General features: G+C 43.4%; 50 protein-coding genes (2 of these 50 running past the window's edge). 26 read left to right on the top strand and 24 right to left on the bottom strand.

The annotated features are described in order from the left end of the window. On the bottom strand, positions 1-774 hold the 5' portion of the coding sequence (locus HYN43_RS16445; protein ID WP_119410383.1) for a Smr/MutS family protein. Its footprint begins 180 nt before the window's first position; only the first 774 of its 954 coding nucleotides appear in the window; it begins with the start codon at positions 772-774; the stop codon falls past the left edge of the window. Positions 775-894: 120 nt separating this feature from the next. On the opposite strand from HYN43_RS16445, the gene HYN43_RS16440 reads away from it, so the two are divergent. Then, positions 895-1,401 carry a DUF892 family protein gene (locus HYN43_RS16440; protein ID WP_119410382.1) on the top strand — a complete coding sequence of 169 codons (507 nt, stop codon included), beginning with the start codon at positions 895-897 and terminating at the stop codon, positions 1,399-1,401. Positions 1,402-1,691: 290 nt separating this feature from the next. Further along, positions 1,692-3,557: a M1 family metallopeptidase gene (locus HYN43_RS16435; protein WP_119410381.1), complete on the top strand. Its 1,866-nt coding sequence runs from the start codon at positions 1,692-1,694 to the stop codon at positions 3,555-3,557. A gap of 69 nt (positions 3,558-3,626) precedes the next feature. Here HYN43_RS16435 and HYN43_RS16430 read toward each other — a convergent pair whose 3' ends face one another. From HYN43_RS16430 to HYN43_RS16420, 3 genes are all read right to left on the bottom strand, one after another. Beyond that, positions 3,627-4,013, bottom strand: a complete 387-nt coding sequence (locus HYN43_RS16430; RefSeq protein WP_119410380.1) for a YtxH domain-containing protein — start codon at positions 4,011-4,013, stop codon at positions 3,627-3,629. A 184-nt stretch (positions 4,014-4,197) separates the two neighbouring features. Next, complete coding sequence (locus HYN43_RS16425) at positions 4,198-4,392, bottom strand: cold-shock protein (protein WP_031266224.1); 195 nt, start codon at positions 4,390-4,392, stop codon at positions 4,198-4,200. Positions 4,393-4,513: 121 nt separating this feature from the next. Then, positions 4,514-5,653: a GAF domain-containing protein gene (locus HYN43_RS16420; RefSeq protein ID WP_119410379.1), complete on the bottom strand. Its 1,140-nt coding sequence runs from the start codon at positions 5,651-5,653 to the stop codon at positions 4,514-4,516. 495 nt (positions 5,654-6,148) lie between these two features. Between HYN43_RS16420 and HYN43_RS16415 the strand changes: the two genes are divergently transcribed. Next, positions 6,149-6,805 (top strand): HAD family hydrolase, encoded by a 657-nt coding sequence (locus tag HYN43_RS16415; protein WP_119410378.1) that lies wholly within the window; start codon positions 6,149-6,151, stop codon positions 6,803-6,805. 75 nt (positions 6,806-6,880) lie between these two features. Further along, entirely contained in the window at positions 6,881-7,642 is a 762-nt protein-coding gene (locus HYN43_RS16410) for a hypothetical protein (protein WP_119410377.1), read from the top strand. A 144-nt stretch (positions 7,643-7,786) separates the two neighbouring features. On the opposite strand, the gene lysA is transcribed toward HYN43_RS16410, so the two are convergent. Together lysA and HYN43_RS16400 are read right to left on the bottom strand one after the other, a co-directional pair. Continuing rightward, positions 7,787-8,962 (bottom strand): diaminopimelate decarboxylase, encoded by a 1,176-nt coding sequence (gene lysA / locus HYN43_RS16405; RefSeq protein ID WP_119410376.1) that lies wholly within the window; start codon positions 8,960-8,962, stop codon positions 7,787-7,789. Between the two features lie 151 nt (positions 8,963-9,113). Continuing rightward, positions 9,114-10,424: an aspartate kinase gene (locus HYN43_RS16400; protein WP_119410375.1), complete on the bottom strand. Its 1,311-nt coding sequence runs from the start codon at positions 10,422-10,424 to the stop codon at positions 9,114-9,116. A gap of 449 nt (positions 10,425-10,873) precedes the next feature. Between HYN43_RS16400 and HYN43_RS16395 the strand changes: the two genes are divergently transcribed. From HYN43_RS16395 to HYN43_RS16385, 3 genes are read left to right on the top strand one after another with little or no spacing between them, the layout of a single operon-like run. Further along, a complete protein-coding gene (locus tag HYN43_RS16395) occupies positions 10,874-11,419 on the top strand; it encodes an RNA polymerase sigma factor (protein WP_119411258.1) in 546 nt (181 codons plus the stop codon). Continuing rightward, positions 11,400-11,672, top strand: coding sequence for a hypothetical protein (locus tag HYN43_RS16390; RefSeq protein ID WP_162996524.1), 273 nt, complete (start codon positions 11,400-11,402; stop codon positions 11,670-11,672). Before HYN43_RS16395 ends, HYN43_RS16390 begins: the two co-directional genes overlap by 20 nt. A 15-nt stretch (positions 11,673-11,687) precedes the next feature. Further along, positions 11,688-12,380 (top strand): ATP-dependent Clp protease proteolytic subunit, encoded by a 693-nt coding sequence (locus tag HYN43_RS16385; protein ID WP_119410373.1) that lies wholly within the window; start codon positions 11,688-11,690, stop codon positions 12,378-12,380. 171 nt (positions 12,381-12,551) lie between these two features. Here the strand turns inward: HYN43_RS16385 and HYN43_RS16380 are convergent, their stop codons facing one another. The 6 genes from HYN43_RS16380 to HYN43_RS16355 form a co-directional block, all read right to left on the bottom strand. Further along, positions 12,552-13,424, bottom strand: coding sequence for a creatininase family protein (locus HYN43_RS16380; RefSeq protein WP_119410372.1), 873 nt, complete (start codon positions 13,422-13,424; stop codon positions 12,552-12,554). A gap of 298 nt (positions 13,425-13,722) precedes the next feature. Beyond that, positions 13,723-15,591 (bottom strand): ATP-binding protein, encoded by a 1,869-nt coding sequence (locus tag HYN43_RS16375; protein WP_119410371.1) that lies wholly within the window; start codon positions 15,589-15,591, stop codon positions 13,723-13,725. Positions 15,592-15,746: 155 nt separating this feature from the next. Beyond that, entirely contained in the window at positions 15,747-16,448 is a 702-nt protein-coding gene (locus tag HYN43_RS16370) for an NUDIX hydrolase (RefSeq protein ID WP_119410370.1), read from the bottom strand. 167 nt (positions 16,449-16,615) lie between these two features. Next, complete coding sequence (locus HYN43_RS16365) at positions 16,616-17,038, bottom strand: secondary thiamine-phosphate synthase enzyme YjbQ (RefSeq protein ID WP_119410369.1); 423 nt, start codon at positions 17,036-17,038, stop codon at positions 16,616-16,618. 101 nt (positions 17,039-17,139) lie between these two features. After that, positions 17,140-17,457: a hypothetical protein gene (locus HYN43_RS16360; RefSeq protein WP_119410368.1), complete on the bottom strand. Its 318-nt coding sequence runs from the start codon at positions 17,455-17,457 to the stop codon at positions 17,140-17,142. Between the two features lie 164 nt (positions 17,458-17,621). Beyond that, positions 17,622-18,020 (bottom strand): hypothetical protein, encoded by a 399-nt coding sequence (locus HYN43_RS16355; RefSeq protein WP_162996523.1) that lies wholly within the window; start codon positions 18,018-18,020, stop codon positions 17,622-17,624. Positions 18,021-18,167: 147 nt separating this feature from the next. Between HYN43_RS16355 and HYN43_RS16350 the strand changes: the two genes are divergently transcribed. The 4 genes from HYN43_RS16350 (at position 18,168) to HYN43_RS16335 (ending at position 20,950) form a co-directional block, all read left to right on the top strand. Continuing rightward, a complete protein-coding gene (locus tag HYN43_RS16350; RefSeq protein ID WP_119411257.1) occupies positions 18,168-19,106 on the top strand; it encodes a sugar phosphate isomerase/epimerase family protein in 939 nt (312 codons plus the stop codon). A 288-nt stretch (positions 19,107-19,394) separates the two neighbouring features. Continuing rightward, positions 19,395-20,243 carry a TPM domain-containing protein gene (locus HYN43_RS16345; protein WP_119410366.1) on the top strand — a complete coding sequence of 283 codons (849 nt, stop codon included), beginning with the start codon at positions 19,395-19,397 and terminating at the stop codon, positions 20,241-20,243. A 36-nt stretch (positions 20,244-20,279) separates the two neighbouring features. Next, a complete protein-coding gene (locus tag HYN43_RS16340) occupies positions 20,280-20,531 on the top strand; it encodes a hypothetical protein (protein ID WP_119410365.1) in 252 nt (83 codons plus the stop codon). A gap of 143 nt (positions 20,532-20,674) precedes the next feature. Further along, positions 20,675-20,950: a helix-turn-helix domain-containing protein gene (locus tag HYN43_RS16335; RefSeq protein ID WP_119410364.1), complete on the top strand. Its 276-nt coding sequence runs from the start codon at positions 20,675-20,677 to the stop codon at positions 20,948-20,950. A gap of 1 nt (position 20,951) precedes the next feature. On the opposite strand, the gene HYN43_RS16330 is transcribed toward HYN43_RS16335, so the two are convergent. Next, positions 20,952-21,566 carry a hypothetical protein gene (locus HYN43_RS16330; protein WP_119410363.1) on the bottom strand — a complete coding sequence of 205 codons (615 nt, stop codon included), beginning with the start codon at positions 21,564-21,566 and terminating at the stop codon, positions 20,952-20,954. Positions 21,567-21,727: 161 nt separating this feature from the next. On the opposite strand from HYN43_RS16330, the gene HYN43_RS16325 reads away from it, so the two are divergent. Beyond that, the gene (locus tag HYN43_RS16325) at positions 21,728-22,198 is read left to right on the top strand and encodes a hypothetical protein (RefSeq protein WP_119410362.1); all 471 of its coding nucleotides are present in this window, start codon (positions 21,728-21,730) and stop codon (positions 22,196-22,198) included. Between the two features lie 2 nt (positions 22,199-22,200). Here HYN43_RS16325 and HYN43_RS16320 read toward each other — a convergent pair whose 3' ends face one another. Then, positions 22,201-23,004, bottom strand: a complete 804-nt coding sequence (locus HYN43_RS16320) for a hypothetical protein (protein WP_119410361.1) — start codon at positions 23,002-23,004, stop codon at positions 22,201-22,203. 616 nt (positions 23,005-23,620) lie between these two features. Between HYN43_RS16320 and HYN43_RS16315 the strand changes: the two genes are divergently transcribed. Continuing rightward, the gene (locus tag HYN43_RS16315) at positions 23,621-24,202 is read left to right on the top strand and encodes an RNA polymerase sigma factor (RefSeq protein ID WP_119410360.1); all 582 of its coding nucleotides are present in this window, start codon (positions 23,621-23,623) and stop codon (positions 24,200-24,202) included. Positions 24,203-24,233: 31 nt separating this feature from the next. Here the strand turns inward: HYN43_RS16315 and HYN43_RS16310 are convergent, their stop codons facing one another. The 5 genes from HYN43_RS16310 to HYN43_RS16290 all read right to left on the bottom strand — a co-directional run bounded on the left by HYN43_RS16310 (position 24,234) and on the right by HYN43_RS16290 (position 27,346). Beyond that, the gene (locus HYN43_RS16310; protein WP_245446930.1) at positions 24,234-24,482 is read right to left on the bottom strand and encodes a type II toxin-antitoxin system Phd/YefM family antitoxin; all 249 of its coding nucleotides are present in this window, start codon (positions 24,480-24,482) and stop codon (positions 24,234-24,236) included. A gap of 39 nt (positions 24,483-24,521) precedes the next feature. Further along, a complete protein-coding gene (locus HYN43_RS16305) occupies positions 24,522-25,331 on the bottom strand; it encodes a helix-turn-helix domain-containing protein (protein WP_119410359.1) in 810 nt (269 codons plus the stop codon). 14 nt (positions 25,332-25,345) lie between these two features. Continuing rightward, entirely contained in the window at positions 25,346-26,392 is a 1,047-nt protein-coding gene (locus tag HYN43_RS16300; protein WP_119410358.1) for an SDR family oxidoreductase, read from the bottom strand. A 301-nt stretch (positions 26,393-26,693) separates the two neighbouring features. After that, entirely contained in the window at positions 26,694-27,107 is a 414-nt protein-coding gene (locus HYN43_RS16295) for a PIN domain-containing protein (RefSeq protein ID WP_119410357.1), read from the bottom strand. Beyond that, the gene (locus HYN43_RS16290; RefSeq protein ID WP_119410356.1) at positions 27,107-27,346 is read right to left on the bottom strand and encodes a hypothetical protein; all 240 of its coding nucleotides are present in this window, start codon (positions 27,344-27,346) and stop codon (positions 27,107-27,109) included. The genes HYN43_RS16295 and HYN43_RS16290 overlap by 1 nt, the downstream gene beginning before the upstream one ends. A 242-nt stretch (positions 27,347-27,588) precedes the next feature. On the opposite strand from HYN43_RS16290, the gene HYN43_RS16285 reads away from it, so the two are divergent. The 13 genes from HYN43_RS16285 (at position 27,589) to HYN43_RS16225 (ending at position 48,019) form a co-directional block, all read left to right on the top strand. Beyond that, on the top strand, positions 27,589-28,806 hold the full coding sequence (locus tag HYN43_RS16285; protein WP_119410355.1) for a FecR family protein: 1,218 nt from the start codon (positions 27,589-27,591) through the stop codon (positions 28,804-28,806). 228 nt (positions 28,807-29,034) lie between these two features. Continuing rightward, on the top strand, positions 29,035-32,547 hold the full coding sequence (locus HYN43_RS16280; RefSeq protein WP_245446929.1) for a TonB-dependent receptor: 3,513 nt from the start codon (positions 29,035-29,037) through the stop codon (positions 32,545-32,547). A 15-nt stretch (positions 32,548-32,562) separates the two neighbouring features. Beyond that, positions 32,563-34,422 (top strand): RagB/SusD family nutrient uptake outer membrane protein, encoded by a 1,860-nt coding sequence (locus tag HYN43_RS16275; protein WP_245446928.1) that lies wholly within the window; start codon positions 32,563-32,565, stop codon positions 34,420-34,422. Positions 34,423-34,456: 34 nt separating this feature from the next. Next, positions 34,457-37,300: a SusC/RagA family TonB-linked outer membrane protein gene (locus HYN43_RS16270; protein ID WP_119410352.1), complete on the top strand. Its 2,844-nt coding sequence runs from the start codon at positions 34,457-34,459 to the stop codon at positions 37,298-37,300. A gap of 23 nt (positions 37,301-37,323) precedes the next feature. Then, complete coding sequence (locus HYN43_RS16265) at positions 37,324-39,009, top strand: RagB/SusD family nutrient uptake outer membrane protein (RefSeq protein WP_119410351.1); 1,686 nt, start codon at positions 37,324-37,326, stop codon at positions 39,007-39,009. Positions 39,010-39,083: 74 nt separating this feature from the next. Then, on the top strand, positions 39,084-40,115 hold the full coding sequence (locus HYN43_RS16260; protein ID WP_119410350.1) for a DUF1735 domain-containing protein: 1,032 nt from the start codon (positions 39,084-39,086) through the stop codon (positions 40,113-40,115). A 201-nt stretch (positions 40,116-40,316) separates the two neighbouring features. Further along, positions 40,317-40,775 (top strand): lysozyme, encoded by a 459-nt coding sequence (locus HYN43_RS16255; RefSeq protein WP_162996522.1) that lies wholly within the window; start codon positions 40,317-40,319, stop codon positions 40,773-40,775. 51 nt (positions 40,776-40,826) lie between these two features. Beyond that, positions 40,827-41,795 (top strand): alpha/beta fold hydrolase, encoded by a 969-nt coding sequence (locus tag HYN43_RS16250; RefSeq protein ID WP_119410348.1) that lies wholly within the window; start codon positions 40,827-40,829, stop codon positions 41,793-41,795. A 144-nt stretch (positions 41,796-41,939) separates the two neighbouring features. Further along, complete coding sequence (locus HYN43_RS16245; protein WP_119411255.1) at positions 41,940-44,438, top strand: glycoside hydrolase family 9 protein; 2,499 nt, start codon at positions 41,940-41,942, stop codon at positions 44,436-44,438. A 4-nt stretch (positions 44,439-44,442) separates the two neighbouring features. Further along, complete coding sequence (locus HYN43_RS16240; RefSeq protein ID WP_119410347.1) at positions 44,443-46,029, top strand: AGE family epimerase/isomerase; 1,587 nt, start codon at positions 44,443-44,445, stop codon at positions 46,027-46,029. A 125-nt stretch (positions 46,030-46,154) separates the two neighbouring features. Further along, positions 46,155-46,574 (top strand): hypothetical protein, encoded by a 420-nt coding sequence (locus HYN43_RS16235; RefSeq protein ID WP_119410346.1) that lies wholly within the window; start codon positions 46,155-46,157, stop codon positions 46,572-46,574. A gap of 3 nt (positions 46,575-46,577) precedes the next feature. Then, on the top strand, positions 46,578-47,552 hold the full coding sequence (locus HYN43_RS16230) for an MBOAT family protein (protein WP_119410345.1): 975 nt from the start codon (positions 46,578-46,580) through the stop codon (positions 47,550-47,552). A 101-nt stretch (positions 47,553-47,653) separates the two neighbouring features. Continuing rightward, positions 47,654-48,019: a hypothetical protein gene (locus HYN43_RS16225; protein WP_119410344.1), complete on the top strand. Its 366-nt coding sequence runs from the start codon at positions 47,654-47,656 to the stop codon at positions 48,017-48,019. Between the two features lie 195 nt (positions 48,020-48,214). Here HYN43_RS16225 and HYN43_RS16220 read toward each other — a convergent pair whose 3' ends face one another. The 5 genes from HYN43_RS16220 to HYN43_RS16200 all read right to left on the bottom strand — a co-directional run. Then, complete coding sequence (locus HYN43_RS16220) at positions 48,215-50,299, bottom strand: glycoside hydrolase domain-containing protein (protein ID WP_119410343.1); 2,085 nt, start codon at positions 50,297-50,299, stop codon at positions 48,215-48,217. Between the two features lie 59 nt (positions 50,300-50,358). Beyond that, complete coding sequence (locus HYN43_RS16215; protein WP_245446927.1) at positions 50,359-51,894, bottom strand: RagB/SusD family nutrient uptake outer membrane protein; 1,536 nt, start codon at positions 51,892-51,894, stop codon at positions 50,359-50,361. A 22-nt stretch (positions 51,895-51,916) separates the two neighbouring features. Continuing rightward, the gene (locus HYN43_RS16210) at positions 51,917-55,192 is read right to left on the bottom strand and encodes a SusC/RagA family TonB-linked outer membrane protein (RefSeq protein ID WP_119410342.1); all 3,276 of its coding nucleotides are present in this window, start codon (positions 55,190-55,192) and stop codon (positions 51,917-51,919) included. A gap of 377 nt (positions 55,193-55,569) precedes the next feature. Then, a complete protein-coding gene (locus HYN43_RS16205) occupies positions 55,570-56,445 on the bottom strand; it encodes a hypothetical protein (RefSeq protein WP_205589784.1) in 876 nt (291 codons plus the stop codon). Positions 56,446-56,457: 12 nt separating this feature from the next. Next, positions 56,458-57,671, bottom strand: the 3' portion of a protein-coding gene (locus HYN43_RS16200; RefSeq protein WP_119410341.1) for a YdcF family protein. Its footprint extends 34 nt past the window's final position; only the last 1,214 of its 1,248 coding nucleotides appear in the window; its start codon lies off the right edge, out of view; its stop codon occupies positions 56,458-56,460.

The raw sequence follows: 57,671 nt of genomic DNA, 5'->3' as shown, positions 1-57,671 counted from the left end.
TTTATGAAAATGAGCCAGTTGAATGTTCATTATTTCCGAATTATCTAAAAACTGGTAATCATCGCGTAGCTTCTCAATGTGCAGATCAACTTCGCTAACCGGCTTTTCAACCACAATTTTTTCAACAGGGCTTTCAAAAAAGCTTTCTTTCAGCTTTTGCGCATCAATAACCAGTTCGGGTTCATCAAGCCTGATGAGCCAGCCGGCTTTATTTAATAATGGAAGGTTCTTTTTGGTGGTCGAAAAATCTTTGGCTTTAAATTTTTCCTGGATGCTTAGGGGAGCAGGTGGTTCGATATTTTGTTTGCTGCTGAACAAAACGTTAAAAATAAACTTAGGCCAAACCTGTAAATCTGCCAGCTGAGCCGAGTAAATTTTTTCTGCTGATTTTGGGGCGATAAGTCCTGCAAACTCGCCTTTAAAAATCTGCTGCTTATCGGTAGTTAAAGTTGCCAGCAATTGAAACGATGTTTCATTAATGAGGTGAAAGTGCACAACCGAATTTGCTTTATCATCAGTAGCTACACCAACATAAACACCGTTTTTTACAAACTCGCCTAAAGCTGCCGGTTTTTCGTCGGTAACATTGCTGCTGTTTTTTTTGCCGCCATCCGGTTCATAGCCATGAACGTAAGTTACCTTACTGGCCAGTACCGGAATCTCAAAATCATCATCGCCGGTAACGCCTATCATTTGCTCATCAATAATGCGGGTTACAAAACCCTCCATTTTTTCATCAACAAACCGAACAAAATCGCCTAATTTATATTTCATAGCATTGGTATCAATACGCAAAGGTAATTTATCCTGCTATACCACCGCTAACAATAAAATAAACAGAATTTTTAGAGTAAGTTTGATAGTAAATTAAGCCGCATCTTATAATAAAGTCCCATGAGCAACAATACCCCTAAAACACTTGACAAAAACACCTTAAAACAGGTGTTTATTCACAACCTCAACCGTATTTATTTTGGCAAATGTTACCTCAACACCCACCTCGATCACCTGAAAAGCCTGGCTTCATTCACGGCCCTGCAACAGGCTATCCAGGAATTTTGGGATGATATCAAAAAACAAATTGCCAGAATGGAGCAGGTTTATAAGTTGATTGGCGAAACCCCATCCGATAAAAATTGTAACCCGATAAAATCCATTGTTAAGGATGAGTTTTGTTTGGATGAAGGCCAGGAACTTCCTGTGCTGTTAGATATGGATATTATGATGTATCTGCAATTGTTGGAACATATTAATATAACATCGTGCCATATGCTTATTATGGTAGCAGGCGAGTTAAACTATACCACTGCGCAACAGCTTTTAACTGAGTGTAAAGATGAATCTATTGATAATGACGAGCTTTTTACACTTATTACCAAGGAGTATATTAGTGTAAATTAGACAATTACTGTAATAGTAATAAAAAAGAAAGCCATCCGCATAGCGCGGATGGCTTAAATGTTAGTTATTTAATACCCCTATTAAAATAACTGATAACAAAGTAAAAAAAATATATTCGTTACAACGAAATATTTAATCATAAAAAATCTTTGTGACAACTTTGTTACAAAGTAATTCCTGTTACAACGATTTAGCTTTTCACTTTTTGCAATTAATTAGGCTATTAATGCTTTCCGCATATCCGTATTTAATCCAATTACATTAACTTGCCGGTTAAAATTTAAGACGACATGATCAAACCTATTATTTTATCGGCCGTAGGCTGCCTTTTTTTAGTGCAGGCCAAGGCTCAAAGCCTGTATATGCCCCGCGATATACAAAAGGCTTATCAAAAGGAAACCCGATCGGCAGATGGCCGACCGGGGAAAAAATACTGGCAGAACACCGGCAAGTATAATATCAACATCACAGCTATTCCGCAAAGCCGCTCGGTAAAAGGCACTGAGCAAATCACTTATATTAACAACAGTCCTGATACGCTGAAAAGGCTTAACATGAAACTGATTGTTAATATCCATAAACCGGGTGTAGCCCGCATGGGCGATGCCGGTGCAGATTATCTTACCCCAGGCATTCAGTTTGATAATTTTTTAGTTAACGGCGAAGCCAAAAAAGTGCCCTCAACCTCAACCAACCAATGGGTGCCTTTAAGCAAACCTTTAATGCCTCATGATTCGGTCAAGCTTGATATTGGCTGGCATTTTGAAATCTCGAAAGAAAGCGGCCGCGAAGGTATGATCGATTCGACTACCTGCTATCTGGCTTATTTTTATCCAAGGGTATCGGTATATGATGACTATAATGGATGGGACAGGCTGCCATTTTTAGATGCACAGGAATTTTATAACGACTTTAACGATTATAAACTAAGCGTAAGCGCCCCTAAAAACTACGTGGTTTGGGCTACAGGAACCCTGCAAAACCCTAACGAAGTATTACAGCCCGAGTACGCCAAACGCCTCCAGGCCTCATTTACCAGCGATTCGACCATCCACGTAGCCTCGGCTGCCGAATTGGCCGCGCATAAGGTAACCGCCCAGAATGATCTAAACACCTGGGTATGGACTGCAAACGACATCAGCGATATGGCTGTAGGTATCAGCGACCACTATGTATGGGATGCTGCCAGTGTGGTTGTTGATGATGCTACTCACCGCCGTGCCAGCATGCAGGCCGCGTTTTTAGACAGCTCGGAAGATTTTCATCATGCTGTACAAAACGGCCGCAACTCGTTAGACTGGCTTTCGCACAACTGGCCGGGCGTACCGTATCCTTTCCCTAAAATGACCTCATTTCAGGGCTTTGCCGATATGGAATACCCGATGATGGTGAATGACAGCCATACTGATGATGTGCGTTTTTCGCAGTTTGTACAGGATCATGAAATTGCTCATACCTATTTCCCTTTTTACATGGGCATTAACGAAAGCCGTTATGCATTTATGGATGAAGGCTGGGCCACAACTTTCGAGTTGCTGATAGGTACATCAGAAGTTGGCAAAGAAAAAGCCGAAAAATTGTACAAAATGTTCAGGGTTAACGGCTGGATCCACGATGCAGCAACTGCCGAAGACCTGCCTGTTATCACTCCATCAAGCGAGTTGCGTGGCGGTTATGGCAACAACTCGTATGGCAAACCATCATTAAGCTACTTTGCTTTAAAAGATATGCTGGGCGACGATATGTTCAGGAAAGCCCTGCATGGTTATATGGATCGCTGGCATGGTAAACACCCCATCCCTTGGGATTATTTCAATTCGATAAGCAGCATAACCGGTAAAAACCTAAACTGGTTTTTTAATAACTGGTTCTTTACCAATTATTATATCGATCTGTCGTTAAAAAGTGTGACCAAAGCAGCCGGAGGTTATACGTTAGCTATCAAAAACGTTGGTGGCTTTGTGGTGCCGTTTGATGTAAAAGTTACCTACGCCGATGGTGCAACAGAAACCTTGCACCAAACACCTGCCGTGTGGGAAAAAGATCAAAAATCAATCTCGTTATATATTAAAACAATCAAAGCCCTTAAGTCGGTAACGTTGGATGGCGGCATATTTATGGATGCAACCGAAGGCGATAATACCTGGAGTAAATAATATTAAATCGTTATAAAAAATAAAACCCGGCTTATGGTCGGGTTTTATTTTTTATGATAGTACTAAATATTATGCATTCTGTACTGAATTGTTCCAGTCATTAGCAGTTTCTTTAACTTTTGATTTAGCGTTGTCGGCGGCATCGGCAGCTTTATCGGCAACATCATTTATTTTTGATTTGGCGCTGTCAACAGCGTTGTCTTTAGCATCCCACAGGTCGCTTACTGTACCGTTAAATTTGCTTTTGGCCTTATCGATTACGTTGCCGCTGTATTCTTTAATATCGTTTGCTGTATTTTGAGCTTTGTTTTTTGCGTTATCAACCAAATCGTTGATATAATCTGCAATATCACCCCTCAACTCGGTTCCTTTTTCCGGAGCCAATAACAAACCCAAAGCCGCGCCCGCAGCTGCACCTATCAATAATGCCGCTATAACTTTTGCTTGATCTTTCATGTTCTTTATTTGTTTATGTGTAGACGATTTATGATACTATTGATTAAACAACAACAATGCCAGTTTTATTTTAAAGCTAATAATTGCACGTTAAGTTGTAGTAGCTAAAACGTTAACAAAAAGCAAACAAAAAAGGCACCCATAAAAATGGGTGCCTGGTAGGCTTAATGATTTATATTATAAATTATATAACTTTTACATTTACCGCGTTCAAGCCTTTACGACCGTTTTCAACCTCGTATTCTACGGTGTCGTTTTCACGGATTTCGTCGATTAGACCTGTTGAATGAACAAATACGTCCGGACCGCCATTGCTTGGCACGATAAATCCGAAACCTTTTGTTTCATTGAAGAATTTTACTGTTCCTTGATTTTGCATTATTTTATTTATTAAAGCGCCCAAGGTAGGTATAATTTAGCGTAATAAAGCAAGGCCCACAGCTTTATTTAGAACGCTAATAAATAGCAGGCAGTTGTAAATAATGCTAAATTGTTTATTTTTAGGCTACTATAGCCAGGTGCCGTCCCTGTATGGTTTCTTCCGAATCTTTTACAATGGCCCTGATCTTTTCGTCCAGTTCGTTAATGGTATGTTCCATCATGCTGAAATAACTGAAGTCGATATTTTCAAGGCGCATCAGGTCGATAATACCCAACAGGGAAGCCACCGGCCGGCGTAATTCGTGCGATTGGATGATCGCTATGCGGTTAAGCGCTTCGTTTTGGATACTGATCTGTTCTTCGTGGCGTTTGCGGGTGGTAATATCTGTCGAGTTAATGGCTACGCCAACAACATCGCCGTTATTATCTTTTACGGGTACAAAGGTGGTTTCTTTCCAGCAGGCCTGCGCGGTTCCCGGCAAAAGCTGCCATTCGCGTTTTATGGTACGACCGCTTAATGCTGCCGCAAAGTATTTTAAAAACTGGCCTCTGATGGAGGGCTCGGTAAAATCCATCAGGTTATCGCCATTGTTGATCTTTTTATTGTACAAGGTTTTTATAAATACCGCCGCCGATTTATTGAAGGCCATGATCTCTAAACTGCGGTCAACCAAAATGTGGGTATCCTTCGAGCTATCAAAAATGGCTTTAAGTTTCATTTCCGATTCGGTGATGGATGCCTTTTGGGTTTGCGATTGTTTATGCTGCTGCTCAAGCGATTGCAGGCTCCAGTTAAGTTCCATCAGGTTTACTACCTGCTTAGCCAAACCTTTTAAGGCTTTAACCTGGCGTTCGCTCAACTCGTTTGATTTAAAATCAACTACACATAAACTGCCAATGGCATGGCCGTCTTTAGTAATGAGCGGGGCACCGGCGTAAAACCTTGCGGCGGCGGGGCCGGTAACCATGGGGTTATTGCAAAAGCGCTCGTCGGCTTGCAAATCGGGCACTACTAAAACTTCTGTTTGGGCGATGGTATGGTTGCAAAAAGCTACCTCACGCGGGGTGCAGGTAATTTCGGTACCAATGGCTGCTTTAAACCATTGCACATCAGTGTCAAGCAAGGTAACCAATGCAACGGGGGTGTCGCAAATATCAGCCGCCAGGCTCACTATTTCATTTAAATCAATTGTGATATCGTCGCTAAAATCTTTAAACTTCTTAACGGCTCGAAGGCGCAGGGGTTCGCTATTCATCATGTAAGAATTAGTAGTTTTTTAAATGTGTAAACAGGAAACTCTCCTTTTTTTACCAAATTATATGCCTGTTGTATTAAATACGCAATGGATTGCTTAACAGATGTCGAAAATGTGAAAATAACAGTTGTTTTGTGTAACTGTAGTGTTACATTTTGTTAAATTAATTATTGTTTAAATAAAAAAATAGTATAGGTTAAAATTGGAAAATAACGGAGGTTTTGCAGTGTGTATTTTGTGAACAGTAGGTGTAAAAAAAAAAGCCCATCAGCCTTTAGGGCCAAAGGGCTTACTAAACAAATAATCGCACAAAAACAACCTCGACGCCCCGCCTTATTAGTTTAGCCACATTTTACTGCTTATTCGGGATCACACTTATCTAATCAATGTGTTTAAAGAATATACGCCCGAAACCCTGTTTTAGTTTTTAAAAACTTAAGTTTGCGCCCGAAGCTGCGATTGGCTTCAAAATCCCCTGGAAAAACTGAAAAACAATAAATGAAGGCCTTTATATTCGATCTTAACGGCACCATGATTAATGATATGCCATATCATACCAAAGCCTGGCAATATCTTTTAAATAATGATTTGGGCGGTAATTTTACCTGGGACGAGGTGAAGCCCCAGATGTACGGCAAAAATCAGGAAGTACTGGTGCGCATGTTCGGCCCCAACAGGTTTACTACAGATGAAATGAACCGCCTGTCGATATTAAAAGAGCAACGTTACCAGGATGAGTTTTTGCCGCACCTGGCCTTGCTACCCGGCCTGCACGAGTTTTTGGAAGCAGCATACCAACAAGGTATTCCTATGGCTATCGGCTCGGCAGCTATTCCTTTTAATATTGATTTTGTACTGGATAACCTCAACATCCGTCATTATTTTAAGGCAATTGTAAGTGCCGACGATGTGGTGCTGAGCAAACCCCATCCCGAAACATTTTTAAAAGCAGCCGAATTGTTAAATACTTTACCAACAGATTGTTTGGTATTTGAGGATGTGCCCAAAGGTGCCGAGGCAGCGGCTAATGCAGGCATGAAAGCCGTGGTACTTACTACTACACATGAGCAGGATGAGTTTATTGAATTGCAGAATGTGATTCATTTCGCCGCCGATTTTACTGATAGCTTTTTCACCAGGCTGGTAAAAATATAATAGCATCTGTTATTTTACAGGGAGTTTTAACGTATCATTGTTGAGATAATAAACCCTTGATCTGAACCTTTTACAATGAAACTCCTTTTTTATTTTTGTTTGCTTGGTACGGCCATAACCATCAGTTCGTGCACCGATCACCTTTATGCGCCGGCCTTGTACCATAGCGATATAGCTTATTTGCCTAAGCCTTTGGTTTCGGATACCGCTAAATCTTCAACGTATATTTCGGGCGGGATAGTGCAGGATTTTAGTCCCGACTACTCGAATGACCTGGTTAGCGGCCAACTTAATCTGAGCCGGGGCCATGCCTTTGATCATTTTAACCTGGCCTACGGGGCCTTCGGCTCGTTTGGGAACGATCATAACCGCAATTTACAGCCCAACGGTCCTTACTATTTTAAAAACAAGTTTTTTGGTGCTGTTGGTGGCAGGCTTTCAGGTAATGCAACCATCAGTACTGATAAGGTTGAATACCGTATAATAGGGTTTGAAGGAGCATATAGCCATGAGTTTGGCGATTATCTTAATTTCAGGCGGGCAGTTACTGATAAGCCGAAATTTTATACCGATACCCGCGCCGATCTGTTTACCCTGGGCGCAACCACCGAGATGATATTTAAAAGCAGGAGACGGGGCAACCAGTTTGGCTTCAGGTTTTTTTGGGGAGGCACATTTGGCGATAAGGGATACAGTAATAAAAGCAGCGATTATGTTTACCGGATTGAAAACCCGGGTATGATGACCGCTGCTTATTTTATGCAGATAAAAAACTATATAGCCATTGTTGAAGGAGGATCGTACTGGCAGTTCAGGCTTGGCTACAGGTTTAAATAGCTAAACTGATAGGTTATTTTTATGTAGAGGCGCATAATTGCGTCTCCCGGATGCAATTTACGGTGGCAAGATGATGTGCAAGGCCGCTTGTCCTACCGGAGACGCAATTATGCGTCTCTACTTGAAAAAATCCCCCTGCCTGTTTTAAACAGCTTCCGAATAAACCGAACCCACTTTATCACGCAGGTTATAACCCGATGCCATTACCTCGCCATAAGCACCTGCAGTACGCACCGCAATCAAATCGCCACGGAAAGATTCGGGAAGAGTAACATCCTTCCTGAAGCAATCAGTACTTTCACATATCGGCCCAACTACATCATACATTAAACTTCCGGACTTTCCGACTTCCGGACTTTCCGACTTTCTGCTTAAATTCTCTATCTGGTGGTAAGCCTGGTAAAGCATAGGGCGGATTAACTCTGTCATGCCCGCATCAAGGATCAGGAAATTCTTTTTCTGTCCGTTTTTAACGTATAATACTCTTGATATCAACGATGCGCTTTGGGCAACCAATGCTCTGCCTAATTCAAAATGTACTTCCTGTCCCGGTTTAACATTTAAAAAGTTTTTAAACACCTGGAAGTAAGCCTCAAAATCGGCAATGTTGGTATCGGGGTTGTAGTAATCAACGCCCAGGCCGCCGCCGGTGTTCAGCACTTTTACCGGGAAACCGCGATCTTCAAACCAATCCTGCATCTCGTTAATGCGGGTACAAAGGTTTTTATAAACTTCCAGATCAGTAATTTGCGAGCCGATGTGGAAATGGATGCCTAAAAACTGCAGGTTATCGCATTTGCGTAAGGCAGAAGCCACATCATTCAACTGCCAGGTATTGATGCCAAATTTGTTTTCGTCCAAACCGGTGGTAATAAAATGGTGGGTATGGGCATCAACGTTAGGGTTAATGCGGATAGCCACACCGGCTTTTTTATTTTTAGCCTTAGCTAATCCATCAATAATAAAAAGCTCCTGGATAGATTCGACGTTGAAGCAGAAAATATCAGCATCAAGCGCCAGGTTTATTTCCCTGTCTGATTTACCTACGCCGGCAAATACTACTTTGCTTTTATCAAAGCCATGCTCAATAGCTGCTTTCACCTCGCCGCCGCTCACACAATCGGCACCAAAGCCATAGGTTTGAATGGTATCGATAACTTTTGGGTTAAAATTAGCTTTCATGGCGTAATGCACATGGAAGCCATGCTTTGCCGAAGCATCGCGGCAGGCGCTTAAAGTGTTTTTCAACACTTCCATATCGTAGTAATAAAACGGGGTATCCAGACCGTTAAATTTATCTATAGTTTTTGTTGTGAACATTGTAATCTATCGTCAAATCATCCGGAAGAATTTTTGTCCTTCGCAATGATATCTTAAATTAAAAATCTCAATTAAATAAATCCGAAATCGAAAATGCGACATCCGAAATCGAAGTAAAATAAATCCGAAATCGAAAATGCGACATCCGAAATTAAAACAACCTGTTATGCAAACTCCTCAAGGTCTCCACCTTATCTTCGGTTTTAACCAGTAATGATAGGTTATGGTCGCTGCCACCGTACGAGATCATCCTTAGCGGAATATGCTTAACCGCTTCCAGTACGCGGGCTGCATAACCATGTTTTTCGGCACCGAAATCGCCTACCACGCAGATTATGGTTTGGTTAACATCTATCTCTACCGAGCCGTAAGTATTCAACTCTTTGGTAATATCGCCCAGATAGGTAGTGTCGTCAATAGTTACGGATACACCCACTTCGGATGTAGTGATCATATCGATAGAAGTTTTGTAACGCTCAAACACCTCGAATACTTTACGCAAAAAGCCATGGGCTAACAGCATCCGGCTTGATTGGATTTTGATGGCGGTGATCGCATCTTTAGCGGCGATGGATTTAATCTTATCCTTTTCGCTGGTATTGGTGATGAGGGTGCCCTGTGCTTTAGGGTCCATGGTGTTCAATAACCTAACCGGGATTTTATACCGCTGGGCAGGGAACACGCTTTGCGGGTGCAAAATCTTGGCACCGAAATAAGCCAGCTCCGCAGCTTCATCAAATGAGAGCTGGGCAATAGGCTGGGTCCCTTTCACAATGCGCGGATCATTATTGTGCATGCCGTCGATATCCGTCCAAATCTGTACCTCTTCGCTGCGGATGCCTGCGCCGATTAATGAAGCGGTGTAGTCACTGCCGCCGCGGCGCAGGTTATCAATCTCGCCGTAAGCATTGCGGCAAATATAGCCCTGGGTGATAAACAGGTCTACTTCGGGGTGCTGATCAAGCAGGGGCTGCAGGTTTTCGGTGATGTAGTCAACAATAGGTTCGTTGTCTTCATCTATCTTCATAAAATCCAAAGCAGGCAGCAATACCGATGGTACACCTATTTCTTTCAGGTAAACATGGTAAAGCGTAGTTGAAAGCAGCTCACCCTGGGCAACTACTATTTTATCTTCAATATTGGTGAAATGATCATTAGCCAGGTTGCTCAGTAATGAAAAATGGTAGTCGATCACCTCCTGGCCCTGGGATAAAAACTCAGGTTTGGCAAGCAGTTCCTTTATAAAAATTTCGTACTTATCCTTCAGGATAGTAATAAGCTGTGCCGCCTTCTTCTTATCGCCGGCAAGGTAAGCTTGTCCAATTTCTACAAGGCTGTTTGTTGTGCCTGACACTGCCGAGAGCACCACCACCTGCCGCTCGGCGGGGTTAATGATGTCAAGCAGTGCTTTCATCCGGGCGGGGCTACCTACTGATGTCCCACCAAATTTTAAAACTTTCATTTTTATGTTGCTGTTAAACTGATACCCCGGGGTATCGGCATTTGAGGGGCTAAAAATAGTGTTTTAAAACGCTTATCTGTAATGTGATTGGAATAAAATTAGTTGGGTGTTGCCGAGTAGGTTTTTGAGCACGCAGAGGCGCAAAGCCGCAAAGATTTTTGAGGGTGGATAGTTTGAGATTTTAAGAACGCAAGGAAGGCTAAGTCGCAAAGGTTTTTGAGGGTGGAGAGTGAAGGATTTTAAGCAGGCAGAGGCGCAAATTTTTTTGTGGATAGTTTAAGAACTTTATGTATTAAGATAGTCTCTACTTGGCGTGCTTATTTCGATACAATGCAAATCTATTATAGTGGGTCCACTTCGCATGAAAGACACTATCCTCAAAAATAATTTCATAAATTCACGGGTGATATATCATGCATTTTACGCACTTACTATTAAACGCGATGATCATGGCAAATGAAATAGTTTTTAATGAGCCGGTAGCTGAAAGGGAAAAGCTGATAACAACGCTTTATAAAACGGCTTTCCCTGTTGTGGCCAAATATGTAGCTAAAATGGGCGGCTCGTTTGATGATGCCAGGGACATTTTTCACGATGCGCTGGTTATTTACTATGAAAAGATGGTTGCCGGCGAATTGCCTGCACAGAGCAACGAAAAAGCATACCTGTTAGGCATAACCAAACATCTTTGGCTTAAAAAGTTCAGGGAGGATAGCAATAGCCTGCCGCTTGATGGCTATGAATTTGATATTACGGATGAAACGGATGAGCATCCATCATCCAACAAACTGATGCGCTACCTCGAAACCGCCGGTAAAAAATGTATGGAACTATTAAGCGCTTTCTATTACCACAAACAACCCATGAAAGAGCTTGCCGGCTTATTCGGTTATACAAACGAGCGCTCGGCTACCGTACAGAAGTACAAATGCATTGAAAAAGTAAGGGAAACAGTTAAACAACAATCATTAACCTATGCGGACTTCATTGAATGAGATCAAGGCAATTGATGATTTTGTGCTGAAGCTTGCCCCGCCCGATGAGGCGCTGCTTTTTGAGGCTAAACTGATCATCAACCCAGCAATGCACGAGCAGGTAATGTGGCATAGGCAAACCCTTGGCCTGGTAAAACAATATGGCCGCAATAAACTCAAAGCCGAGATAGAAGCCGTACATAAAAAACTATTCAGCCAGCCTGAGCACGAGGGTTTCAGGCTAAAGATCATGCGTTTTTTCGGTAAACGCTAAATACCTTAAAATTTTATGAATATCAAAAACGAGTTCCGCAAATACGCGGTAGGGCACCGCCGTGTGCAAAGTTTGCATGTAGACAGGTTTATTGGCCAGGTAAATAACGGCCGGATCAACATGGGTATGACACCTTATATTATGGAAGAACGCCAGTTAAATATCTCGCAAATGGATGTTTTTTCGAGGCTGATGATGGATCGGATCATCTTTCTGGGTACCGCTGTGGATGATAATGTTGCCAATATTATCCAGGCGCAGATGCTGTTCCTGCAATCGGCAGATGCCAAAAAGGATATCCAGATCTATATTAACTCGCCGGGTGGTTCGGTATACGCGGGGTTGGGTATTTATGATACTATGCAGTTCATTTCGCCCGATGTAGCAACTATTTGTACGGGCCTGGCTGCTTCAATGGCTGCAACGTTGCTTTGTGCTGGTGCACATGGTAAAAGAGCAGCGTTACCCCATTCGCGTATCATGATGCACCAACCTTTAGGTGGCGCGCAGGGGCAGGCATCAGATATAGAGATTGCCGCCATACAGATTGCCAAAATGAAAAAGGAGCTTTATGATATTGCCGCCAAACACAGCGGCCAGAGCTACGAAAAAATTCATGAAGTATCTGACAGGGATTATTGGATGATAGCTAAAGAGGCTAAGGCTTTCGGGATGATTGATGAAGTGTTGGGCTTTAAGGAGGATTAAAAGAAATCTTTATAACGCAACACACAACAATCCCGCTGCCGCTCGGCTGGAGCCGAGTGGCAATTATTTTCAGGCCTCTGGCCTGCGTAAGCGAGTCGGCCAGAGGCCGTAGGATAGTCGTCACTCGGCAGGAGCCGAGCGACGGCGTTTTGGCTTATTTTATAAATTTAACTACTTATTCAGCGCATCCACCTTATCATAAAACTCATTTTGCAGTTTAATGGTGCTGGTATCGGCCTTAATAACTTTAAGCGCCTGTATAAACGTAGCAATCTCATGCTCGGCTATAAATTTGCCAAACTCGGGTGTGGCTTTAGCGCCCTCGCCTGCATAGTGATTAGGGTAAGCAGCGTACCACCATATTGGCGTATAAACATTAGGCAGACTGGAGCGATGCTGGTTATCGCCCGATTGCGATGCGGCCCTGTCCATCTTCATTAAATCAGGACGATAGTAAAGCAGGGTAGAAGTTTCACTTTCGCCGGCATGCTGATCGTTTTCCATCGGTGATTTATGCATTTTGCGGTATTGCTCGGCATATTCCTTATCGCCGCCGCGAGGGTTGTAAAAGTATACAGCATAATTATGGCGTTTATTCAACAGCGATTGCATAAAAAACTGGATAAACTCCGGGTTGCCGCCGTGACCGTTCAATATCACAATTTTATCAAAACCATTGCGGGCAATTTCATCGCAGGTGGCTTCCAGCAAATCCCAGATCACTTTGCTTGGCAGTGCGAATGTGCCGGGCTGATGGCGTGCTTCATTAATCTGCCCGTAAAAATAATCTGGAAAAACTACAGCATATTCGCTTTTAACAGCATGCGCGGCCCATTCGCGCACATGGATCAAATCAGTACCGATAGGCGAGTGAGGACCATGTTTCTCGAGGATGCCAATTGGCAGGATACAGGTTTTTGACGATTTTTCGAGCGCAGCCGGAAAATCGGAGGCAACTAACTCATCCCAACGGGCCGGTAATTGTTGGGCATACGAATAGCCCGAAAGCAGCAGGGCTGCAAACAGCAGTAAAAAGGTTTTCATGATAATAGCGGGTTTATTGTTTGGTTAATGCTGATGGTAATTTACAAACTTAAAGCGTTGTGTTTGTGCTGGTAATTTAAAAATTACAAAGGTGGGTTTCGGGTAAAAGCAGGCAATTCGTTTAATGGCCGGCTTTGTATTTACTCACCCCGACATCGCCGCGCTTGTCACCCCTCTCTTCGCTGCGCGTAAAGAAGGGACTTTTGTTTTAATTTATTTTCCAACCCTCTTTGTCGCAAAGCGGGAGAGAGGGTGATCCAGCGAAGCGTAGATCGGGTGAGTAAACCGGGCGGTATGTTCACTTTGGCTTCGGCAGCGAATAACAAAACGCAGCTCCCCGCACTTCATTATTCTCTACCCAGATATTCCCGTTCATTTTATCAACAAAATCCTTGCAGATCATCAGCGCTACACCGGCACCTTTTTCCTTTTCGTTGCTGTATTGCATGTTAGCCTGAAAATTAAACAGTAGTTTCAATTTATCCGGCGAAATACCTTTGCCTTCGTCCTTTACACAAACAGTGGTATCATTACTCCCGTTTCCGGCGCTTATGGTAATTGTTGAACTATCCGGCGAAAACTTGATGGCATTATGAATAAAATTGCGATGGATAAACTGCACCAGTTCCTTATCGGCATAAATAACAATACCGGGGTCAACAGTATTAACAAAATGCAGGTGGTGATCATCACCCATTAGGGCAAAGGGCTGCAGGGCTTCGTCAACCAGTTCATGTAGCGGCAGGGGAACAGCGTTATATTCAAAACCCGATAACTGCTGCTTGATCCAGTGCAAAATGTTTTCAAAAATCTCCAGCGAAATATTTGATGAATGTTCCATAGTATCAACCAGTTCCATCAGTTCTTCACGGGTAAAAGTGTCTGAGTCTTTTAATACAGTAGCCAGTGTTTTGAGCGCACCTATAGGCTGCCTGAAATCGTGCGCGAGGATGGATACCAGGCGGTTATTAAATTCGTGATCTATCTCCAGCTTTTCGTTGCGTTGCTGCACCTTTTGGTTCAGGGCCTCGAGGGTTTTGCCGTGCCGTTTCTTGAGGCTGTATAAGCGGTAGATAAAAATTACGCTGATTGCCGTAATGATAAATAAAATCCCCAGTATTATCGCAACTATTTGCCTGTTTTGGCTCCTGATGGTGATGGCCTCCAATTGTTGATCTTTCAGGGCGTAATCGATATAATCAAAGCCCGATGTGTTGGTGAATTTCTCCTCATCATCATACAGTTTCAGCAGCTTTTCGCTGTAGCGCTGCACTTCAGCAAGATTATTTTGGGCGATGTAGATATCGTACAGCTTTTTGCCAAAAATTTTTTCGTAATAATGATAGCCGCTTTTTTCGGCAATGGCAAGCCCCTGTTTGTAATACGTGATGGCCTTTAATGTATCCGGAGCAACGTACAGGTCGCCAATATTGATAATCATATCAAGGCTCAAATAATAAAGTTCCATTTTCAGGCCGCTATCAATAGCGTGCTGAAGCAGGGCTATACCTTTTTCGCGTTCGTTGCTTAGCAGGTAAAGAAGGCTCTGAATCTGGTCGGCCTCCAGCAGCATGCGCTTATCGTTAAATTTAAAACCTATCTGCCGTGCTTTTTCCAGGTAAATAGCAACCGAATCTTTCGGGATCTGCTCGGGGTACAACAACAGGTAGTTACACAACACTAACGACATGATGGAATCGCGCTGTAGTGTTTTGCCGGTATTTAAGGCCCGCTTAAAAAAGTTGATGGCCTTTTTATCTTCCTTGTTTTCGTTAAATACCAGGCCGATGTTCATCAAACCCTGTATTACGTTTGATGTATCATGAAGCTCTTTAAAAAGGTTGTAAGCCTCGTTATAATACCTGAGCGATAACTGCAGGTTGCCTTTTAAATCGTATACAATACCAATTACATTAAGGGCACCGGCCTTGCCCGCTTTATAATCGAGCCTTTCGGCCATGGCCCGGGCGCGTTTGGCGTAGTAAAACGAACTATCGATGTTTTGTTCATACATCAGCAGGCCAAGGCGGTTTAGCGTATTGATGTATTGGATGCTATCGCGAATTAAAGGCAGCTTGTTTTTTAGTTTCTTCAGCTCCGTCGACTGTCCGAAACATGCAGGTAGGATAAATAAAAGCAGCGCTAAAAAGCTTACGGATCTTTTCATTAATTAATGTTACGCAAATAAGAGTGCAGCGGTTTAAAATAGCCAATAATGTTATACGTGTAAAATACCATATGGTTGGGAAACACGTAAACAAAATGCAGGTGGCAGGGTAAAACCTATTTGCTTAAATATAATTAATGGAAACGAATTGTTACTTATAAAGTATCCGGATTTGGAATAAAGTTCATGAAAGCCTGGAACTTGGCATAATAGTTTTGCATGTTGAGCTGATAGTAATAAGCTCCGCGTTTCGACCCTGCTTTATCCTTATCGGCCAGTTTAATGAGCAGGCCGGTTGCCAGTACACGTTTGCTAAAATTGCGTTTATCAATAGTGGTGTTAAATACGCACTCATAAAGCGTTTGCAATTGCGGAATGGTGAACTTGGTTGGCAAAAGCTCGAACAAGATAGGGTGCATAGCTGCTTTATAGCGGATGCGCTTGCGGGCCTGCTCCACCATTTCCTGCTGATCGAATATCAGTTTGGGTGCACGTTTAAGCTGAAACCACTCGGCCTGGTAGTCATCGCTGATCTGGGTTTCGTATTTGTGGATATCAATTAAGGCAAAATAAGCAACCGAAACGGTACGTTCAATAGGGTCGCGCTGTGGCTGGCCAAAGGTGTATAGTTGTTCAAGATACACGCCCTCCAGGCCGGTTAGCTGCTTTAAAATGCGGTTGGCACTTTGATCAAGGCTTTCATCGGGCTGTACAAAGCCGCCCATCAGGCTCCAGTTTCCTTTTTCGGGCTGGAAACCGCGTTTTATAAGCAATATCTTTAAAACCTCGCCATCGAAGCCAAAAATTATACAATCAACAGCCAATAGTAACCTTGTTTGCTTAGAATACTTGAGCATTTATAACCTTGATATTTTATGATGAAAAACAAATATAGAACAACATTTGATATAAGCTTATAACCGGCGGGCTTATACAAGTTAAAAGAGTATCAATTTACATTAATTTTTCAAAAGTGTAAATTAATTGTATTCAATACAATAATAATTGCGTTTTTATCTGTTTTTTATTCGCCCCATGCGGTAATAACCAGCATGCGGCTGCCTCCATAATTACGATGCTCGCACAGGTAAATGCCCTGCCACATACCCAAAGCCAGCCGACCGTTGCGGATTGGGATAGTTACCGAGCTGCCTAAAAGCGCCGCCTTTAAATGCGCGGGCATATCGTCGGGACCTTCATCATCGTGTAAATAATCAGGATCATTTTCGGGCACAGCCTTACTGAAAAACATTTCAAAATCCTGCCTCACGGTTGGGTCGGCATTTTCATTAATGGCCAGCGAGGCCGAGGTATGCTGGATAAAAACCTGGCAGATGCCGGTTTTTAGCTCATGTATTTGAGGGAGCGCATTCACCACTTCGGAAGTGATGAGATGAAAGCCCCGTTTACGCTCCCTGAGCTGCAGCAATTGCTGAAAAATTTTCATACACGTTTTGTTTATGGCGATGCTGCAAACATATCCATAAACATTGTTCTGTTTTTGTTTAACGAGGTCGAAAAAATTAAAATTAAAGAGGGCTTGTAGTCTTATGCGGCAATAGCAGTGCTTAAATCAGTGTTTGCCGGGGAAAACAACCGGTTAATGAATGTTTTTATTTTTTCGAAAAAGCTTTGCCTCACCGGTTTTTGTATGGCCTGAGTGGGGGCATTATCCGGAGGTTTGGGAGTGTCAGCATCCTGCATTTCTTCCAGCACAATTTCGCGGATTTCGGGGTCACGGTTTACAATCTCATCCAGTTCGGTGAGTTCGCTAAAGGTGGCTTTACCTGTTTTTTGCCGTTTAATCAGTATTTCAAAACGGTCCTGGTTAAAAGTGCGCCTTTCCAGTTGTTTGCCGTGTTTCATGATATTATGTTATTACTGCAATAGCAGGCTCAAATTAAATGCCATGAATTTATATTATTGATTTACAGTTGTTTAATGAAGGTTTGCTTTAGCGCGATGCATCGATTTGATACATGCATCGTTCGTTTTCGTGCAGGTGACACCCTGAATAGTACAGTAAATTTTTACCGCTTTTCATAATGATATTCCGGTCCGTCGGCAGCCAGCGGAACTGTACCGTAAAAAGTGAGGATTTTATTCGCTATCCTGAAAAACACGATATTGGATGTATCATTATCATAAACAATCTGATCGCGGTTGCCATTGTATTTGCGTGTGCGATAGGTGCCGCTTTTTACCAGTGTATCCTTTTTAAAGCGTTTATAGGTATCGGCAGTAAAAGTGATGATATTACCATTGCCTGGTTTACCTTCGGTAGTATCTTTTGGAGGGATGCAATAACAACTTGTACCGCGATATTCCCATCTGCCAATTAACGATGGGTTATTGGTTGTATCATCATTTTTTGAGCAGCTTAATAAAACAGCAAAAGCGCTGAATACCAGTAGCAGGATCTTTTTCATAATTATTTTAAGGTTTATTGCAGGTACGGCAATCATAACACAAACGCTACAACACGTAACACTTTCAATACAAAATTTGCGGGCTTTAATTAATTGATAACTTTGGTATTAACCAATGTATCAAACAAACCTAACAGGCTATTCATCATGAAACAGCATAACTTATCAAGGCGCCGCTTTATAGGCAACGGTGCGCTTGCCGCAGCCGGGCTTTTAGTATTTTCAAAATCATCCTTCGCCGGCAATATTTTAATTGGTGCCGATAAGCCAAACTCAAAAATTAACGGCGTGCAGATCGGCGTGATTACCTATTCGTTCAGGAGCATGCCTGGTACTATTGATGATTTGTTGAAATACTGTATCGATTGCAATATCAACGCCATCGAACTGATGGGCGATGCCGCCGAAGCCTATGCCGGCGCACCTAAACGTGAGGCAGGTGAAGACTGGGCCACTTTTGGTAAAAAGATGGCCGACTGGCGCCCTACAGCTTCGATGGATAAGTTTAAAGAGATTCGCAAAATGTATAATGATGCCGGGGTAAATATTTACGCCTGGAAACCCAACGCTCTCGGCCCCAAAAACAGCGATGCCGAAATTGATTATGCCTTTAATGCCGGCAAGGCTTTAGGTGTTAACCATGTAACTGTGGAGCTGCCCGACGAAGCACAAACCAAACGTTTGGGCGATATAGCCGCCAAACATAAAATGATGGTGGGCTACCATGCCCATACCCAGGCTACGCCTACACTTTGGGATACGGCTCTTAGCCAATCCAAATACAACGGCATCAATCTTGATATCGGTCATTATGTAGCCGGAACCAGCAGCAGCCCCGCTCCGTTTATCGAAAAATATCACGACCGTATTACCAGCATGCACATTAAAGACCGTAAGTTTCACGACGGCCCTAATCAAGCCTGGGGGCAGGGCGATACCCCGATAAAGGAAGTGTTGCAACTGCTTAAAGCCAACAAATACAAATTCCCGGCTACTATTGAGCTGGAGTATAAAATCCCCGAAGGATCGGATGCGGTAAAAGAAGTGAAAATTTGCCGCCAGTTTGCGGCAGATGCCCTGGCATAGCAGTTATAAGCTGTGTTTTTTTATTAAATTAGATGCAATTAAAGATCAATGGATAAAAATTGCAGGATAAGGTTAGAGTGGGTTCCTGAAGCATATAAAAACGTAGAACTTAGTAATACAGGTAATAATCTTCCTCCTGCTGCCAGCCGGCAGCAGGAATTACCTCAGCATGGCTTATATGGGCATCGTAAAAAAAGTGCGCCCCCAAAACGATATCCCAAAAAGTAGAGCGGCGTAAGCTGTTTTTATTTTTACCTTAGTAAGCTGTTATTTGATACCGGCCTTATCATGATGAAAAAAATACTGTTTTTTGTATTGCTGCTTTTAGCGCAATACAGTTTTGCCCAGATCCCCGCACCTCAAAAAAATATTTATGTAAATGATTTTGCGCAGGTGCTAAGCAAAAATCAGGCTTTAACATTAGGCAAACAACTCCATGCCCTCGAAAAAGCATCTAAAGTACAGGTAGCCATAGTGTTGGTAAAAACCGTGCCCCACAAATACACCATTGATAAATTTGCTGTATTGATAGGCCGTAAATGGCATGTGGGCACAGCAGGTAAGGGCATTGTATATGTTGCGGCCATAAATCAGCATAAACAACATATCGAGTTGGATAGCGCCGTGCTGCAAAAGCTTTCGGTTATTGAGCGTGAAGGCTTGCTTGATGGTATTAAACCCTATTTCAGACAAAAAGATTACAACGGAGGGCTTAGCAATCTGGTACAGCGGCTAAACCAATATTTTGTGCCACCTCCAGCCCCGGTAGCAGAACCGGTTGCCCAAAAAACAACCACTACACAATCCACAGACATAGGGCCGGTAGGGGTACTGTTGATATTGCTGGGATTTATTGCACTTGCGATTTTTGCAATTGTGGCCTTTGTGCGCATGTGTATAAAACACAAAGGAGATGGTTGGGGCGGCTATCCTGCCGGTACAAGCTTTTTCGACAGGCGCTACTATCGCCGCAACCGCTGGCGGGAAGATAATTATTACAATAACACCACTAACAATTATTATGATAATAATGACGATGATGATCGCAGGCGAAACAATTCAGGCTCATCATCATCATCTTCTTCTTCATCCGGCGGTAGTTTTTCAAACGGCGGCGGCTCAACCTCCGACTGGTAGTTTAACCTTAGCCACCGGAAATACTATCTTTATCAAATGGATTCAAAAATATTTTCGTACAAAGTGGACGGCATTGTGCTGGCCCCGCTTGATGAGCAGCTTAGCCTGAGCCCCGCGTTTGACAGGAAAGCGTTGGCGAATAAACTGAAGGATATTTTTACCGGGGAGGATTATCAGGTTGATGAGCGTTCGCTAAATTATAAAATAAAGGATGGGCAGTTGTTTATTGAGGGTTTGGTGGTGAAAAAGGAGGAAGCGAAGAGTATTGGGTTTATGGTGGGAAAGTGATGACATTTAAACATTTACCCCGTTAATTACACCACCACCAGGCTTTTTTAACCCATCACACATACGTGTTTTTACGCATTATAACAGTTGCCGCAACTTTGGTTTAACATCTGCCGTATATTGCTATTATCAAACCGTTAATCATGAATGTTGAAATAGTGAATAGCCGGGTGCAGGCTATTTTATCTGATATCCGTACAAGGCGCATACAAAAAGGTTATTCGCAGGGGCAATGTGGGGCAATGTTGCATATATCACAAAATTCGTTCAGTAAAATTGAATTAGGCAGCATGGAACTTACCCTTGAGCGGTTGATGCTGATAGCCAAAATGCTTGAAGTTGATTTTTTTGAATTACTTGCCGCGCCGGTTAAATCGCCGCTGTGTTTAATTGAGGGCGAGCTGATGCAGGCCAGCTGATTTATTTGGCCTTTGTTGTATCCTTTTTTATTTTAAGTTTATTGAACTTATTCGCTATTAAAACCAGGCAACCGTTGCGCGCTTTTTCAACAACCCGTTTTAGCTTTTTCGAATCAATACTATCTGCGCCGGTAGCGGTCGGATAATCGGTTGTAACCCTAAATGCCAGGCAATCTACATATTCCTTTTTCACATTGGCGGGCAACAATTTAACTTCAGGATACGAATAAAATTGCAGTTTAAGCTGCTGCACAACTTCGGGTTGCCAGATATTTAGCTGCGAGTGGATGTTTTTTGAACACTCCAGTCCCATTTTTATGGCTGCCGCTTTTACGCTGTCGGTCATCAGTTCTGTTCCGGTTATTCCGTTAGGAAGCAAAGCCTTCAGCTTGATCATGCAACAGGCCGAAAATTGTTTCCGTTCATCGTCATTATTGGTAAACTGGGCTGCTTTTTCGTAAAATAAATTATACATCTGCCGTTCCACTTCGGGTGTCCAGCCTGCTTGCATCTGCTGTTGGCGGCGGGCCTGGTTTTGCCGGCACCTGCTGATGGAAAACATAAGCGAAATTAAACTTAAAGCAATAATCAGCGCAGAACGGAATACAGGATTCATGAGTTATAGTGATAAGATAATGATGTAAAGTTAACAGGTAATATTTATTTCCGGCGATTTAATTATTAACAAGCCTCGAAAAACAGAGAGGCAAGTTCGGGTTTTGTGCTTACTTTAGGCCTTTCATCTTTATCTGGAAAAACTAAACATATCACAAAAAAATGAACCGTTACGATATCGAGGCTAAAGATTTTGCTTTATCAGCCCAGGGTGTTCACTTACTGCGTAACCGCTTTAATTATAAAACCATTGCTTTTGATGATATTGACAGGGCCGACTTCAGGCGTGCAGTCGAAACAAAAAATGTGGTATTAACATTGGTTGCAGGCGCTGCATTAATTGTTTTTTCGATATTACAGATCATTGGTGTAATTAAAAGTTTTAATAACCCGCATGTACATGTTATCTATATCGAATCAATAGGGCTACCTGTTTTACCGCTTTTGCTGGGTGGATATTGTATTTACATTTCGGTTAAAAAAGTCCCTTCGTTAATTATCGAAGGGAAAGATGAAAAGCATAAATTAAGCGTAAAAGAGATAGTTAATAACCAGGCTCTTGCGCAGCTCGAAACTTATCTGAAGGCAAAACTGGGCTCGAGGTTCAGCGATGCTAATGGCCACATTGCCTGAGTTTATTTATCTACTATAATACGTGTATAGGTATAATCAACCTTTTTTACCGCAACCGAACTGTGTACTGTAACCATTTGTTTTGGGTACCCACTTTCGTTATATGTGTAGTTGTATAACTCCAGTTTGTTATTGCTTGTACGATTATTGACAAATGTATTTATATCGTTAAAAGCCTGGTAGGTAATGTAAATATTATTGCGCAATGCCCAAAAAGGACTTGGCTTTTTATCGTAAGTGTAATCGTTGTTGAACGTAGGTTTTGCCGGGTTTTTGTTTTCGTACTGGCTTCGGTTTTCAATATTGCCGTCGGCATCGTACTTTAAAATGTAATACTGGCCGTTACCCTGCACTTTTTCGGCCAGGTCTTTATTGTTCAGGGTAATTACAATACTGTCTTTGCTTGCAGCGGGGTAGTTGTATACCACATGTATATCGCGGCCAAAATAGCTATATCGTATTTTATTCCAGGGGTAGGGTTTGGTAGCCGAACTGCTGATTTCGCTAACTTTACCATCGTTATATGCTATGGTAAAGGTAGTTGTAAAGTTGCTTGTATAGCTTTTATAATCGTAAACGTGTTTTATTAACTGCCGGGCCGGGTTATAGGTAAACGTTTCGGTTTGGGTTACCGGCGATGGAGTAAGCAAATAATTGGTTACCATTTTATTGAGCAGGTATATGGTATCTTTTACTTTAACAACCGGAGTGGGAATGGTTGGTGTGGTGATTTCACCGGCATCTTTTTTACAGCCGGTTATCATGCTTATTACCGTAATAAGCACAATGGCGTTTTTTAGGTTCATAAATGTTTGAATTGCAGGAATTTGTTACAAATGTTGGGGAACCTGATATAAAGGTACATTTAAACTTTAAACATTGCAAACTAATAATTTGTCGGTCCGTAGGGGATGGGTTTACCTAAAAAATGGCTGCTTTAATTTTGTAGGATACATTACGCGGTTTTACGGCACTCACCGCATTAAATAGCTTATAAAAAATTAATATTTGAAATACACCGGTGGATAGCATTGCGCCGAACTTATTAATGGAGAGTTACCCGACCGGTCCGAAGCTTATTTGAAGGCGGAGTCATAGTTGAAATTTAGCCTTGCCGATAGGGATGATAGTTTAGCTACAATAGTTTTTTTATTAAATTTTGGTCCTTTTTCGTCGTGCGGATATTAAAATCGCAAAATCTGCGTTAATATTTTTCAACAAAATGTCGCAACAAGCTTAAATATGGCCATTGTTGCTTAATCGTTTTTGCTTCGTTTTTAGCTGATATTCAGTTATAAAAACATTTATTTTTGTTAAAAAAGTACCACTACAACAACACTACTTCAATTTATTATCTGGTTTTTGCTATGTTAATTTAAAATTTACTTTTTACTTTTATCTCACCAATTATATTAAACTGAAGTGGGTAAGAGTATTAACAGCCACCATATCCAACAATTGATTAAGGGCGATGAAGCTGCTTTTGATGCCATTTATGAGGCATACAGCAGCAAAGTTTATCGCCTTGCGTACCGCTTTTTAAAAGACGGGCAGCAGAGCGAAGAGATAGTGCAGGAGTGCTTTATTAATTTGTGGACCAACCGGCAGAAACTAAATGCCGAAGGAGATATCTGGTTGTACCTGTATGTGATTGCCAAACGGCTGTCGTTAAATTCACTAAGGCAGATCTGCCAGTCGCGCGAGCTTTCGGATAAACTGGTTAATCATATTGCCACCATTCATAATGATACCGAAGAGGAAATGCTGGTAAGCGATCTGGAGCAATTTACCGAACGCATTATCAATAAACTGCCGCGCCAGCAGCAAGTCATTTTCAGGTTGAGCAGGGTTGAACACCTCACGCACAAGGAAATTGCCGATCAATTGCAGATTTCGCCCAATACGGTTAAAAATCATATGGTAGAGGCGCTTAAAACCTTAAAATCACAGTTGCAGTATTCTGATCTGATATTTATGCTTGCCCTGGTTTTTTGGATGGGTTGATTGTAATTATTACTATACTTTTCGAGATTACTTATACTCTTGGCTGGTAGCCGCAAAATTCTTCGTCGGTCATTTTAAAGCCAGGCTTAAACTCAATTTTCATCTTCCCTTCGAAGAGACCCAATTTGCGTTTAAGTTTTTGCGCAGGCTGTTTGGCTAAGAAATACCCGATAACCTCTTTGTTTTCATTGTTGTTAACTGCAAAGTTCTCGCCCGCTTTGACGTGATTAATCACTTTCGCAAAATTTGCCTTAAACTCATCGACAGATATGGTTTTCATAAACCTAATTTAAGTCAAAATACGAATTTCTATATTAGTTTAGTTATTTGCCACACTCGTCGGGTTATACCCAAACTGCTTTTTAAAAGCATACGAGAAATGCGACAAATTCTCAAACCCTACCTCAAAATAAACATCGGATGGCTTGCGCTTCTGCTCTACAATCTGGTAATGGGCGGTTTCGAGCCGTTTGCGGGTGAGCCATTTTTCTGGGGTATCTCCAAAGGCTTTTTTAAAATCGCGCTTAAAGGTAGTTAAGCTTCGGCCGGTTAAATAGCCAAAGCGGGTAGCCGTAAGGTTAAACATGTAGTTCTTTTCCATAAAATCGGCCAGGTCAATTTTGCCTGGTTCTTCAAAATGCCCTAAAACATTATCTACCGATTTATCGATGGACCGAAGAACAGCAATGGCCTCGTTTACTTTAATGTCGGTTACTTCTTGCGGCAATTCATCGGCCAAATCAAAATAAGGCAATAACGAACTGAACAAACTTTCCAGCAGCGGATGCTGGCTTAGTAACCTCGCATCCGGTGGTACAGGTACAATTAAAGGCTGTTGAATTGCCGAATAATATTTTTGCAAAGTTTCCTGCGGAAAACAGATAGATACCGATTTAAAAGCCTCGCCATTAAAAGGTACTTTGCTAAGCCGCCCCAACTGATTGCGGGGCAGCAGCACAGTATCTCCTGCCCGGAAAACAAAGGAACGATCGGCAGATACAATCCGCATTTCACCTGCATATACCCGCACCAGGGCATGCCAAGGCAGTATAACTTCGCGGCTGTAATGTTTTTCGCGCTTGCAGGATACAAATATCATTGCCCGGCTTTCTGCTCCGTTTTGTTCCATCGGCATAAATTTAGCTATTTAATAATTCCAAATTTAAACAGGCTTTCGGCTGTGGCCACTATCGCATCTTCTGCGCTGCGTGGTTGCCAGCCCAGCATGCGCATTGCTTTCTCGCTTGTGGCGTTCATATTTCTGTCGAGCATGGGCGTAATTTCCTTAGCTACCGGATCAGTAGCTCCAGCCATACGGATAACCCAGTTAGGAATATTCCTCGCTTTAATTTTTTCGGCTTTATCGCCCAACCGGCGTTTCAGGATCTTAGCCACATCAACCATCCATAAACTTTCGCCGGCTATGGCTAAAAAGCGTTCACCGTTGGCAGCAGGATCGGTCATTGTGCGCAGGTGCAGGTCGGCCACGTCGCGTACATCAACAAAACCGGTATTGATGCGCGGGCAACCGGGCATTTTGCCGTAAAGCATGTTTTGAATAATAGATATCGAATGTGAGTAATCGGTGCCTAAAATAGGGCCTGCAACCGCTACGGGGTTTACTGTTGAGAGTTCCAGCTTACCGCCCTCGGTTTTAATAAAATCCCAGGCTGCCATTTCTGATAGCGTTTTTGATTTTTGGTAAGCCGGTACGGTATCGTTTACCGGGGTCCAATCGTTTTCGGTAAATGGTTCTTTGCCAGGTTTATGCCCAAAGCCTACCGCGCCAAAGGCCGAGGTTAGCACTACACGTTTAGCACCTGCATCGCGGGAAGCTCGCAATACACGCAACACACCCTCACGTGCCGGGATTATCATTTCATCTTCGTGTTTAAAGCCTTTTAACGGGGTAGGCGAGGCAGGGTGAATTACATAAGTACAGCCGCTTGCGGCTTCAACCCAGCCTTTATCATTGCTCAGGTCGGCCTCTGTAAATGATAGTTTGTCGCCGACTTCAATACCGCCCTGGCGCAGCATTTCGCGTACCTCTGGTTCGCGGGTTAATGAGCGTACGGTGGTTTTTACCTCGTAACCGGCCTCTATTAATTTAATAATACAGTGCGCAGCTATAAAGCCCGAGCCGCCTGTTACCAATACAGTTGTGTTATTGTTTGAATTTGTTGTTGTCATTGTATTTAAAAATTTACAATGCAAAATTGGGGCAAAATGCTCCGAAGAGGTTTGTTTAAAGGACCTAATGTATTTTGTTTAAAAGACCATTAAGAAATTTACAGCCAGATTGATCAGACGATATGCGTAAGCAAATCTATTTACCGGTTTGAGTGCATTTGATGAAACGCGGTACGAAGTTTAATTTGAGTTACATAGGTGTCTTGGTAACTGTTGAAAGGTATCTCAAAAAAGAAGTTCAAAAAATATTTGTTTATCCTTTCATATAAGAAGGAAATATTTAAGAGGGCGATGGTGATTCTTATAAGGTTGTATTTCTTTTAAACCAATTTTCGATGAGGATTCCTTCAATCCTGTCAAAATCCTTAACATTATCTGTAACGAGGGTGAGCTTGTTCTCTACAGCAGTAACAGCTATCAGAAGATCGAATTCGTCATTGATAGGCAAGCCAAGCCTCCTCAAACGTACCTTTTCTTTAGCGTAGCGTTTGATGCTGCCGAATATCGGTATGATGGAAAGGCCGCCAACAAAATCGTCTACAGCTTTGTGTGACTTGGATGGATGGTCGCTATTTTCTGCCCCAAATCGTAACTCCATAACCGTAATCTCGGAAATGAAAAAATTATTGCGCCCCTTTTCACGGATAACTGTCGCCAGATCTAATTTGCCTCTTAAAAAGAAAACACAAGTACTGGTATCAAGAAGATATTGCATCAGAATTTGAGGTCTTTTTCGAGGAATTTTCTGGAAGCTTTGATTTCTTTTACTATTTCTTCGGCAGGCTTGTCGGTTCCGAAAGCGCCAAAAGATTTATAAAATGCGCTTTCCTTTGAACTATTCTCTTTTTTCAGAGATTTAGACAAACGTTCTATCAATTCCAGTTTAGTGAATGCATCAAGTCCTTCGAACAAGCCGGCGTAGGTATCAACAATATTTTTGTTTGCTGCGGTCATATAGGAACTTCTTGTATTACAAAAATAATAATTATTTTAAAATGAGATTGAATGATTGATGTTTACGATGACTGATTTTCTTTGAAGCCCCGATTTTCCGATAATGAACGTTTGCGAACGGCGCCTAATCGTAAAAAAATAAAAATAGTTAATTTTTTTCATCTCCGGGTAGTCCTATGCCCCAACTTCTGTGTTCTATACATAAATGCCCCCTCCCGGGAACAAGTATATAAACCAATAACATGAATAACGAAAGGCTCAGGATTTTACTTGAACAGTATTTTAATGATACCATCGGCAGTGATGATTGCCGCGAGCTGCTCAATTACCTGAACAATAACCCGGGGGAAGTTTTTAACGCTGTTGATGAAGATGTGTTAAATTTAGAGGGAGCCCCGGCTTTTGATGGTATCCAGGCCCAAAAAGTATTGGCTGGCATCAAAGCCGATTCAAGGTTTGGGCAAAACGAAGAAGAGGAAACAATAGTTCCTCTGTTTGTCAAGGGAAGCATATTTAAATTACATGCCGTATGGGTTAAGATAGCAGCCGCTGTTTTAATTTTCGGCACTATTGGTTTTTATTTCATTCAGCGCCAAAAAATGGCTGCCGGTCAAAATGAAACAGCTGCCGCAAGGCCGGCCAAAATTTTACCGGGCGGTAATAAAGCCATATTAACCCTGGCAAATGGCAAAAGCATAGTGCTTGACAGTGCCGGCAACGGCGCGCTGGCCAGCACAGGCAAAAGCCAGGTAAATAAAGTTGGTGATGGTAAGTTAGTTTATGATGCTTTGCCCGAAGCGGCGCACGTTGGCGTTAATGCCGTTTTGTATAATACCTTAACTATTCCGCCGGGCGGCCAGTACCAGGTTGTTTTGCCCGATGGTACTGAAGTTTGGCTTAACTCATCCTCATCGTTAAGTTACCCCACCGAGTTTAGCGGCAATGAACGCAGGGTTAAACTAACCGGCGAGGCTTACTTTGAAGTAGCCAAAAATAAAGACAAGCCTTTTTATGTAGAGATGAACAACACCCAGATCAGGGTATTGGGTACACATTTCGATGTATCGGCCTATAGCGACGATAGTGAAATTACCACCACTTTGCTTGAAGGCTCGGTACAGGTTAGTAAATACAGCAAACAGGCGCTGTTAAAACCCGGGCAGCAGGCTGTTGTGGGTAACATCACCGATAACATAGCAGTAGCTAAAGTGAACACCAATACTGCCGTGGCCTGGAAAAATGGATATTTTGTTTTTGACGATGAAGACATAGCCACCATCATGAAAAAAGTTTCGCGCTGGTATAATGCCGATGTTGAATATAAGGGCGATTTTAATGGTTTACGGTTTGGGGGCACATTTGCCAGATCGAAAAGTATAACCGAACTATTGAAAAACCTGGAACAAATTGGCAAAGTGCATTTTAAAATTACAGGAAGGAGGATCACCGTTATGCAATAAATCTACGTTCTCCATCTCCACAAACCAATTATCCTATCAGCATAAAAAAATAAAACCAGGAGCGTTTCGGACCGCCCCCGGTTTAAGCCATATCGGCAATGCCAGATAGTAAAACTAATTGCAGCGATTACAACCACTTATTAACAAACTGACATTCAAATGTATAAAAATTTTACTGCATTTACTTGCGGCAAACATCGTGGGCGCCTATATAAACCTGTGCTTATTATGAAACTAACTCTTATTTTGCTGACAGTTACCTTTTTACAGGTGTCTGCCGCAACTTATGCACAGAAAGTTACTCTGAAAGTTAAACAAACAACTTTAAAGGAAGTTTTTGAAGAAATCAGAAATCAAACCAGTTATGATTTTCTGTATAATTCAGAAGATCTGAAGTTGGCTAAACCGGTAACTGTCGATCTGAATAATGCTACCATAAACCAAGTGCTCGACCTGTGTTTAAGCAACCAGTCATTAACCTATACCATTGAGAATAAAACTATTCTGATCCGCAAAAAAACTGCTGCGGAAAACAATGCGCCTAAAAAAATTACCGGTAAGGTAGTTGACAGTAAAGGCCTGCCTTTACCCGGTGTAACCGTGAAGCAAAAAGGCGGAACAGCCGCCGTAATAACCGACCTGAACGGTAACTACACCATTAACGTAAGCGAAGGCAATGCCACGCTTGTTTTCTCGTTTGTGGGCTTCCGCACTAAAGAAGTTGCCCTTAACGGCCGCTCTGATATTAATGTGACCCTCGAAGATGCTCCGCAGGATTTGACCGAGGTTGTGGTAGTAGCTTACGGCGTTCAAAAGAAAGAAACCGTAACCGGCGCTATCACATCTATCGGCACAAAAGATCTTGTACAATCGCCTGTTGCTAACTTAAGCAACGCTTTGGCAGGCCGCTTATCGGGTTTAACAGTAACACAAACCAGTGGTAAGCCCGGTTCTGACGGCGCTACCTTATACGTACGTGGTGTGGGTACATACACCGGCCAGACAGCCCCGCTGATTATGGTTGACGGTATTGCCCGCGACAGCTATAACGATATCGACCCTAACGAGGTTGAATCGATCAGTATTTTGAAAGATGCATCTGCTACAGCCGTTTACGGTGTGCGTGGTGCAAACGGTGTTATCCTTATCACTACAAAACGCGGTAAAGAAGGTGCGCCAAAAGTGAGCGCTACCTTCCAAACCGCTATTTCGCAGTTTTCGAGCATGCCAAACTTTGTTAACTCGTATCAGTACGCTACGTTGTTAAATGAGCAGAGCTACGAAAACTACTGGATTCAACACTCAAGAGATGCCGACGTTAAAACCTGGAACGATTTCGCTGCAAAACGCGATGCCAACTGGGTTAAGGATGCTACAATATATTACTCGCCCGAGGATTTAAAATATTATCAAAATGCGCATACTCCAACCCTAAACGGGCAGCCAAACCCTTATTATGATCCGTACGGCCACCCCGATCAGGATTGGAAAAAACAAATTTTTAACAAGTTTGCTCCTCAAACGCAGGTAAATGCCAACATTACCGGTGGTACCAAGGCAACCAAATACTTTGTATCATTAGGTTACCTGGCACAAGGCGGTTTGTTCAATACCGATTACATGCCGTTTTCGGACGAGATGCAGTTTAAAAAGAAACGTTATAACCTGCGCTCCAACCTCGATTTTGATGTGAACAGCGATTTCAGGGTATCGGTGGATGTATCAACCCAATACGTAACCATCACCGGTATGGATAACGACGGTTACACCTGGGAAAAACGTATTCTCTGGTCTTCGCCATTGGGTTCGCCGGGTTTGGTTAACGGCAAATTTGTGGTGCCTTTCACCAACCAGAACGAGCAGTTAAACCCGCTGTATGCTATTGCAAACAGCAATAACTACAATATCACCACCAACAGTACTTTAAACTCGGCCATCAGGTTAACTTACAAACTTGATGATATTACGCCGGGCTTATCTATCAACGCGCGTGGTGCTTATGATAGCTACTTCCAGAGCCGTACCGGTGGTAAATACACCCCGCTGTTATACGGTTTACGTCAAAATCCCAACGGAAATAAACTTGATCCTATCCTGGTGCAGTTAACCAACGATGTTGCGCCAGCCCGCTGGACAGATTTTTACACCGGCAAATGGCGTAAAGTTTACGGTGAGGCTTCAATTAACTATAATCATGTTTTCGCAAAAAAACATACGGTTACCGCTTTGATCCTGGCCAACGCCGAGAAAAAATATGATCCAACCTTACTGTACGATCTTCCTCACGCTTACGAAGGTGTATCCGGAAGGGTAACCTACAACTACGGCGACCGTTATTTGCTTGAGTATAACATGGGCTATAATGGCTCGGAAAACTTCCCCGAAGGTAAAAGGTTTGGTTTCCTGCCGGCTTATTCAGCAGGCTGGATTGCCAGCAACGAATCGTTTTTCCCTAAAACAGATTATATCACTTACTTAAAAATCCGCGGATCGTTAGGTAAAGTAGGTAATGATAACATTGGCGGTGCCCGTTACCTGTACTTGCCTGATACCTGGCAGTACGTAAACGGCTACAACAACGGCGGTGGTTACACATTTGGTACGCTGAATGATCGTAACCGGATTCAGGGTGCACAGGAAAACGTTTTGGGTAACCCTAACGTAACCTGGGAAACAGCAACCAAATCAAACATTGGTTTGGAGGCCCACCTGCTTAATGATCGTTTGGCAATTACTTACGATCACTATAACGAGCATCGTAAAAACATCCTTTCCTACAAAGGTACTATTCCGGGTATAGTACAGGCAACCCTACCTCCGTACAACTTGGGCGAGGTTAAAAACTGGGGCGATGAGATTGAGCTGAGCTACAACAGCAAACCGGGTAAATTTACCTGGTGGGTTAAAGGTAATGCCTCAACCAACCACAACAAAATCCTGTTTAGGGATGAGGCTATTGCGCCGGGCTTAGAGTACCAGGCTTCAACAGGCCGCCCTATCAACCAGGGTTCATACCTGCAGGCTGATGGTCTTTACACTTCATGGTCGCAGCTTTACAGCATTGATGGTAATGGCAACCCGATATTTTCACAGCCTGTACTGGCAGTTGGTAAAGATGGTAAGCCTTATACCAACGCAGCAGGCAACCCGGTTTATCAAAAAGATTTGGGTTACGCAGGTGCACCTGTACAACCTGGTGAGATCAGACTGAAAGACGTTAACGGCGACGGTATTGTGAACGAGAAAGATTATGTACGCTCGGGCAAAACCGATCTGCCTACTTTGAGCTACGGTATTTCATTCGGTTTCAATACCCACGGGTTTGATTTCTCGGCCTTATTTCAGGGGCAATCAGGTGTGGCAAAATATGCCATGCAGGAGCTTCACTTCAACAAGCAGCAATCATTGTTTGATGTGGATTTGAACAGGTTTACCCAGGAACGTTATGACAACGGCGACCGCATCGATTTCCCGATTGCAGCGTACAACCAGGATGCAGCCTACAACACTTTCTTCCTGAAAAGCACTGCTTTTGTAAGGTTGAAAAACGCTGAGATTGGCTACACCCTTAAACCCGAACTTTTGAAAAGGATTGGTGTGCGTTCGGCCCGTTTTTATATCAACGGTTACAACCTGTATACCTGGTCGCCAAACAAAATCTGGGGCGATCCTGAAAACTTAGGTTATATCGGTTATCCGCTTACCCGTACTTACAACGTAGGCGTTAATGTTAATTTTTAATCATAAAGTATAGCAATGATGAAAAGAACAAATATTATTTTACTGCTTGTAGCTTGTTTTATAGGCGGTATGCTTTCAACAAGCTGTAAAAAAACTTTTCTTGAAAAGCCAAAGGGGGGTGCTGTAACGGTTGATACCATTTTTGATACCCGCAACCAGGCACAATATGCCGTGGCGCAAATGTACATGTTATGTGTAAGGGGATATTTCCCTGAAACATATGACGGCTGCCGTCCCGAAGCGCTTACCGATCAGCTTTATATTATCCACCCGGCTTATGACTGGGCTTCAAATACCATCAACACAGGCTCGTACATTACCGGTAACATGAGTGCCGATAACAACTGCGATTACGGTTTTGGGCAGGATGCTGGTCCGGGCTTTTACTGGCACTACAAAGGCATTCGCCAGGCAAACCTTGTGTTAAAAAACATTGATAAGGTTGTTGATGCCGATAACGCCTGGAAAACAGATACCAAAGGACAGGCTTTGTTTTGCCGTGCCTTACAGCATTACGAATTATTCAGGTATTACGGTGGTGTTCCTATCGTAAACAAACCACTTGATGGTACTGTAAAAATTGCCATTCCGCGCAGTTCGGTACAATCGGTGGTTGATAGTGTGGTAAAATGGTGCGATCAGGCAGCAGCGTTGTTGCCTGCCACACGTCCTACTGCCGATTTTGGTCGTGTTACCAAATTAGGTGCTATGGCTTTAAAAGCGAGGATTTTGTTATACGCAGCCAGTCCGCTTTACAATACGCCGGCCAATTTAAAAGGCGAAGTTTCGGGAGCAAGGTTTAACGATAGCCGCGATACCGTATTGGCTTACGCCAGCTATGACAAAGAACGCTGGAACCGCGCAGCAAAAGCAGCCAAGGATGTAATTGACAATGCGGCAGCAGGCGGTGTTTCAATTTACAACACCGGTAAAGCTGAAACAACCGGCGAAACTTATGCCACTTTAGGCGACTATGAATCTGTTTGGAACGTATTTGCCAACCAGGAGCTGATTTTGGTTAACACCTCAAACCAGGTTCCGGGTGCCGGCGGTGGTTGGGGCGATGGTTCGGCATGGGGCCAGTACCTGTCGTCAAAATTGCGTTTGGCACAATGGGGTGTTAAAAACAACGTACCTATCGAGTTTATCCAACAATATGAAAAACGTGACGGTACCAAATGGACTATGCCTGCAACAGGCGCCGATTTACCAACCGATGTTGCCGCTTGGAACCTCGATCCGCGTTTTTACCAAACTATTGCTTACGATGGTAAATACTATAGCGCCCAGCGCGGTATCCTCGCTTACTATAAAAAAGGTGATTACAGTACCGATGGTAACCTTGCATCAAGCGATGCCGGTGTTGATGGTTACGCTACCGAAACCTACAAGTTTGTGGCCCGTGTTGATAACATGACCGATAACCACTTTGCATGGCCGGTATTCCGCTTAGCCGAGTTTTACCTGGGTTACGCCGAGGCACTGAATGAATACCAGGGGCCGAGTGCTGAAGCTGCAAACTATTTAAACAAAATTCGGGAAAGAGCCGGTATGCCCGATAAACACCCGGCCACTATTGAAGATTTCAGGGACGCGGTACAAAATGAGGAAACCATTGAGTTTGCTTACGAAGGCCACCGCTATAACGACCTGAACCGCTGGTTAAAAGCCAAAACCGTTTTGAATACTGTATTGCACGGTATCCAGACAACTGCCAGGAACGTTGGCGGACAATTGAAACGTACATGGACAACCGTGCCGTTTGTTACAAGGGTTTTCCCTGCCAGGTATTATTACGTTCCGTTTCCAAGCACTGAAATCAGTTTACGGTATTTGGGTAACAGTAACTGGGACGGACAGAACCCAGGTTGGTAACAGGCTTTTACACATTAACAATTAGTGAGAAACAATGAAAAAAGATTATAAAAACTTTTTGGCCTGGATGCTTGCGTTCTGCAGTTACTCGGCGGTTAATGCCCAAACTGCGAAAACAACCCCGGCCGATACCATAAAAACGGCGAATAGCTCATATAAAGATATAGTTGATGGTGGCTTAAGGATCCAGAAATCATGGCGCAATACCGGCGCGGTTTTTACGCTGTCGGGCGAAGACTTAACCCGCATGACATCAGGTAACCTGTTGAATACCCTTCAGGGCCGCATCCCGGGTTTAACGGTGGTAACAGGATCTGGCGAGCCAGGTTATGATAACCCTACTTTTTACATGCGTGGCCAAAGCAGCTGGAATATCCAGGGTAACCAGGTATTGATTTACCTGGATGGTTTCCAGGTTGATATGGGGGCTATTACCGGTTTGTCTGCTTACGAGATCGAATCGGTTACTTTATTAAAGGATGCTGCTGCATTAGCTGTTTACGGTTTGGAAGGTGGTGCAGGAGTGTTAAGCATCCGCACCAAAAAAGGAGCTGTTTTAGATAAAACACAGGTATTTATCAATGGCAAATATGGCATATTAAGCCCGATTGAATTGCCGAAGGTGATGGATGCCTTCGGTTATACTACAAATTACAACAATGCCCTTACCAATGATGGTTTGCCGATTAAATATGCCAACCCCGAATTGTACAAAGCAAGTAATGATCCTTTTCACCCTAACGTGAACTGGTACGACCAGCTTTTGAAAAAAACTTCGGCTATACAGGATTATAACTTCGGTTTTCGTGGTGGTAATAACACAGCAAAATATTTTGTGCTGATGAACTATACCAACTTTGAGGGGATGTACAAAAATGCAGATATCATTGATAAGGATTTTGGTACAAACGCCAAGTACACCAAGTTAAATTTAAGGGCGAACATCGAGTTGCAGCTTAACAAAAACCTGGTTGTAACCGCCAACATCAGCGGTATTACTGAAGACAGGAATACGCCGTCGGGCTTCACTGCATCGCAGGTGTTTAACAACATTATGGCTATCCCAGCTGCGGCCTTCCCGGTTAAAAACCCTAATGGTTCGTGGGGTAACAGTTCGGTATATAAATTTAACCCGGTGCAGTTGTTGCAGCAAAACGGTGTTTACCAATCGCATACCCGTAACCTGCAAACCAATTTCAGCTTTGTGCAAAAACTGGATAAGCTAACCCCTGGTCTTGATTTAAAGGGCGAGGTATCATTTGCCAACCAATATATAGGCATCTACCAGAAACAATTTTCGGTAAACTCGTTCGAAATTGTTGGCCAGGATCCTAATACAGGCAATGCCATCTACGGTTCAACGCCGGTAACACCTATAAGCCAATCAAGCAGCGATGGCGGCGGTGCCCACTGGAACCGTACATCGGTAAGGTTAGGTTTTGATTACGATCGTACTTTCGGTAAATCAACCTTTACCGGTATGATCCAGGCCCGCAGGCAGGGTTACACACACGATGGTATTGTTTACCAGGTGCGCACCCAGGGTTTGGCAGGTAATATCACCTATGATTATGATAAAAAATACATTATCGATCTTTCGGGCTCATACAGCGGCTCGGCCGATTTTGCACCGGGCAACCGTTACGGATTTTTCCCTGCAGTTGGCTTAGGCTGGATCCTGTCGAAAGAAGATTTCCTGAGGGATAATGCTACTTTTAACTATGTAAAACTGAGAGCTTCTTACGGTACCGTGGGCAATATCAACGAGGCTTACCGTTTCCTTTATCAGCAGTTTGCTGTTGGTGCCAATGGCTGGATCACAGGTACGGGTAACACCTACCATGGGGGCTTAACTGAAGGACCTTTTGCTAACCTTGATTTTGCATGGGAAAAGAAAACAACCTTAAACGTTGGTGTTGATTTCACGGTGTTTAAAAACCTGTCGGGTACGTTAGATGTATTTACCGAAAAACGCAAAGGCATCCTCGAGATTCCATCGGCCGGTGTGCCTGATTATACCGGTTTTAACCTGCAATACGCCAACACCGGCGAGGTACAAAACAAAGGTTTGGAGGCTTCATTAAGGTATGAGCAAAACGATAACAAGTTTAAATATTACATAGGTGGCTCGGTTGCTTACGCACGTAACAAAATAACCAAACGTTCCGAAAATCCGCAGCCTTACAACTACCTGTATACCCAGGGGTATGAAATTGGGCAGATGAAGGGTTTGGTTTACCAGGGCTTTTACCAGCAATCAGATTTTGATGCCAACGGCGCTTTGAAACAAGGTGTTGTAGCTTCATCATACATCAACGTGAAACCTGGCGATCTGAAATTTAAAGATCAGGACGGCAACGGCATTATTAACGATTATGATAAAGTGCCTTTGAACTACAACAAACTTCCCGAAATTACTTTAGGCTTTAACCTTGGCTTTAAATATGCCGGTTTTGATTTCGACGCTTACCTGCAGGGCGTATTACATCGCACCGTGAGCCTGTTGGATGATGCTTATACTTATACACACCCGTTTGTGTACAACAATAACATCTCGGCATTTTCTGCAAACCCATGGACGCCCGAAACTGCAAATACTGCCACTTCGCCGCGTTTATCAACGCTGTCAAATCCAAACAATGATCAGCAGTCTGATTTCTGGATGCGTAACGGTAATTTCCTGAAACTGCGTAGTGTTGAATTAGGTTACACCATACCACAACTTGGGTTTTTAAAGAAAATTGATGCTGTAAGGGTGTTTGTAAACGGCACCAACCTGTTTACCTGGGATAAAATTAAAGGCCTTGAAGCCGAGCGCCTTTCAATGGGTTATCCTTTGGTAAAAGCGGTAACATTTGGTATGAAAGTGAAATTGTAGTATTAAAATTTGATTACAAGGAAATGAAAAGAAATCGATATATCATAACAATGCTGGCCCTGGGTACCGTGCTTTATTCATCGTGTAAACATGATTACCTTGAGGTGCAAACCATTAAGGCCGACATTACCACAGATAAGCTGTACTCCAACTATACTTATGTGCAGCAGCAAATGTGGAATACATACAGTTACCTGCCCGATGGTTTTGCCGACCTGGATTTAGACGCGGCAACCGACGAGGCAGAGGCAACAAATTCGGTAGCGAGGGTACAAACATTTAATTACGGCACCTGGAACCAATACACCAATCCCGATGATGTTTGGGCCCGTAACTTTGATGGTATCCGCCAGGCAAACCTCTACCTAAAAAACAAAGGCACGGTTGATATCAATTACATTAAAGATAAAATTACCTCGACCGACTCGACCGCATATTTCAACGCGCGTAACAACGTGAAATTTATGGAAGGCGAGGCCCTGTTTTTAAAGGCTTACTTTTATTTTGAGCTTGTAAAACGCTATGGTGGTGTGCCAATTTTTGAGCAACCGCTTGATTATAAAGATCAGGCCACCTGGAAAAACGTTCAGCGTAACTCGGTTGATGAGTGTATTAAATACATCGCTTCACTGTGCGATAAAGCTTCGGCCATTATTCCGGCCAACCTTGCACCATACTCATGGTATGATGCCGGTCGTGTTACTTATGGTGCAATTAAAGCATTAAAAGCTAAAGCTTTGTTATATGGTGCCAGCCCGTTGTTTACATCTAACGGTTCAACCACAAGCTGGGCAGTGGCTGCATCTGCGTTGCATGATGTAATTGCGTTAGGCAACTATTCGTTGGATGCCAGCTACTCGAACCTGTTTGGTGCCAACAACACCTCATCGGCCGAGGTGATCTTTTACCGCCGATACGGTGCCATGAACTCAATTGAGTTTAATAATTATCCTATCGTGTTCCAAAATAGTAATGGTAACAGTTTGGCACCTACCGAAAACCTGGTTAGCGATTATGAAGTGTTGCTTAAAAACGGAACTACGATTGTTGGTTCGGTACCGTTCGACTGGAATAACCCGGCGCATGCGGCAGCTCCATATACCAACCGCGACCCACGTTTTGGAACCACGGTGATTTACAACGGCAAATCGTTCAAATCAACCACCATCGAAACCTTTTACGGCGGTAACAGCGGTTTGCCGAAGCAAAACGCCACCAAAACTGGCTATTACCTGTCAAAATGGGTTAACTCATCTGTCGATCTGATCAACAATACCACCACAAACCACGCCTGGATCTATTTCAGGTATGCTGATATTTTGCTAAGCTATGCCGAAGCCATGTACAATGCCTATGGCGCCGATGCCGATCCGCAAGGGTATGGTATGACGGCCTTGCAGGCTATCAACAGGGTTAGGGCACGTTCAACCATGCCGGCGCTTACAGCGGCACAGCTAAACCAGGCTGCGATTGAACATGAGCGTAATGTAGAACTGAGCTTTGAAAACAACCGCTTATGGGATGTGCGCAGGTGGAAAAAAGGTACCACTTACTTAAACAAACCGGTAAACCGTATTGATATTACAAGTGCCGGTATTTACACTGTGAAGAAACTGGAAGACAGGGTGTTTACCCAGAAAATGGAATGGTACCCTATACCACAGGCAGAAATTTCAAAAACAGGCTGGACACAAAACCCCGGCTGGTAAAAATAACAGGCCCATCATCCTGTTAAGCGGTGATGGGCTTATATGATTTTAATTAATAGATAAAAAGTATTTTTATGAAAATTAATGCATCATTACTAAAGCTTTCGGCGGCTTGTTTGTTGCTGGGAGTTGCGGGTTGTAAACAGGAGATCACGAACGGCGTAAAATCAAACCCTGCTGTAAAAGTGTATCTGCCCGATGCCGAAAAACCCGACGGACTGGTTAACGTAATGGCCGGCAGCACCCTTAAGGTGGATAGCGCTGCCAGCACTGTTAACTTCTCCATCCCGGTTTACCGTGCCGGCGAATCGAACTTTGAAACCCTTACGGTTGACGTAGCTGCGGATAACAGTACCATTGCAGGTTTGGTTACTGCCGGAAAACTCCCGGCAAACACCGTAGCCCTTGATCCGGCCGATTTTACGCTGGCAGCAAAGGATACTGTTTCAAAAAACAACAATATCATGAAGGGGACTATCACCCCGAAAATTAAAATTGCCAGCCTTAATAAATATGCGGGTAAAGTAGCGGCGTTGGGTATTAAAATTGCCAATGCCTCAAACCGCGAGGTAAATACCGATATGAACAAGGCTATTATCTACTTCAGCGTTGAAGACCTGATTGATGCCATCACGCCTAAAACTAATATGATAGATAATACCAAATGGCAGATCTACCACCGCGGCGATGGGGTAACCTTTACCGTAAATGGCGATGGCAGTGTACTGGCAACCGGCGGCAACTGGGGTCAGCAAGGTATTGTGCAGGCTATTGAAGTACGTGCCAACAAAAAATATAAAATTGACATGAACGTTGCAGGCTCGGGTGCCACCGATTGCTGGTTTGAGGTATACGTAGGCAAAGGCGTACCATCCGAAGCAAGTGATTATGCCGATGGCGGTACACGTATAGCTTTAAATACCTGGAATGGCTGCGGTAAATCGCCATTTAACGCATTATTGTCATCGCTATCATGCGCAGGCAGCGGCAATGTGGTTTCGTTCCCTACAGCGGGTACGGTTTATGTACTTATCCGTTCGGGCGGTTCAAGCCTGGGCACAAGCGGTATCAAACTCACTAATATCGATTTTAGAAGGGTGAACTGATCTGCATAAAGATTTACAAACCGATTCTCAATGATAAATTGAGATTTAGTTGAATAGTATACTTATACTATGAGGCGCCCTGGGGTGAGATCCGGGGCGCTATTTTTTTGCAATAAAAACGGGATAAAATACCGTGTTTTAACGGGTTGTATTTACCATAGGAATTGTGTTAATTAGTTGAAAATAAATAACCTAAACGCCATGGAAATTACGCAATTAGATCAGGCCGGCCTTAACCTCATCAAACAGTTTGAAGGTTGCATTTTACACCCTTATCTGGATCAGGTAGGCATCCCTACTATTGGTTTCGGCCAAACCTATTATCCGGCAACCGGCAAAAAAGTTACCATGCAGGATCCGGCCATAACCCAACAACAGGCCGATGATATGTTTTTGGTGATGCTGAAACCTTACGAGCTGGCTGTTTACTCAACAACCCGCGATGATATCACCCAAAATAACTTCAACGCCCTGGTTAGCTTAACATACAACATAGGCACAGCAGGTTATAAAACCTCGACAGTGCATAGATTGGTAAATGAAGGTATTTCAGACGAGCGGCTGCAGGCTGCATTCCTGATGTGGAACAAAGCAGGGGGGAAAGTGAACCAGGGTTTGGTGAACAGGAGGAAGAAGGAGTACCAGGTTTATATATCCTGAGGTAATTTAGCCTGAATTTTAATTATTATTTTAGCTGCTCATATTTAAAAAATGAAGCAGCTATACATTGCAATCACATTACTCCTTACCACAGCCACTACTTTACAAGCCCAAACCAAACCTATAGATAGTTTTACCGACGGCAAATACGTAACCGTTAACGGTGCCAAGCTATGGGTGGTAACTGTTGGCGAAGGCGATCCGATCATATTCATTGCCGGTGGTCCGGGTGGTACGCATGTGGGTTTACGCAGTTTTGATTCGCTGGCTAATAATCACCACCAGTTAATTTATTTTGATGCGCTTGGCCGCGGTAAGTCCGATTCTGCTAAAAACGTTACCGAGTATAGTTTGGCTCGCGATATTGATGATGTTGAGGGTTTGCGTGTAGCTTTAAAGCTGGATAAGATCACCGTTTTAGGCCATTCGTACGGCGGTGTGGTAGCCCAGGGGTATGCCATTAAATATCCGGCACATTTAAGCCATTTAATACTGGCCGATACCTTTCACAGTTTTGTAATGTGGCAGGAAAACGATGATAACTCCAACCACGAAATAAAAACCAACTACCCCGAGGTTTGGGAGCGATTGATGAAGATCAGGAACGAGGGCGCGGTATCAAGCGATTTGGAGCACCAGGCTATTTATGGCGAAGTACCTTATGGTTTTTTATACGCCTATAATCCGGCCCATTTCGAACCAAAGGCAGGTCCGCGCCGCCACTACCCAAATCCGCATCAAAGTGAGGTTTACTACCAGATGGTAGGTAAAGACGGTGATTTTATTGTTGGCAGTGACATTGGTAATTTTGACTATCGTAAGCAATTAAAAGATTTGAAAATGCCTATCCTGATAGTAACAGGCCGGTTTGACAGGGTGGCCGTGCCATGGATGGCTGTTAAATACAAAGAGTACTGCCCGCAGGCGCAGTTTGTAATATTTGAAAAATCGGGCCATAATCCGCAGGTTGAAGAGCCGGAGAAAGAATTTGCTTTGATCAATGATTTTTTAGCAAGGTAATATTGGCTTTATTATTGTAAAAGCCTTATTACGATGTTAAAATCAGCAACAAAAGGTTAATATTTCATTATACCCTGCCGCCGCTCAGAAGCTATTTTTAGCTGCACAAGTATCATCCTGTACTTGGCGGCTAAAAATATCCTGATGAAATCTAAATTTACCTCTGCCTTATTAATTGCGGCCTGCTGCTTGTTCACGCATTTTTCCGGTGCACAGGTATCGTCCAAAAAAGATGTCATGAAGCTTAACGCACAGGAATACCTGGAGTATAAAGGCGTTAACGTAATGCTTGCGCACGATTTTTACCCCGAAGGACACCAGGGCGGGGTAGGGGTGATCCAGAACGGACAGCGTGTAGCCACCAATGGTGATATCAGGTTGGAGCCAACGCCGGGCCAATGGTCGCCCATACCCAAGGTGGGTAAGCGGGTGGTAAATAAGGCTACCGGCGAGGTAAGTGTGCGCATGGAGTTTCCGAACCCGGATATGAACCGCCACGGCTTCAATCCTATCATTTATCCCGATTTAAATTTTGCATATAACATCCGGGTAATCCCATCCGGAAAAGCGTTTAAAATTATTGTTGATCTGGATAAGCCGCTGCCTGATAGCTGGATAGGTAAGGTAGGTTTTAATATTGAATTGTACCCCGGGATTTTGTTTGGCCGATCATATTATATGGACAGGCAGTTCGGGATTTTCCCGCAGCAAGCTAACGGGCAAACCTATACCGATGCCGATGGTGAAACACAGGTAAAGCCAATGGCCGAAGGTAAAACGCTAACGATAGTTCCTGAGGCCGCCCGGCAGAGAATGAGTATAGAAAACCTCGCCGCCGGTAATTTGCAATTGCTGGATGGCCGGGCAAAGCACAATAACGGTTGGTTTGTAGTTAGATCACTGATAGCTAAAGGTACCTCGAAAAACGCTGTAGTATGGCTGGTAACACCAAATGCTTTAGAGGGCTGGCATTCGGAGCCCGTGGTGCAGGTATCGCAGGTGGGATATCATCCGGCGCAGCAAAAAATTGCCGTTATCGAACTTGATAAAAATGATAAAAAGATATTGCCGGTATCCTTGCTGCGCATTGGTGAAAAAGGCGGATTTGAAACGGCATTAACGGCCAATGCCACCAATTGGGGCGACTTTTTAAGATATCATTACCTGCAGTTTGATTTTACAAAAATTACCCGCCCCGGGATGTATGTTGTAAAATATGGTAACCACCAGACTGAACCTTTCCAGATTAGCGCCGATGTGTTTAAAAATGATGTGTGGCAGCCAACTTTATCCTACTTTTTGCCCATACAGATGTGCCACATGCGGGTTAACGAAAAATACCGGGTATGGCATGGCTTGTGTCATATGGATGATGCACGCATGGCACCTATCGATTCAAACCATTTTGACGGCTACATCCAGGGGCATAGTACCCTCAATAAATACAAACCGGGCGATAATGTGCCCTTTTTGGATCGTGGAGCCTGGCATGATGCGGGCGACTTCGACCTGAGGGTTGAATCGCAGGCCGAAACCGTGCATGGCCTTACACTGGCTTACGAGGCTTTTGATGTAAAATATGATAATACCACCATCGATCAAAAAAATCATATCGTAGAAATCCATCGGCCCGACGGAAAGCCCGATATGTTGCAACAGATAGAACATGGCTTGCTGGCCATAACCGGCGGCTACCAGGCTATGGGGCGTTTTTATCGTGGGGTTATTGAACCAACTATACGCCAATACACCATTTTGGGCGATGCCGCCAATATTACCGATAACAAGCCTTTTGTAACCAACGCAGCTAATATCAACCCGATATTGAAAACACCTGCAGCGGCCGACGACCGTTGGGTATTTACAGAAGATAATCCCGGCCGATCTCTGGAAACTGCAGCAGCGCTTGCCGCCGCCAGCCGGGTGATGAAAGGTTACAACGATACCCTGGCAACCCAATGCCTGCAAATTGCACAGGGAGTTTGGAAAAACACGCCCGATCAAAATTTACGGCATCGGGTGGAACTGGCCGTCGAGCTGCTCATCACCACAAAAGACAAAATCTATGCAGACTACCTGGTAAACAATACCGATGCCATAGCTAAAAGTATAGATAACACAGGTTGGTTAGTTGGCCGTACTATGCCGCTTATTCCCGATGCAAATTATCACACTAAAATTACCGAAGCCGTTAAAAAGCTGTATGCCAAAATACAGGAGCAAGGCACCAAAACGCCATATGGTGTTCCATACGAACCTAATATTTGGGGAGCAGGCTGGGGCATCCAGAATTTTGGTTACCGGCAGTATTTTCTGTACGCCGCATTTCCAACAGTGTTTAGCGATACGTACATGTTGCATGCTATTGATTTTGTATTGGGCTGCCACCCGGGTTCAAACACCTCGTCGTTTGTATCGGGCGTGGGTGCGCACTCTATGACCACGGCTTACGGTTTTAACAGGGCCGACAGATCGTACATTCCCGGTGGCATCACTTCTGGTACGGCGCTCATTCGCCCCGATTTTCCTGAACTGCTTGACTGGCCCTACCTGTGGCAGCAGGGCGAGTATGTTTTGGGCGGCGGTACTACAGATTACCTGTTTTTAGTTTTGGCCGCCGATCATGTTTTAAATAAAAAGTAAAATCATGATTTTGAAGATCACTTTGCTTTCTGTTTTAATGGGCGCGGCTGTTATAACGTCGGCACAAAGCAACCGTACAGAAAAGCTGAAGATAGCTCATGAAATGCAAACATCCATGGTTGATGAGTTGCTTAAACCCTGGTATCCAGCCGCCATTGATACTACAGACGGAGGTTTTCTGAGTGCATTTACCTACGATTTTAAGCCAGCCGATAACCAGGATAAAATGATTGTAACCCAGGCCAGGCACGTATGGAGCAACAGTAAAGCAGCCGAACTTTTTCCACAAAAAAAATATTATTTACAAGGTGCACGGCATGGCTTTGAATTTTTAAGAGACAAGCTTTGGGACAAGCACTACGGAGGCTTTTACACATTTACAGATAAGCGGGGTAACCCAAAGCAAGGTGGCTTCGCACCTAAAGAGGCTTACGGTAATTCGTTTGCTATTTATGCTTTGGCAGCTTATTACCAGGCCTCCGGAGATACCAGTGCACTTAGCTTAGCCAAACAATGTTTCTGGTGGCTGGAAAAACACGCGCATGATTCGCTTTACAAAGGTTATTACCAACACATGCAAATTGACGGCAAACCGATAGTGCGCGATTCGACGATAAAATCAACTGCCGAAACGGGGTATAAAGATCAAAACTCATCCATCCACTTGCTCGAGGCTTTTACCGAGTTATATGGCGTATGGCCCGATAAACTGCTCAAAACCCGCCTTGCCGAAATGCTGCTGCTGGTACGTGATAAAATTACCAATGCCAACGGCAACCTCGTTCTGTTTTTTGAACCCGATTGGACGCCCGTTTCCTTCCGCGATTCGAGCGTGGCTGTTTATAAAAAGCACCATAGCCTGGATCATATCTCGTACGGGCATAATGTTGAAACAGCTTACCTCATGCTCGAAGCTTCACACGTTTTAGGTTGGGAGGCCGACAGCAAAACATTACAAACCGGCAAAAAAATGGTAGACGATGCCCTTGACCATGGCTGGGATTATAACACCGGTGGTTTTTATGATGAGGGGTATTATTTTAAAGATAAACCCGGCGTAACCATAACCGAAGATACCAAAAACTGGTGGGCCCAGGCCGAAGGCCTCAATACCCTGCTCATCATGGCAGCCCGTTATCTGAAAGATAAGCATCAATATTTCAATAAATTTAAAATTCTGTGGCAATACACCGAAACTTACCTTATTGACCATGAGCATGGCGACTGGTACCCAGGCGGTTTGGACAAACAACCCCAATACAAAACAGCCCTCAAAGGACAGATCTGGAAGGGTACCTACCATACATTCCGGGCACTGTTTAATTGTGTTACACAACTCGATCCCGATAAAATGCCACCATCAGCACCCAGACAGGTAAAGCTGGCTAAAGCTACCGGGACATTAAAGTGGCTGCCATCAACAGATAATAAAACGTTGTTGGGTTATAACGTTTACAGCGATGGTAAACGGATAGGATTTACACCGCTTACTTATTTTGTAATAGAAAAAAATGCAGTAAAAGCAGGAAAGCTAACTGTGAGGGCGGTAGATTTTGCCGGAAACCAATCAATTAAAAGTAAAGCTTTTTAAGGCATAAGCGCGCAAGGACGCTGAGGCGCAAAAAAGGGTTTGTGTCTGAAAGTCTATAAGTAAAATTGTATAATATATTTTCAATAATTATTGAAAATTCAATAAAGTTAGTATTTTTGCTCATCATGAACATTCAATCAATTATCCGTTTAGCAGGTTTTGCCCAAATTGCATTGGTGTTGGGCAGTTTTGCTATCCCCGGTATTCTTAACTGGCGGGGCGAGCTGGTTAAGGTACAAATCCTTATCCGGCAAATGTTTTGGACTTATGCTGCTTATATACTGGTGATTAACCTGTGCTTTGGCCTGGTTTCGGCGCTTTGTTACAACACCTTGGTTAACGGCTCGTTGTTGGCCATGTTACTTTGCGGTTTTATTGCCGTTTATTGGATCTCGAGGGTGCTGATCCAGTTTTTTTACTTTGATAGGGGAGGCTTTCCTATGGGGATCTGGCCTAAATTGTGTGAGGCGGTTTTGGTTATGCTTTTTGTTTTTCTGGGTGTTGTTTACAGTTGGGCGGCATATATAAACTATCTTCAAAACTGATTTATGCAAAATACGCTGGTTCATATTATTTATTTCGCCTTTATTAACCTGGCTTTGATACTGTTAGGTTATGTGATTGTAAAACGGAGTTTGGTTTGGTCTGCGTGGTTTTCATTATTGCCGGCTATCCTTGCAGTATACATCATTTTTAACCACGAACACCCTGTACTAAAAATGCTTGGCATCATAGCAACAACTTTTACGGTAATGAAAGTGATTACTGCTACGGTTGATTACAGTGGAAAAAAGGCAAAACCCAAATTTGTGCCCTGGCTGGCATTCGCAGCAGGCTGGGCAGGTATGCGTGCGCAGCCGTTTGAAACATTGGGCAGCCCCGCTTTGCCAAATGCCTGGCACATGATAAGGTTTGGCATCAGCAGGGTAGTTGCGGGTTTGTTGCTTATTGCATTAGCTCACGGTATTGTTGCCTTGCATTTAGATAGCGGCTTAACCTACGTTTTAGTAAGCCCCGTTTTGCTGGTGGCCTTAAGCCTCATCCTGCATTTTGGTTTATTGAGCATTGGGGCCGGGCAATGGCGGCTGATGGGTGTTAATACCTATTATATTTTCAGGCAGCCCGCCAAAGCCATGAGCCTTACCGAGTTTTGGGGCAAGCGATGGAATCTCGCTTTTATCGAAATGACTACGATAGCTATTTTTCGCCCGCTTCGGGTTAAAATAGGGAAAGACGGGGCTTTGGCTGTGGCATTCGTGTTTTCGGGTTTGCTTCATGAACTGGCTTTAAGTGTTCCTGTTAACAGCGGTTACGGTTTACCGTTGTTGTATTTTGCCATTCAGGGTATCGCTTTATTGATTGAAAAATGGCTGCCGGGTTGTAACCTTACGTTTTTAAAACACGCTGTATGGGCAAGGTTATGGGTGTTTTTTTGGCTGATAGTGCCGATGCCGTTATTGTTTCATACACAGTTTATTAAGCAGGTGGTTTGGCCACTTGCGGGATTTTTACACCTGTTTTAATATGCTTTTAAAAAGTGATTACCATCACTTTTTCTCCGTTCTGCCGTCATGGTTTAGGCGCGTCGTTCCCGCCATATTTGTATCATTAAAAGATATCAATCATGGCAACTATAAAAATAAATGCTCCTGAATGGACCGCCGCCAATACCAATACAAGCAGCACCTCTGCAAAAAAAAACAAACAAAGCAACTGGAATAAATTAATGGCTTATGTTGATAGCCAGGCACCTAACCGTACCGGTTGGTTTATGTTTGCGCTATTATCACAAGGTGTGCTTTTTTTACCGATACCAGCTTTACTGCTTTACTACTTCAGCGCGCCAATTATTGTACTGGCCATTACCCTTGTGCTTTTCTTTGCCAATATTATAGCCGGCATGGGCGGCTCAGGCATCCGCACCCTGCTGGGTTTATTTGCCCTTAGCATACTGGTGCATATTACTATGCTGCTGGTGTTTGTTCTGTAATATCGTTTATTTAGCCCCTATTATTTTATATGAAGAGCCGCCGGTGTAGTGCCGGCGGCTTTTTTATTGCGGATATTTAAGTATGAAAAGCTGTGTTTATACAAGTTTGAGGGGTTAGGCACGCAAAGACGCTTAGGCGCAAAGTTTTTTTGTGGATTGCCCAATAGTGCGTGCTTATTTCCGGGAAGCATAGCTTCATTTCATCTCAATATCCGAGATCCACTGCTCAGTAACCCCAAATTGCTCATTTGGTTTATCGGCAGCAATAATCACCAAAGTACCTCCCTGCATAATTTCCTGCTGTGAAAGCCAGTTGCGGTTTAGCTTTTTACCGTTCAGCGTTACCGATTGGATATACTTCCGTCCCTCAACGTAATTTGGTACGCTGATATTAAAAGTTTTACCCCCGGGCCATGTAAACGTTACCTGTTTAAACAAAGGTACATTGAGGTAATAAACCGGCCAGCCCACACAAGCCGGCGAAATACCCGTTGCAGCAAAAACAAACCAGGCCGACATGGCACCGGCATCATCATCCATGGTGCGCACATAAGTATCGGGTTTGTTTTGATAAATTACATCAACAAAAGGATCGATGCCACGGCTATTATCATTAAAATAATATTGTATAACGGTATCTACAGCATATTTGTGCACCATGGCCTGCGATTTCCAGGGTTGTGCCGAGGCATTGTACATGTACGGCACCTGGATATCAGGCTCGTTGGCGTGGTTGTAATAATCGTTATCAAAAAAACGGTCGAGCTGGCTGATGTATTCTTTATCGCCGCCTATGAGTTTGGTAAGGCCTTTGATATCAAAAGGTACAAACCAGCGGTACTGCCATATCGTACCCTGGTAAAGGCCGCGAGCGGATACCCGGTCTACATCATTTTTGGTTAAGTCTTTAAAATCTTTGTTCCAGTAAGTTTTGTAGCCCAAGGCTTTTTGTTTATACTGATCTGCCAGTTCGGCTTTGCCCATGATACTCAAAACTTGTGAAAACGCCCAGGTGTCATAGCTCGATTCCAATGCCTTATCAGGATGCGAAAAATCAAGCTTATCCACATCTGCCTTCAACGAATCGGTAATACCGGCAAATTCAACCGGGTAACCTTTGCGGTAAGCATCCAGCAATACAACAATAGCATGCTCGGTTCGTACGGTGTTTGATGGTTCGTGTTTGGTAGCATAATCCTTTTTACCAAAACGGTATAAATTAGCTATGGATGTTGTTATAGCCTTGTATCTGTCGGGATATAAAATGGATAAAAGTGGTAATTGCGTGCGATAGTTATCCCAGATGGCCCAGCCATTATAAACGCTGTCCCTGGTTTTCTGCAGGCTGCCATCGGTAGCCCGGTAGCTGCCATCCTTTTCTGAAACCACATAAGGCGATTGTACGGTGCGGTACAGCATCGAATAAAAAAGCTTTTCGCGCTCTGGATTGCCTTTCACTTTTATCCGGTTCAATACACTATTCCATGCTGCGCGGCTTTGGGCTTTTAACTGTTCAGGTGCCTGCCCGGCAAGCGAAGTTTTAGCATGGGCAACATCAACCGATGATACAGCAACGTTTACCTGTACCTGCTGCTGGTTACCGGCAATAGCGGCCGTTAATTTATGCTCGTCGCCCGGAACAAAGGTTACAGGCTGGTTAAATTTAATACAATAATATACACGGTAAGTACCCACATTACAGGTAGTGCGCGAATCTACCCAACCGGTAATTTCATTATTGCCCAAAGTGTGTTCTTCGGCAACAAAACGATTGGCAAGGGTATGACTTAAATCGATATAAAAACCTTTTTTTCCTTGCGGAAAGGTATAACTTTCGATACCTGAGTTTTGATCAACAACTATTTTAACCGAGATGTGGTTATCAAAAGCCACATTATAATAACCTGGTCCGGCGCTCTCGGTAGCTTTATTTAAAACGCAGGCCCTGGCATCATCGCCTAAAAATGGTTTAATGAGGATATTACCACCACTGCCCTGGCAGCCCACACCCTCAAAACGGTTATGCGTAAAACCCAAAAACACTTTAGCTTTATGCTCATAGCCCATGTGCAGGTTGGGGTAAGTTTGCGGGCCTATGCTTAACATACTAAACGGGGATGAAGCCGCAGGCGACATTTGCCCATGATCGCCGGATGAACCGGCGAATACGTTCACTTTATCGGCAGGCGTTTCGGCAGCCTGTTTTTTTGTTTGTGCCGATAAGTTGATTGGTGAAGTAAATGAAAAGAAAACAGAAAGAGCGATGAATACTTTTTTCATTGCAGCTATGATAAAAAAAGGAGGGGTTTAGCCCCTCCTTTTCAATGTAACATCAATTATTAATAACCCGGGTTTTGATACATTTTAACGGGATCAAGTTTAGTCTCGTCAAAAGGTATTGGGAAATAACGGTCTTTAGTACCAAAGTTTGACAGTTTGGCCAAACCAAAATCGGTTTGTTTTTTTGCTTTAAAGTAAGCTACCAGTTCGTCGGTGGTAAAGGTACGTGTTAAATCAAACCAGCGGTGGTGCTCAAAAGCAAGCTCCACACGGCGCTCGTGCAAAATAGCCAGCTTAAGGGTTGGATATTTGGTTGCATAATCGCTGTTGGTCATTGATACAGCATAAGTTGGCATGCCGGCACGGGTACGTACCTGGTCGAGGAAGCCAATGGCTGTAGCAGCATCGCCTAAGTAGTTGTTAACCTCGGCTAATGACAGGATCACATCAGCATAACGCATCAAAATCCAATCATTACCGCCGTAACCGTTAATACCTGCTTTATCGCTCGCATCTCTGAATTTGGTAACAAACCAATCTTTCACAATAGGATCATTAGCATATTTCACAGAGAAATCCATACGCGGGTCGCCGGTTTCATATTCATTAATCAAATCGTGTGTAACGTTGTAGCCAACGCCCGTAGATACTTTTTTCGAGTTAACGGTTTCGCCTTTAGCCTGGAAATTGCCCGCTATTGATGAATAGTAGGTTTGATCGCCCTGGATGTTTACAATCTGGAAGATCAGCTCAGGGCAGGTTGTTTTCTTAGCTACGTCAAAAACGTCGGTGTAAGGAATTGTATTTAAAGCACCGAAAGCACGCATGTTGTAAGCAGCCATTAAATAAGTTTTAGCATTATTTAAGTTGGCTGTACGGTTTGCCTGATCTAAGGTAGTAGCCATGGTTAAGTAAGCCTGGCCTAACAAAAAGTTAGCAGCTGCCTTTGAAGCACGACCGGTTGGAGCCTGTAAATTAGGCAGCGGGCTGTTGGTGATAACATCAGTTAAATCGGCCACAATCTGCTTGTAAACATTTTCCTGTTTCTCGCGGAAAGTTACGGCAGCAACCTCATCCGAGTTTAGTAATTGTTTGGTTACCAATGGCACATCGCCCCAGGTACGTACTATATCAAAGTAAATAAAGGCACGTAAAAACTTGGCTTCGGCAGCGTATTGCAGTTTTTGGTTATTATCGGCAAATGGCACCTTATCGATATTTGACAACACCGAATTGGCACGCGATATGGTACCGAACATTGAAACCCAGTGGCTTTTAAGGTAAGTATTACTTGGCAGGATAGAAAAATCACCAAACTGGAAAGGTTCGCCCGCGTTTGATTGGTTATCCTGGGTACCGGTATCGTCCGAGCGTTGGTCTGTCCACAAATCGCTGGTTTCGCCAACGTTGTTACCGCTGCGTAACGATTGGTAAATACCGTTTACGGCCAAAAGCACGTCGTTAGGGGTTTTATAACTTGCGCCAACCTCAATAGCATTAGGATTTTTTTCATTCAAAAAGTCTTTTTTGCATGAAGGGCTGATGGCCACAGCGGCTGCAAGGCAAGCCATGGCTATAAATTTCTTATTCATCATCTATATCTCTTTAAAAAATTTATTAAAAAGTAACGTTAACACCTAAGTTGTATGAGCGCACCAGCGGATAGGTACCATAATCGATACCAGGGGCAAGGTTGGCAGGCTGGGTGTTGTTGGTAGCAGCCCCCGAATAGTTGTAGTCAACATCAGGGTTGTACCCTTTGTATTTGGTGATGGTAAAGGCATTTACCACACTTGCAAATACACGTGCCCTGCTCAGGCCTAAAGTATTTTGCAAAATATTAGGCAGGGTGTACCCTAAAGTAAGGTTGTTACAACGCAGGTACGAACCACTTTGCAGGTAAAAGCTTGATAAACGGGTGCTGTTGCTTTGTGTACCGGCACGTGAAGCGCGGTAAAATGAACCGTCGCCCGGTTCAGCTTCATTACGGTAACGTTGTGCCACATTAGCATACTGGTTGCCCGAGCCTTCGCCGTTGTACAAATAGTAATCCTGGCCATCAAGAATCTGGTTACCGTACGAACCGCTGAAAGATGAGCTGAAATCAAAGTGCTTGTAAGTAGCGTTAAAACCAAAACCGTAGGTAAATTTGGCATAAGGCGAACCGATAATGGTTTTATCAGCATCGTTCACTTTACCATCACCGTTGGTATCAACAAACCACAGATCGCCCGGTTTGAGCGGGTTGCTTGATGAAGCCGACGGGGCAACTTTGCTGATGTTTTCAGGGGTTACCATGCCACCTACTTTAAAGCCATAAAACATACCGATAGGCTGGCCATTGGTAGTAATGCTGGTTAAGTACGAACGCTCGGCACCGTTTATGATAATGTTATTGGTGGCAGGCAAGTTCAAAACCTTGTTGCGGTTTAAATTGAAGTTACCGGTTGCACCCAAAGTGAAATCTTTGGTGGTGATAATCTTACCATCCAACTGGACATCGAAACCTGTGTTACGCACTTTTGCACCCTGAAGGTTGGTAAGGATTGTTGTGCTGCCTGATATTGCCGAAATTGGCTTATTGTACAATAAATCGCCCGAGTAGCTCAGGTAATAGTTGGCAATAATTTGTAAACGGCCGTTAAACAAGCCTACATCAGTACCAAAGTTGTATTGCGAAGTTGATTCCCAGCTTAAGGTATTATCCTGGATACCGCCCGGATAGGTTGCAGTAACAACACCGCCGTTTAACACAGCACCCACCGGCGAGGCCAAAGTTTGCGCAGTACGGTAATCGGGGATGTTATAGTTACCACTTTTACCCCAGCTTGCGCGGATTTTTACGGTTGACTGATCGCCAAGGAAATCGTGATAGAACGGCTCGCTCGACAGGTTCCAGCCGGCAGATACCGATGGGAAATAACCATATTTATTAGCCGGGCCAAAGCGTGAAGCACCATCGGCACGGAACGAACCGATTAAAAAGTACTTACCATCGTAGCTATAGCTTGCACGACCTAAGTATGACAGCAAAGTTAAGGCACTTTTTGAAGCCCCGTTAAGTGTAAAGAAAGCCGGATCGGCACCTTTGTTTGAAATTTCGGGGATGTTGTCATTCTGGAAGCCTGAAGCACGTACGCTGATATAATCGGTAGTGGTACGTTGCGCGGTATAACCTCCTAATAAATTTAAACGGTGTTTACCATATACTTTATCGTAGTTTAAGGTAAACTCGGCAAGCCTGTCGTTATAAATATTATCAGAAGCTGTTGCATTTGCAGCCAGGATTGATTGCTGCGAGCCCGGAGGGAATGCACCGCTACTTAAGGTAGTTGGGTAGTAATAATCATATTTTTCGGTGTAGGTTGAAGTACCTAAGTTTACCTTGAAATTTAAACCCGACAGGATGTTGTAAGTAACGTTTGCATTGTAGTTGCTGCGGTAGCCTTTGCGGTTAATTTTAACACGCTCGGCCAAAGCAACCGGGTTTTCAATGCCCTGGTAGCCATATTGGGTTGAGCCGGCAGCCTCAACGTTGGTTTGTAGTGAACCATCGGCGTTGTAGGCAGGCAGGTAAGGCATATAAATTAAGGCACCTAAAATAGGGCCGTGGTCAAAACGGCCTTCCTGTGTTTCCTGGTTGGTGTTTTGGGTGTAGGCAATGCTGGCACCAATATGCAATTTTTTGCTCACGTCGCCCTCCACATTGGTGCGGAAGTTGTAACGCTGCTGGCCTGTGGTAACAATAATACCGGCCTGGTTTTGGTACGAACCGCTTACATAATAACGCACACCATTACTACCGCCCGAAAACGACAAAGTGTGTTTTTGCATAAATGCATTGCGGTAAAGTTCATCCTGCCAATCGGTATTTACAGTTTGTTTTATTGGAGTTTGGGCAGCAAAATTGTACAATCCATCAGGAATGCTCACACTGCCCGAGTTACCTACGTTGGCAACACGGGTGGCATTGTTATCAGAGTACATGGCATCATTCCAGGTGTGCCCACCATTAACCCAAAGATCGTGGTAAGCGTTGTTACGACCGTCGATAACCAGCAAAGCAGCCTGATCGGCATTTAACAATTTTACCTTTTTGCCAAGCTGGTCGATACCGGTTTGTACGTCATATTCAAAACGGCCTTTACCTTCTTTACCTTTTTTGGTGGTGATCAATACTACACCGCCCGATGCACGTGAACCGTAAATGGCAGCCGAAGCAGCATCCTTCAAAATGTCGATGCTTTCGATATCATCAGGGTTGATAAAAATATTGTTGCCGGCTGGATAACCGTCAATTACATATAACGGATCAGAGTTGGCATTGAACGAGCCCACACCTCTAACCCTGATTTTTGGGCTGGTATATGGCGCACCGCTGGTTTGTGAAACCTGTACACCGGCTACTTTACCAACCAAAGCCTGGCCCAATGTAGGGGCAGCCAGATTTAAATCGCCCGATTTTACGCTGGCGATAGAGCCGGTAACATCGCTTTTACGGATGGTTTGGTAACCGATGGCTACAACCTCGTTAAGCATGTTTGCCTTGGGCTTCATTTTTATGTTAATGCTTGCCGAGCCGCCTACAGTTACTTCCTGCTGCTCATAACCTACAAAGTTAAAAACCAGTACAGCGCCTTCCTGAGCATTGATCACATATTTACCTGCAGTGTTGGTGGCAGTACCTTTATCGGTACCTTTTACGCGTACAGATACGCCCGGTAATGGAAGATTTGTTTCGTCGGTAACAGTACCAGTAACCTGTGCTATAGCAACATACGTTTTATTTTTTACCGTTGCGTTTGAGATAAAAGGTTTTAGCAAAACCATTGAAAATAAAACAGGAATTAAAAAAAACCTGCTCAAAAGATTTGGAATAATCTTTTTATTCATATTTTTAAAATTGATTGTTGAAAAAAACGACTTAAAGCCTTGGACCGCTTTTGAGTTATTTGACAATTAGCCCGGACCGGGTGAGTGTTAGCGCATTCACCGGTTCTTGATTTTATCGCCGAGTTCGATGTTAAGTTGTTGTTAATGTTACATAGGCGATTATTTTAAAGAATGAAAGAAAATATTAACGATTTAATAATTATTATTTCATTATCATTAAACAATATTAATAACCAGTTACTATTATTGTAATAATGACAGCAAAACTAAACCAGCCATCTTAAGGAAAGGATACTTAATTGTTAACTTTATATTAACAAAAAAGTAAAAATGCCCGCCCAAACGCGGGCATTTTTACTTTAGTCAAATCCTTTATGCTACCATGAAGTGCTTGTAAAGTTTACATTATTTCTGCGCGATGAGGTAACGGCTATGCCTTTTTCGTTACCATCTAAAAATGAAAAGCCTTCCAGTTCATCGGCCCTGTCAATACTATTAACCTCGCTGATAACTACCTGCTTGCCTGCCTCGATGGATTTTTTCAGATCGACATAAGTAAACCTCCATTGGCGGCCCTCCAATTTATTTTGGATCAATACCAAAACGCCTTTATCAGCCTTCCAGAATAGGTTTTGAACCCATGGCGTGCAGGTAAACTTTTTGTAAAGTACACCCGGCTCTTTAGTGCTTTTGGCTGTTGCGAGTTTTTCAGGATCGTATAAACGCACTTCGTTGCCATGGTCGCCATAGTCGGCGGTGGCTACGTACCACTTATTATTATATTTAACATATTCGGGGCGGGTACCTTGTATACAGGCGTCATCTTCAATGGTATTAATCAGGTTACCATCCAGTGTACCTGTTTTAAGTAAACCATTCCAGTTTACATTATAAATAACGGCGCGCCACTGCGTACCTGCGGCATTAAGGCGGATAGAGTTACCTATAAAAGTAGGTAAGCTGCCATTATAAGCTATACCTGTTGGGTGGTTAATTACATCCTGCCCATTTTGGGTTAGCTTATATTCTTTATGCTGATAAACCAGGCTGTCATGCTCCATCTTAAACTCGCGGATCATGCCCACTTCCCTGTCGCCATACAAAAAGATGCGGCCTTTTTGATACGAGATGCCCTGGCAGGCGCCTAACGAATCTACGGTAATGACCTTATCCAACTTTTGTTCAATTGTGCCTGTAGCTATGCTGCCCATACCCAAAGCAGCAGCTATTATAGTTAAAGTAAGTTTTTGCATTGCGGTTGATTTTTAACGTGGGTCAAGCGGTTCGTCATTATCAATTTGTTTGGCTTCTTCTACCGGGTAGTACTCAACTTCGGTTTCCGAGTTGCGCTTAGCCAGTTTATAAGGCACATAGTTCAGCTCTTTTTGGCAACGAATATCCATATTCATGATAAAATCCGTTTGTGATTTATCGGTAACTACAATCCCCGGCTTATCGGCAGGGAAGCCGTATTTATAAAGCAGCCTGGCACTGTTACGCATATTGGTAGTTGTATGGCGGGCATGTGGCTCAATAATCACCACATTTTCGGGAATGTGCAGCACGTTAACCAGGTATCGTTTCATTTCTGCTGCTTCGTTATTTTTTGTTTTGTAAGGATGTACATTACCGCCCGATACTATGATGAAGGGCGCTTTGCCGGCATTATACTCCTGCACAGCCAGTCGGCAGCGCAGCATACCTTCGCCGCTTAAAGGCGATGTAAGGTTATCCGGACCTGCGCCCGGCACCAGGATGTTTGAGTATGGATAGTTAGCCCACTTAATGGTTTTAACCCTATCGGCAGCTGGCTTGTTGGCTCCGGCTTCCATAGGTTCGTAATTTGCGGGATCCTGGCGTTCATTTATTTGCAGATACAAAAGCGCTGCCTGCATAGATGGTACGAAAAACAATTTGGTGCCTTTAACATCGCCGGCCAGCGTGGCGCTTGCATCATACATTAATGTATAATAAGCCCTTGCCTTAACGTTATAGCTGATAGAATCTATCTGCGGATAATTGGGCTTTTTACCCTCGGCATAAACAGCAATGGTGTAATTAATGCCTGCTGCATCCTGCTCCCAGGCTTTTACCAATAACACTGCCGGTGTAATATTTTTATATAAGCTGTAGCAGCCGGATGGAATTATCTTTGTTTTCATCAACCTGTCCAATGCGTTACCTGTTTTATACAATGCTGTTAAACGCGCACTAACAGCCGAAATCTCATCGGCAGATAGTTTTACAATACCGGTAAGGCATGAGGCATCTTTACAATCATTGAGGGATGCACTAATAGCGCTCAACTTTTTCTGAGTGATCTGCGCCAGTTCAGCATCGTTTTTTAACAGGTTACTTACCTCAGCATCCTGCTCAAACCGGCTAAGCAGGTAGTAGTTTTTAACTTTTACATAATCAACGGCCTGTGTTTTAGCAGGGGCCTTGCCCGGGGCCTGGGCAAACAAACAGTTACTGCTTA

Origin of the sequence: Mucilaginibacter celer (assembly GCF_003576455.2) — a bacterium.
GTDB classification, from domain to species: domain Bacteria; phylum Bacteroidota; class Bacteroidia; order Sphingobacteriales; family Sphingobacteriaceae; genus Mucilaginibacter; species Mucilaginibacter celer.
This window is presented reverse-complemented; position numbering and strand designations above follow the sequence as displayed.

Coding starts and splice junctions, on each gene's coding strand:
- HYN43_RS16440 (WP_119410382.1), top strand. CDS start 895: ATGAGCAACAATACCCCTAAAACACTTGACAAAAACACCTTAAAACAG.
- HYN43_RS16435 (WP_119410381.1), top strand. CDS start 1,692: ATGATCAAACCTATTATTTTATCGGCCGTAGGCTGCCTTTTTTTAGTG.
- HYN43_RS16430 (WP_119410380.1), bottom strand. CDS start 4,013: ATGAAAGATCAAGCAAAAGTTATAGCGGCATTATTGATAGGTGCAGCT.
- HYN43_RS16425 (WP_031266224.1), bottom strand. CDS start 4,392: ATGCAAAATCAAGGAACAGTAAAATTCTTCAATGAAACAAAAGGTTTC.
- HYN43_RS16420 (WP_119410379.1), bottom strand. CDS start 5,653: ATGATGAATAGCGAACCCCTGCGCCTTCGAGCCGTTAAGAAGTTTAAA.
- HYN43_RS16415 (WP_119410378.1), top strand. CDS start 6,149: ATGAAGGCCTTTATATTCGATCTTAACGGCACCATGATTAATGATATG.
- HYN43_RS16410 (WP_119410377.1), top strand. CDS start 6,881: ATGAAACTCCTTTTTTATTTTTGTTTGCTTGGTACGGCCATAACCATC.
- lysA (WP_119410376.1), bottom strand. CDS start 8,962: ATGTTCACAACAAAAACTATAGATAAATTTAACGGTCTGGATACCCCG.
- HYN43_RS16400 (WP_119410375.1), bottom strand. CDS start 10,424: ATGAAAGTTTTAAAATTTGGTGGGACATCAGTAGGTAGCCCCGCCCGG.
- HYN43_RS16395 (WP_119411258.1), top strand. CDS start 10,874: ATGGCAAATGAAATAGTTTTTAATGAGCCGGTAGCTGAAAGGGAAAAG.
- HYN43_RS16390 (WP_162996524.1), top strand. CDS start 11,400: ATGCGGACTTCATTGAATGAGATCAAGGCAATTGATGATTTTGTGCTG.
- HYN43_RS16385 (WP_119410373.1), top strand. CDS start 11,688: ATGAATATCAAAAACGAGTTCCGCAAATACGCGGTAGGGCACCGCCGT.
- HYN43_RS16380 (WP_119410372.1), bottom strand. CDS start 13,424: ATGAAAACCTTTTTACTGCTGTTTGCAGCCCTGCTGCTTTCGGGCTAT.
- HYN43_RS16375 (WP_119410371.1), bottom strand. CDS start 15,591: ATGAAAAGATCCGTAAGCTTTTTAGCGCTGCTTTTATTTATCCTACCT.
- HYN43_RS16370 (WP_119410370.1), bottom strand. CDS start 16,448: ATGCTCAAGTATTCTAAGCAAACAAGGTTACTATTGGCTGTTGATTGT.
- HYN43_RS16365 (WP_119410369.1), bottom strand. CDS start 17,038: ATGAAAATTTTTCAGCAATTGCTGCAGCTCAGGGAGCGTAAACGGGGC.
- HYN43_RS16360 (WP_119410368.1), bottom strand. CDS start 17,457: ATGAAACACGGCAAACAACTGGAAAGGCGCACTTTTAACCAGGACCGT.
- HYN43_RS16355 (WP_162996523.1), bottom strand. CDS start 18,020: ATGAAAAAGATCCTGCTACTGGTATTCAGCGCTTTTGCTGTTTTATTA.
- HYN43_RS16350 (WP_119411257.1), top strand. CDS start 18,168: ATGAAACAGCATAACTTATCAAGGCGCCGCTTTATAGGCAACGGTGCG.
- HYN43_RS16345 (WP_119410366.1), top strand. CDS start 19,395: ATGATGAAAAAAATACTGTTTTTTGTATTGCTGCTTTTAGCGCAATAC.
- HYN43_RS16340 (WP_119410365.1), top strand. CDS start 20,280: ATGGATTCAAAAATATTTTCGTACAAAGTGGACGGCATTGTGCTGGCC.
- HYN43_RS16335 (WP_119410364.1), top strand. CDS start 20,675: ATGAATGTTGAAATAGTGAATAGCCGGGTGCAGGCTATTTTATCTGAT.
- HYN43_RS16330 (WP_119410363.1), bottom strand. CDS start 21,566: ATGAATCCTGTATTCCGTTCTGCGCTGATTATTGCTTTAAGTTTAATT.
- HYN43_RS16325 (WP_119410362.1), top strand. CDS start 21,728: ATGAACCGTTACGATATCGAGGCTAAAGATTTTGCTTTATCAGCCCAG.
- HYN43_RS16320 (WP_119410361.1), bottom strand. CDS start 23,004: ATGAACCTAAAAAACGCCATTGTGCTTATTACGGTAATAAGCATGATA.
- HYN43_RS16310 (WP_245446930.1), bottom strand. CDS start 24,482: ATGAAAACCATATCTGTCGATGAGTTTAAGGCAAATTTTGCGAAAGTG.
- HYN43_RS16305 (WP_119410359.1), bottom strand. CDS start 25,331: ATGGAACAAAACGGAGCAGAAAGCCGGGCAATGATATTTGTATCCTGC.
- HYN43_RS16300 (WP_119410358.1), bottom strand. CDS start 26,392: ATGACAACAACAAATTCAAACAATAACACAACTGTATTGGTAACAGGC.
- HYN43_RS16295 (WP_119410357.1), bottom strand. CDS start 27,107: ATGCAATATCTTCTTGATACCAGTACTTGTGTTTTCTTTTTAAGAGGC.
- HYN43_RS16290 (WP_119410356.1), bottom strand. CDS start 27,346: ATGACCGCAGCAAACAAAAATATTGTTGATACCTACGCCGGCTTGTTC.
- HYN43_RS16285 (WP_119410355.1), top strand. CDS start 27,589: ATGAATAACGAAAGGCTCAGGATTTTACTTGAACAGTATTTTAATGAT.
- HYN43_RS16280 (WP_245446929.1), top strand. CDS start 29,035: ATGAAACTAACTCTTATTTTGCTGACAGTTACCTTTTTACAGGTGTCT.
- HYN43_RS16275 (WP_245446928.1), top strand. CDS start 32,563: ATGATGAAAAGAACAAATATTATTTTACTGCTTGTAGCTTGTTTTATA.
- HYN43_RS16270 (WP_119410352.1), top strand. CDS start 34,457: ATGAAAAAAGATTATAAAAACTTTTTGGCCTGGATGCTTGCGTTCTGC.
- HYN43_RS16265 (WP_119410351.1), top strand. CDS start 37,324: ATGAAAAGAAATCGATATATCATAACAATGCTGGCCCTGGGTACCGTG.
- HYN43_RS16260 (WP_119410350.1), top strand. CDS start 39,084: ATGAAAATTAATGCATCATTACTAAAGCTTTCGGCGGCTTGTTTGTTG.
- HYN43_RS16255 (WP_162996522.1), top strand. CDS start 40,317: ATGGAAATTACGCAATTAGATCAGGCCGGCCTTAACCTCATCAAACAG.
- HYN43_RS16250 (WP_119410348.1), top strand. CDS start 40,827: ATGAAGCAGCTATACATTGCAATCACATTACTCCTTACCACAGCCACT.
- HYN43_RS16245 (WP_119411255.1), top strand. CDS start 41,940: ATGAAATCTAAATTTACCTCTGCCTTATTAATTGCGGCCTGCTGCTTG.
- HYN43_RS16240 (WP_119410347.1), top strand. CDS start 44,443: ATGATTTTGAAGATCACTTTGCTTTCTGTTTTAATGGGCGCGGCTGTT.
- HYN43_RS16235 (WP_119410346.1), top strand. CDS start 46,155: ATGAACATTCAATCAATTATCCGTTTAGCAGGTTTTGCCCAAATTGCA.
- HYN43_RS16230 (WP_119410345.1), top strand. CDS start 46,578: ATGCAAAATACGCTGGTTCATATTATTTATTTCGCCTTTATTAACCTG.
- HYN43_RS16225 (WP_119410344.1), top strand. CDS start 47,654: ATGGCAACTATAAAAATAAATGCTCCTGAATGGACCGCCGCCAATACC.
- HYN43_RS16220 (WP_119410343.1), bottom strand. CDS start 50,299: ATGAAAAAAGTATTCATCGCTCTTTCTGTTTTCTTTTCATTTACTTCA.
- HYN43_RS16215 (WP_245446927.1), bottom strand. CDS start 51,894: ATGATGAATAAGAAATTTATAGCCATGGCTTGCCTTGCAGCCGCTGTG.
- HYN43_RS16210 (WP_119410342.1), bottom strand. CDS start 55,192: ATGAATAAAAAGATTATTCCAAATCTTTTGAGCAGGTTTTTTTTAATT.
- HYN43_RS16205 (WP_205589784.1), bottom strand. CDS start 56,445: ATGCAAAAACTTACTTTAACTATAATAGCTGCTGCTTTGGGTATGGGC.